Source organism: Streptomyces sp. NPDC001401 (assembly GCF_042895385.1).
Lineage (GTDB): Bacteria > Actinomycetota > Actinomycetes > Streptomycetales > Streptomycetaceae > Streptomyces.
On sequence record NZ_JBIAWI010000001.1, the window covers coordinates 267,028 to 323,979 of the forward strand.

A 56,952-nucleotide genomic window follows, 5' to 3' on the forward strand; every position below is an offset into this window, starting at 1 on the left:
GCCGGCTGACCGCGGTCGTGCATGCCGCGTTCTTCCTGCTGTTGTGCTCCTCCTTCGCGCGCTTCCTGTCCCGCGACCAGGGCGGGGCACGTACCGGATGGGTGTTGGCGCTGTTCGCGGCGTTCTTTCTGGTCTACGTCCTCGGCCACTTCCTGGCCCCACCCCCGCGCGCCGGGACCCCGCCCACCACCCGGCACCTGGTCTGGCTGGGGTCGGTCTCCGCGGTCTGGACCGCCCTGCTCGCCCTCGCGCCGAGCGCCACCTGGTGCGCGATGCCGCTGCTGTTCGCCGGGCTGTACGCCCTTCCACCACGCATCGCGGTGCCGCTGGCCGCCGTACTCACGGCGCTGGTCGTGGTGTCCGAAGTGCGGGTGGCGCAGGGCATGTTGAACCCGAACATGGTCGTGGCCCCGATCGCGGTGGCCGCGGTCGCCACGGCCGTCTTCGTCCATCTGCAACGCCAGGCGGCCCGGCAGCGCGTACTGATCGACGACCTGGTCCGCACCCGCCGCGACCTCGCGGCCACCGAACGCCGGGCGGGCGTCCTGGCGGAACGGCAACGCCTGTCCACCGAGATCCACGACACCCTCGCGCAGGGCCTGTCCAGCCAGCAGATGCTGCTGCAGGCCGCCGAGCGGGTATGGGCGACGGACCCGGAGGCGGCCCGAGCGCACCTCCACAAGGCAGCCGGCATCACCTCCCGCGGCCTCGCCGAGGCCCGCCGTTTCGTCCACGACCTGGCACCGGCCGATCTGGCGGAGCAGTCCCTGCCGGCGGCGCTGCGTCTGCTCGCCGAGCGGGAGAGCGGTCCAGGTCTGACGGTGGAGTTCCGGCTCGACGGCGACCCGGGCCGGCTCCCGGAGCGGGTAGAGGCTGCCCTCCTGCGCATCGCCCAGGGCGCCCTGGCCAACGTACGCGAACATGCCGCCGCGACCCGGGCCGCGCTGACCCTGACCTGCCTGGACGACCAGATCTCGCTGGATGTGGCGGACAACGGGCGGGGGTTCGATGCGACCGCGTCCCCCACGGCACCGGACCGGACCCGCGGCCACGGGCTGCCGGCGATGCGCATCCGGGCCCGGCAGTCGGGTGGCACCCTCACCGTGGAGTCGACGCCGGGGGAGGGCACGGTGGTGTCGGCGGCGATCCCGTCGGCGGTCAACACCCCGAAGGAGAAGGTCTCTTGAGCACGCACGGCAGTACGCCCGTCCGTCTCCTCCTCTGCGACGATCACGCGGTGGTACGGGCCGGCCTGCGCGCCCTGCTGTCGAGCGCCGACGGCATCGAGGTGGTCGGCGAGGCGGGCAGCGGCGAGGAGGCACTCGCCATGGCGGCACGCCTGCACCCCGACGTCGTACTGATGGACCTCCAGCTCGGCGAGGGCATGGACGGAGTGACGGCGACTCGTCATCTCACGGCGGTCGGTGAAGTGGCGCCCCGCGTCCTGGTGCTGACGATGTTCGACACGGACGCCGACATCACCCGCGCCATCGAGGCGGGCGCCACGGGGTATCTGCTGAAGGCGGAACGCCCCGACGAACTCTTCACGGCGATCCACAGCGCCGCATCCGGCCGTACGGCCCTGTCGGCGCCGGTGGCCGACCGCCTCCTGGCCCAGCTGCGCAGCCCGCGCCCGGCCCTCTCCGCACGCGAACACGAGATCCTCGGCCAGCTGGCCCGCGGCCTCGGCAACCGGGAGATCGCCCGGGCGCTGTTCATCAGCGAGGCGACGGTGAAGACCCATCTGGGGCGGATCTACGGCAAGTTGGGGGTGGAGACACGGGCGGGGGCGGTGGCGGCGGCGAAGGAGCGGCGGTTGCTGCAGTGACGCAGCCTCCTGGGGCCGGTTCGGTCAGCCGATCCGCTTGTGCCCACGCTCCTCACCCTCAGATTCGCCGAACAGTACTTGCGCGGCGACCTCCCACTCCTTGACCAGGTCGAATGTCTGCGGCGAGCGCAGCCACTGGATCTGCAGACCGTCCATCATCGCCACGATGTGCCGGGCCAGCGACTGCGGACGGTCGCTGAGATCCTCGGCCAGGGACGCGAAGGCAGCTATCGCCTGCTTTTGCCGCTTCACGAAATAGGTGTGTGCCGGATGGCTCGGCGCCAATGACTCGGCCTCGAGCACGGTGAAGAGCCGTACGATCTCCGGCTGCTCCGCATTGCGCCGCATTGTCGCCGAGCACAACTGCCGCAGGCCGACTCCCTCGGGGCCGCCGGCGGACCACTCGTCCGGGACCTCGTCCTCACCGACACCGAGTTGTGCGCGAAGCGACCGGGCATCCTCGACATCCCGGTGCTCCAGCACCGCGATGAGCAAACCGGTCTTGGAACCGACATGGCGCAGCACACCAGGAACGGTGAGCCCGCACCGATCGGCCACGTCCTGCATCGACAGCCCCCAGAAACCGCGATCTGCGATCAGTGCGGACGTTATGCCGATGATCTGGCGCCGTCGCTCGGCGGCCGGCATTCGTGGCCGGTCGCGCCGGTACGCGGGCACCCCTTCAGCCATGTTCGCCAGGACCTCTCCGCCAGAACCGTCCAGAACCGTCCAGTGGCTACCAGGGCGAATTAGTTAGTAGCTACTAGCCAGTGACTTATCCGGTACGGCACCCTAGCCCCGCTCGGACGCATCGGCAAGGGCCGTGTTTGACCGGTGAATTCATAGGGCCCCGAGGCGGACGCAAAGAGGCGCCGACCCGAAAGCGCAGGTCTGTTGACTTCAAAAGGTGAACGTACGCAGACCGCTTGACAGCCAATCAGCCTCGCTGGCTTCATGTGTCGCGGCGTGAGTGAGCTGGGCGAGCTCGCATGCCACGTACTGGTCCCGCCTCACAGGCGGCACTGTCAAGCCGTCTTGGCGCGATCCCCCGCATTTCCTTTCCGGAAGGTTCCGGTGTCGGCGCTCCGCATATGGGAGCGCTCCCATACCTCCGAGTCACCCCTACCGTCCGGGCCGCAGAAGCCGCCTGGCGATCGAAAGGATTCCCATGCCCAGACCGCGCAGGAAGCCGCGCCGTGAGGCTGCGGCGGTCGCAGCAGTCGTCACTGCCCTGTTCCTGGTCGCCCTCTCCCTGGCCGGCGCTTCGTCGGCGTCCGCGAACACGACCCTCTGCGGCAAGACCGACAGCATGAAGGTCTCGGGCGGCAAGTACGTCGTCCAGAACAACGAGTGGGGTGACTCGATCCCCCAGTGCATCGACGTGTCGGACGACGGCTTCAAGGTCACCACCGGCTGGCACGACGTGGGCACCAGCGGCGCACCGGCGGCATATCCGTCGATCTACGCCGGCTGCCACTACGGCAACTGCTCCAGCGGCAACGGCCTGCCGCTGCAGGTGTCGGCCTTCGGCAACCCGCAGTCCAGCGTCGACTTCTCCACCGCCGACGGCCAGTGGGACGCCGCGTACGACATCTGGTTCGACACCAGCCCCAACCCGTCGGGCCAGAACAACGGAGAGGAGATGATGATCTGGGCCAACCACTCCGGATCGCCCACACCCTTCGGCACCAAGGTCGGAACGGCGTGGATCGAAGGCGCCAACTGGGACGTCTGGTACGGCCGTCAGGGCAGCGGCGTCGCCTGGAACACCGTCTCCTACGTCCGCCAGCAGCCCACCAACTCGATCACGGTGAACATCAAGGACTTCACCAACGACTCGCTCAGCCGCGGCTATCTGTCGTCGGCGTGGTACATGACCAGCGTGCAGTTCGGCTTCGAGCCCTGGGTCGGCGGCCCCGGCCTGGCCGTGAACTCCTTCTCCTACGACTCCAACGGCTCCGGCGGTGGCGGTGGCGGTGGTGGTGGCGGTACGCCCGGCACGATCGCCGGTCAGCAGAGCGGCCGCTGCCTGGACCTGAAGGACTGGGGCACTGCCGATGGCACCCCCGTCCAGCTGTGGGACTGCGGAACCGGCTGGAACCAGAAGTGGACGCGGACCGGCGGCACCCTCGTCAACCCGCAGTCCGGCAAGTGCCTCGATGTGGCCGCCGGTTCCACGGCCAACGGCGCCAAGGTGCAGCTCTGGTCGTGCAACGGCACCGGCGCCCAGCAGTGGCAGTTCAACGCCAACGGCACCGTCACCAACCCCCGGTCCGGGAAGTGCCTGGACGCCGCCGGGTCCGGCAATGGCGGGCAGCTGCAGATATGGGACTGCTACGGCGGCGGTACACAGGCCAACCAGGTCTGGACGCAGAAGTAGCGCTGTCCCGGCACGGCCGGGCTCGGGTCCCCCTCCCGGTCGCACGGCTTCAGTGAGGCCGACGGCGCCGGTCGGCGCCCCGCAGCGGGAGCGAAGCTGCGGGGCGCCGACCCGGACAACACGTCAGCACTGCATCCGACTTCAGCACTGCATCCCGGCCCCTCCGCCCGCTACACGGCGTGGGGCAGCTCGGGCAGCCGTAGCCCCGTCCGCTCGCGATTGTGCTCCAACTCGTCCAGCAGTTCGGCGAGTTGCTCACGGTCTCGACGCGAGAGGCGTCCCGAGTCGTCGAGGTGCACGGCGCAGGCGGTGGTCGCGTCCACCAGCCGCTCCAGGGTGTCGACGACCTCGTCGGCACCCTCCGAGTGCCGGGCGAGCGCGGGGAGTTCGGCGGCGGCCAGCGCGATGGCGGTCCGGGCCTCGGCGAGCGTGCGGTAGGCCTCGCGGCGGAGGGTCCAGCGGGTGGCGCGGGAGTCGGGGGCGCTGATCGGGGTGCGGGACTCATGGAGGACGTGGGCGAGATAGGCGTGCGCGGCGCCGCCCGCGGCAGCGACCCGGGCCCGCACTCCCCCGCCCCGCTGCCCCGGCATCGGCAGATGCCCGACGATGAGCACGATCGCGCAGGCCAGCAGCGTCTCGCCGATCCGGCTGGCGGAGGCCTGAGGCTCCCCGCCGACCATCACCAGGGCAAGGACAAGCACGGTGACGACCGCGGTCTGGGCGGCGAAGTGCCGAGTGGCGACGGGGATGAGAGCACCGCTGACGGCCACGAGCGCGATCAGCCCTTCGGGCCGCGGCAGTACGGCGGCGAACCCGGCGAAGACGACAGCCCCCAGGACCGTGCCCGCCGCGCGGTTCAGCACCCTGGACGCGAGCGGCCCGAGGTCGGGCTTGACGAGGAAGACGGCGGTGGCGGGCAGCCAGTACCAGTGCTCGTGCTGGCCGTACCAGCGGGCGTGGTGCAGGGCCTGGGCCACGGCCGCGCTGGCCCCGAAGCACAGGGCGACGCGCAGGCCGTACTCACGTCCGCCGGCGCCGAAGGCGAGCCGGAACAGGTCCCGGGCCGACCGCCGGCGAGTGTGCAGGTCACCGCCGTCCCCCTGGTCGAAGGCGTCGGCAGCGTGCAGGAGGGCATCATCGAGGGCGCGCAGGGCGGGGGCAGAACGGTGCGGTGCGGGCAGCGGCCCGGTATGGATGTTCTCCCGTACGGCGGTGGCGAGCCGCCGGGGCCCTTCGGATGCCCGCCCGGTGACGGCCTCCCCGACCCAGGCGAGAGCGGTCGCGGCCTCTGCGAGAGGGAGGGCGGCGGCGTACTGCGCGTGCAGCCGCCGCTCGGCGGAGGAGGAGGCGTAACGCCGCAACCGGGGCCCGGCGAGGGCGTCCTGCGCATGGTCGAGCGCGGCGGTGAGCGCGACGCGACGAGCGGTAGCGCCGTCGGTCCCAACGGCATCGAGCAGATCGGCAACGGCCTCGTAAACGGCGGCTACGGCATCCCGCTCCCCGTCGAACCGAAAGTCACCGGCGATGGCACCGGGCGTGGGAAGGGCGAGGCGCAGCGCCAGCAGCCACCCGGCGCCCGCTAGGAAAGCAAGGGCCCTCAGCCATCCGGCCTCCGGAACCGGCATCCCGGCCCCGATCGCGGAGGCGACGAGCAACTGCGTACCGGCGCCGGAGGCGACAGGCCCGATGGCACTGATACCACCGGCGAAAAGCCCGATGCCGGTAAGGAGAAGGCTGAGCGAGACCGCTCCGACATGCTCGCCGGCATACGTCCCGACGAGCAGCCCGCCGGCTCCGGCGAGCGCGGGCACCCCGAGCCGTCTGACGGACGCCCGCCGACTGCCGGGCCGGTCATTGATCCCGGCGAGCATGGCGGCGATGGCGGCTACGACGCCGAGGGAGGTGCGCTCGAGAAGAACGGCGGCGACGAGAAGGGGCCCGGCGGCGAGAGCTCCTCGCACGACCGCGCTCCACGGAACCGGCCCACGCTGGGCACGGAGGGCGTGGGCGAGCCAGGGCGGTAGGACGGACGTTACGGCGGGGCGGGACACGGGGCTCCTGTCCGGACGAGGGCGGGGTGTGCCTTCGGGCGACGGTGGCCGGGCTGTGGGCTGGTGTGGTGTCCACGGTAGATCGCGTACTTGGAGGGATGGGAACGCTCGTATTTCTAGGATGTGACGATCGAAGGGAAAGGCGCGTTCTTTATGAACGCAATCCCGGTACGACGGCTGCGCGACCGCGGAAACGAAGGCGGACCCGGGGGCGTAGCCTGCCCCCGGGCCCTGTGATGCCGCCCATGTTCACACGCCGGCACGCTTGAGGGTCCAGGTCAGTCGTTATGTCGTCGCGTCCTGCCTTTGGACCACCGCACATCGAGCTGTGCGGACTGGACTTGAACCAGCATTTCGACGCCCTGGGGCCTGAACCCGGTCGATCCGGCGATCGACGGCGAATACTGAGTCTGGAGCGAGAGTCTGAGATTGATCGCGGTCTGCCTCTGCCAGTTGGGCTACCGCGGCAAGGGGATTGCTCTTGATGCCGCGAGGAGGACTCGAACCTCCACTGGAACCGCGCATTCACGACAAGCTTCAGCATCAGCTTGCGCTCTTCGCGCACCCCGGTCACAAGGGACCGGGGAGTCTTCGAGGCTACCCGAAGAGGTAGCCGAACACGGCGTCCCCGACCCTCTGATCGACGACGTCGACGCCGTTCGCCTCTTCCCTGGCGAACTTCACGGCCTGCTGCAACTTCTCGACGCGGTCGAGGAGTTCATTGACGCGACGGGCGGGAAGCGCACCGGAGAACTTCACGGTGGTCCAGTACCCGACGGGAATGTCCTCGTAGTAGACCTCGACCTGGGCCGGATGCTTCTCGGTCGCCTCGGCCTTCACATGATTCCGCGGCACCTTCTTCGTACGAAGCGTCCGTACGGGCTCGGTCTTCCAGGCATCGGTGGAGGGGTCCTGAACCCAGGACTCGGAAGCGTCGAGGACGGGCAGCTTCCGCACAAAGGTATTGAGGTCGACGAGCTGCTTCTCGAGGAAGAGCAGGTACGAGACGGGAACGTCGGCAACGAGCACCCGCCCGTCCACCTTCACATCGGCACGGGCAGCACAGTTGGCCCAGTCCTTGGTGGCGGTCACATCGAAAAGCCGGGTCAGAGTCGCCGCAGTCTCCCGCAACACGTCCTCAGCCTGCACCTGAACTCGTGTCGACTCGGGCGGCAGTTGCTCACCCTCCTCGTCCTTCGGCTGGTACGTACGCGAGATTCCGGCCAGCAATGCGGGCTTCTGCAGCCCGTGGTGAGCGGCCGTCAGGTCCTGGTGGGCCTTGGACTTGATGCCCTTCTCTACTGCGATGATCTGATTGAGTTTCGCCACGTCTGGGACGGTAGCAGCGGGAACTGGGGTTACTCGAATGATTATTAGCCGGGTTAGCCGGATTGTTCGCCCGTCTATGTGAAAGCGGACGCGAAGAGCGCCTCCGCGTCGGCTATGGCCCGATCCAACGCCTCGGGATCCGCGCTCAGTTGACCGAGCACCGCATCGATCCCCCGCAGCCCGGCTCGCTCCAGCAACCGCTTCTCGTTCGTCACCCACTCCCCCCGCGCCGCCAGCACGGCATGCCCGGTCTGCACCGCAGCAGTGGCGATGGCGCCCGAGACCTCCGTAAGGCGACCTGCTGGGGCGTGGTTGGCCTTCGCGTAGGCGAGGGTGACGTGGCCGGTACCGCGCCATCGTTTGGATGCGGAGGCGCGCAGTTTCTCCGGATATGACGCCGGCCGTGGCAGCTCGCCCCTGAGCACCCGGTTGATCGCCAACTCGGCGACGATCAAGTAAGTCGGAATCCCTGCGAGATGGAACAGCAACGGCTCCACCCGGAACCGCCCTTCCTCCGCCTCCGCCAACTCATGCTCCACGACGTCGAGATCGCGGTAGTGCACGTCGACGCGCCGCCCGTCGATCGTCAGCCAGGCGCCGCCATTGAACACGCCGCCGCCCCAGCCGCCGACTTCGGAGACCTCGCCCTCCCAGCCGAGGGCGCGCAGGTCGGCGGGGTCGAAGGGGCCGCGGTAGTAGACGGCCAGGTCCCAGTCGCTGTCGGGCCGGTGAGTGCCCTGAGCGCGGGAACCACCTAGGGCGACGGCCTGGACCGTGGGGAGGGCGGCGAGGCGGTCTGCGACAGTGTCGAGGAATCCCTGATCGTCTCTGTCCATCTCAGCCATGACGGCCAGCCTGCCCTCACGCGACTGTCAGTGCCACGCATTATCAACGAGGAGGAACGTCTTCAACTGGGCAGCATGGTCGGCCATCGCCACCTTCCAAGGCGCGGGATCCTCCGCGGCGATCTTCCGCCACAGCCGGGTCACGGCCGTAGCAAACGCTCCCAGCGCCTTCGGGTCAGACTCACGCCAGGACGGAATCCGCTGTACCCACGAGACCGCATCTGCGGCCGTCGAGCCGGCCTCCATGATCCGCAGCGCGAGCATGAACGGGTCGATCCACGCTGCACCCCGCGTCGGCCACGCCCAGTCGATCAGACGTGCCCTGCCGCTGTGGATGAGCACGTTGTCCGGCGCGAAGTCCGTATGCAACAGCGCGTCCCCGGCGAGCAGCTCCGCCTGTCCTTCTTCCGTGTACTTCCCCCACCGCTCCTCCGCTGTCTTCAGGTCGACATCGTCAGGCGCGGTGACCTCCTGCAGCTCGGCGAGCGCGGCCAGGACCAAGCTGAGGTCGTCGGTGTTGGTGTAGTCGGCGTGGCGTCCGTCAACCGCCTCGTAGCCAAGGAGCACCCAGCCGCCTGCCTCCACATGCCACAGCAGCCTCGGGCAGGCGGCAGGCAGGTAGGGGGTGATCGCGATCTCCCGCTTCTGGGAGACAACCTGCGGGTTGTCCGCGGGGATGCCCTTGACGAAGACGGGGCCGGTCTCGGTGTCGAGGAGGGCGGCGACGGCGCTGTTGATGCCGCCTCCGGCGGTGTGGGTCGCAGTGATCTGGCCGGTCTGGGTGGTGACCGCCTGGCGGGCGGCGGCGGGCAACTCGTCGAAGGCGACGCGAGGCATGGACACGGGGCGCAGTTCCTCAGGGCGTAGGCGGGCGAACAGGACGCTGCCCCGGCCAGCGTAGGCCGGGGCAGCGCTGGGCGGAGACCCGGTCTAGTACGGGTTGTCGTCACCGGCCGAGCAGTTGCATCCGGCGGCCTGGGCGACGTCGCCATCCACGTCGCCGATGATCCGGAACTCGCCCTTGCTGATGGCGGGACCCTGGACGGGCACGGGCAGGATGCTGCTCGCGGCGTCGGCCGGGCGGCGGCCGATGGTGACCAACACCGGTTCGGGCCGGGTCTGTGTCGCGGTGGGTGGAGTCATGATCCATAACCTCCGTGTTGGCAGTAGAGCGATCGGTTGTCCCCCGCCTCCTGGTAGAGCTTCGCCAGCGGCCGGCACGTCCTGCATGTGGCGGCCTGCGTGCAGCCGGAACATCCACCGGTGCGGAGCTGTAGGGACTCGGCGACGGCGCCGAGCCGGGAAAGACTTCCGAGACCTTCGGTCATGAGATTTACGCTCGGATCGCGGCCCACTTTGCAGATGGACGCGATGCCGTGCGGATTGACGTGGAAGAAGGTGTGGCCGGCGTTGCAGCCCTTGAAGATGCTGCGCGGCCGCAGATGATCAGCGGCCTGAGCAGTGAGCGGGTTGGCTTCGCCGTCGATCGTCGGCGACATGCTCGAGTACACCTGGTGCGGGAAGCCCCATCGGTCCTCGGCGAGCCGCACCATGGCGTCCGACTCGTGCTCGTTGGCGTCGGACACGATCACGTTGAGACGTACGGGCAGGCCCGCCTCGCGTGCCGCGTCGAGGCCGCGGGTGAACCGGGTCCACGCGCCGCGGTTGCGGGTCACGGCCTCGTACGTCTCCTCGGTCGCGCCGTACAGGCTGACCGTGAGCCGGTACGGACGGTAGCGGGAGAACAGGTCGCGGATGGCGGTCTTGTGAAGCTGGGATCCGTTCGTCGACACCTGCACCATCAGGCCCAGCTCGTGCGCGTACTCATACGCGGCAGCGAACTGCGGGTCGATCAGCGCCTCGCCGCCGGTGATCTGCAGCCACAGCACCCCGGCATCACGCAGCATCTCCAGCAGGCGCTGCTTGTCCTCCCATGACAGCCCGGCAAACCTCTTCTCGCCGAGGTAACAGAAGCCGCAGTCGTAGTCGCACCCGAGGTTGATCTCCCATGACGCCTTCACGAAGCCGTACGGCGACGGCTCGCGGACGAGCACCACGGCGTGCAGGCTGCCTTCCGGCAGGGGCACTCCCCACGCCTGGGATGCCGCGTCGTGTAACCAAGCCGGCGTCGGGTGGCCTTCGGCGGCGGCGGTACGAAGTTCCTCGTAGCTCGACTGGTGTATCTGGATACCTCGGGCATGGCCGGGCCGCAGGATGAGGTACTGCCCCAGGAACGGGCTGGCGAGCAGGCTGTGCATAGGGTTCCTTCACGGGTCGGGTGAGCGAGAGTCGGCGAGACGGCCCAGGTGCCCGCGGGCAGGAGGGGCTGACTGCCGGGACCTCCTGGGCGGACCAAGAGCGCCGCTGGTCTGTTGGGGCTCGGCGGCGCTAACCGCTCAGGGCAGGCGCGCTGACCTGCTGATGGCACAGCGCGGCCAGGGCCCGGCAGGTCAGGGCCAGGTCTTCCATGCGGACGGCGGCCGTGCGATGGTCCGGGCTTGGCCCGTCGTTGAGCGCCTTGCGGGTGCGGACGAGGAGCCAGCGGGCGGTCTCGCGGTCGCTGGTGTCCTTCTCCTGCCCTTCGATCACCGTTTCCAGCTCGGCGGCCAGCAGTTCCACGTGCCGGCGCAGATAGCCGGTCAATCTGTCCACCTCGTCCCAGTCTGGGACGGTTGCGGGCAACCCGTTGGTCAGCTCCAAGGCTTCCGTCCAGGTCTGACGGAACAGTTCCAAGTCGAGCGACCGGCTGTCAGCCACCATCGGTCTCCTTCATCGCGGCCAGGCGGAAACGACCCACGTTGACCATCTGCGCGACCGCGTCGGCCTGGCAGACGGCTTCAGAACGCTCCGGTGACACACACCAGAAGGAGCGGGCCAGGTACCGCCTTGAGTCGATGCTCGGGTGCGGGACGCCGAGGTAGCTGCCCGCGAGGAGGCAGGCCGTGTCCGGCACCCGCCAGGTGGTGGATGGGTCGGCCGGGACCAGGCAGTAGTACCAGCCTGATTGCCGGTCGACGAATACCGGGCCGCCATGCAGGGCGGCGGCAAGGTATTCGTCGACCCGGGCGCGGTCCGCGGCGGCGAACACGACATCGGCCGGAACGCGAATGGCAGAGAACTGAACGCCACAGCGCAGGAGGGCAACGTCCATGGTCTGCCACTCGGCGCGCGCCCGAGCCGGATCGTCGGCAGCCCGCAAGAGCCACTCGGTAACGTCCAGCTCGTGGTCGGCACGCGAGTGCACGAGCATCCCGGCCTCCACATCCAGCGTTGAGCGTCCGGCTTCTCTCATCACCACCCGGCCTCCGCGACCGGGCGAGGCCACCGCCTGAGATGACGCATTCGGGCTATGTGCACGAGCAACGGGGTCCATGAGCAACTGCCTCCCTACTAGGCTCGATCAGGGATGGCTACAACGGTAGAAATCCCGCGCCACAGCCTGAAGTGACTGTGAGTACAGGTGGTTTGCGCTCGAACCTCGGGAACGGACACCCCATGCGGCCAAACTCACGGCAAACCCTGACCGGCGGTACAGGAACGCCAACCCGACCCCGTTCAGGTCTCATCTCGGGGTACGTCCTGCGCGTCATCAGAGAGCACCAGGGCCACACGCAGGAGGAGCTCGCCGAACACCTGATGGTCTCCCCGGACACCATCGCCGGCTGGGAGACAGGTCGCCGCCCGCTGACCTCCGTCCCGGTCGGTCAGATGCTCTTGCAACGTCACCGACTCATGCAGATGGGCACCCCGTCCGCGCTCCTGCAAGCCCTTGAGCGCGCCCTGGAGGCGGACGTCCTCCTGGCGACCGTGCTCGACGAAGACGCCGCGGGCGAGGAAAGCCCGCTGGGCGCGATGGTGATGCAGCGCGAACTCGGCGAAGTCCTGGCTTGGCCACTCAACGGCGTACCGCCGCAACCCATCCGGGACTTGCCCCAGCCGCCGCGCCCCCGGCGCGGCCCAGCTCCGGCCGGCCCGAAGCTCAGCCAGCCGGAACGTGCGGTGTTCTTCTCCACCATGCGGCGCACCGCCGAACAGGCCCGCGGCGAAGGACAATTCTTATTGCGCCGCCAGGCCCTCTACCTCTCGGGCTACGACACCCAGACGGACGCGGCGGACTGGCTCGCTCACCAACAACGCACGGAACGGCCCAACGACTGGCTGACCTTGTGGCTCAACTCCCGCAGCGTCGCAGCCGTCGCCGCCAGGCAGGGCGACCGCGACCGCATGAGCCACTTCATCGACACCGCGCTCATGAACGACGACGCAGGCGAGGCCGCCAACCTGAACTACTGGGCGTACTGGGTCGGCGAAATGCAGCACACAGAGCTGTCGGACGACTTCATCGCCGACCGCACACCCCGGCCGTGGCCCGGCGACAAGCTCCTGTCACACCTCGTCCAGGGCCTGGCACCGCACCACGGCTTCGTCGACCTCAACATCCACACCCTGTGGTCACTGCTCCAGATCCGCCCCAACCTTCTCCGGTCGGGCGCGGCAGCCCGGGCCCTGCGCGACCGGCTCCCCGTGATGTTGGATAGCCGGGAGCTCTCGGCGTGCGGGCGACGGGAGTTGGAAAGCATCCGGTACGCGATCCGCCTCGCCGAGGCGTGAGAGGAGCCCCACGGTGTCCGAGGACCTGACCGCGGTTGCCCGTTTCCTGTACGAGGCGGGAACACTGAAGAACACCGCTCGCACCGGATGGTGGATGGCCGGCGTCCAGCACCCCGAGTCGGTCGCCGAGCACTCCTGGCGTACCGCCCTCATCGCAACGATCATCGCGAAACTGGAGGGCGCCGACCCGGCCCGGGCCGCATTCCTCGCCGTCTGGCACGATTCCCAGGAAACTCGCACAGGAGACGTCAACCACCTCGGCAAGAAGTACACCGGCGGAGAGGCCGACCCTCGCGACATCACCGCCGACCAAGTCGCCGGCATGCCCGAGCTCCTGGCCGAAGCCGTGCGTGACTTGGTCGCCGAGTACGAGGCCAAGGACTCCGCGGAAGCGATCTGCGCGCGCGACGCCGACAAGTTGGAGTGCATGATCCAGGGCATCGAGTACCGGGACCAGGGCTACGCCAATACTCAGCGGTGGATCGACAACAGCCGGGGTCGCCTCGTCACCAAGACAGGCCAGGCACTCGCTGACGCGGTGCTGGAGACGGGGTCGCTGGACTGGCTGCGGGCGGCGCTCGGCGAGCAGAAGAGCTGAAAGCTTAGGCGCTGCAGATCGGAAAGCGGACAGTTCCGTCTTGCAGACCACGCCCAACCTCCGCGCGTCACGTATCACCTGACCGAACCCTCCCCCGTCCCCTCCACGTGATCGACACGCTCACCTAGGATGGCGAACACCATCTCAGCGGCCCGACGGGCTTCCTGATCCGCCTGCACGGCGGGCATCGGAGGACATGCCCCCACCCGCACGAGTCTTCTTCGTGCTGCCTGGGGGCATTTTCTTGCTGTTCCGTGAGTCCGCGGCATCCGTTGCCGCCCGCCTCCTCGAAGGGTCGCTGGCGCTGCATCTGACCGAGAACTTCCGTCACCAGCACGGCCGGAGCCCCGCGCAGGCGGAGATCCGGTCCTGGGAACGCAGCCTCCCCGCCCTCGTCAACGGGCTCATCGAGGCCGGGCTCGACGACGTGGAAGTCCTCGTCGAGTACAGTCTGCCCCTCACCAGCAAGCGCGCGGACGCCCTGCTCGCCGGGGTGCACCCGACAACCGGCCAGCCGTCGTACGTCGTTGTCGAACTCAAGCAGTGGAGCGCGGCCTACCCGGAGGAGGACGAGCCGCTGCTGTGTCGCATCGACGCATACCCGCAGCCCGTGCTCAACCCGATCGAGCAGGTGCGGGCCTACTGCGAGTATTTGCTTTCCTTCAACGGGGCGTTGGAACGGATGCCCAACTCGCTGGCCGGCGTGGCATTCCTGCACAACGCGACCGAGTTCCAGATCGCGGGGCTCAGGGGCGTCGAGGAGAACCAGTACGGTCGGATGTACACCGGGGAACAGCGCGGTGCCTTCCTGGATTTCCTGCGCTCGCGGCTCGCCGCGAAGCCCGGCGCGCAGATGGCCGACGTACTGCTCGACGCCAAGGTACGGCCGTCCAAGCAGCTGATGTCCGTCGCGGCAGCCGAGATCCGCGACCGCGAGCAGTTCGTGCTCATCGCCGAGCAGCGGGTCGCGTACGAGAAGGTGATGTCCGCCGTCCGCAAGGCCAAGCGCGGCAACCACAAGCAGGTGGTCGTGGTGACCGGCGGTCCTGGATCCGGCAAGAGCGTAATCGCGCTGTCGGTCCTGGGCGAGCTGTACCGTCGCGGAGTAACCGCGCTGCACGCGACCGGGTCGCAGTCGTTCACCAAGACGATGCGCAGGGTCGCGGGGCACAAGAAGCGTGAAGTGCAGCAGCTGTTCAAGTACTTCAACAGCTTCATGGACGCCGAGCCCAACGACCTCGACGTGCTGATTTGCGACGAGGCCCACCGACTGCGGAAGACCTCCGCCAACCGCTACACCAAGGCAGCACTGCGTACCGGACGGCCCCAGGTGGCGGAACTCATCGACGCGGCCCGGGTCCCCGTGTTCCTGCTCGACCAGCATCAGGTGGTCCGGCCCGGCGAGATGGGGACCAGGCAGGAGATCGAATGGGCCGCCGCTGCGCAGGGCCTCGACTGCACGGTGGTGGAACTGGACGGTCAGTTCCGGTGCGGCGGCAGCGACGCGTACGAGAAGTGGGTCATCGACTTGCTCGGCCTGGACGGCGGCACGCCCAGCCAGTGGGAGCCCGACGGCAAGCTGCAGCTACTGACCGCCGAGACCCCGCAGGAGCTGGAGGACTTCCTCGTCGCGCGCCGGGAGGAGGGCTACGGCGCCCGCTTGTCGGCCGGCTACTGCTGGAAATGGACCACGAAGGTCACCTCCGGCATGACGGCACTCCCCGCAGACGTCGTGATCGGCCAATGGTCCCGCCCATGGAACGTCTACGGCGACCGATCCGTGCTCGGCGCACCGCCCGCACCCCTCTGGGCCACCGACCCGGCCGGCTTCGGCCAGGTCGGGTGCGTCTACACCGCGCAGGGCTTCGAGTACGACTGGTCGGGCGTGATCATCGGCCCCGACCTGGTCTGGCGAACGGACCGCTGGGTCGTCGACCGCTCGGCTTCGAAGGACCCGTCTTTCACCAAGGCCACGCCGGACGACGACGTCGACCGTCTCATCCGCAACACGTACAAGGTGCTGCTGACGCGGGGAATGGTTGGGACGATCCTCTACTCGACGGACGCGGAGACCCGCGAGAAGCTGCGGTCGCTGGTTCATCCGGCATCTCGGGCCGAGCTGCCGACGCTCGTGTAGTTCCGCGTGTGCGAAAGGTTTGTCATCCGGTGTCACCGGGCGGTGCGATGCCGGAGCTGCGTGCAGCTCGCCGCCCGTGACATCGTCCGGTGTCAATGCCGCCCCCATGAGAGCGGTGCACTTCCGGACGACGCAGCCCTACGCCCCGAACGCGGATGGGCCCCTCAGCTCCCCCCTGGTTCAGCGGGCACCCGGCAACACACCTGCTTCCCAATCGCCGACCTCCGCACGTGCCATCCCGGCGCCAACAGGTCAACCAGGCCCAGCCCGCGCCCGGCTTCCGCCTCCGCACTGTCAAGCGGTGTAGCCCGGCGCCTCGGTAGCGCCTCTGGGTCCGGGTCGTGGACATTCACGGCGACGCCGTACGCCGTCACGTACACCTCCACCACGAGCGGTACGTACTCGCCGTAGGCGCGCACCGAGTTGCCGACAAGTTCTGAGAGGACGAGCTGTGCGGAGTCGACGGCATCGTCCTCGATGCCCTGAGCCAGTAGTTCGGCGCGGGCCAACTGCCGTACGGCGCACAAGTTCTGAGGAGAGGCGCAAACGTGAGCGGCGAAGCCGTGGGGGCGAGGGCGGAGGTAGAAACCGGGGGTGGTAGGCGTGAGGGGCGATGCGGGTGCGTTGGTGCTGAGGAGCGCTGGGTGAGGGATGAGGGGCGGAGTGGGGTGCATGTCGCTTGGCCTCCTGATCGGTTGGCGAAACTGCCCCCAGCTTCAACCACACTCGCAACTTTCTCCCTGAGGTAGAAAACTTCCAACCCAAAGGAGTGAAGTTCTCGCTACGGTGTGCGATCCACACGGAACCGTTGCCAGACTCCGCACATGCCCAACTCACCACTCGTACCGACCGTTCGACGCCGCCGACTGGGCGCGAGCCTGCGCCGCCTTCGCAGTGACGCCGGGATGACGCTCGATGCCGCTGCCGGAGCCATGGGCTGGAGGGCACCGAAGCTCTCGAAGATCGAGGGCGCCACCCAGTCGATCAGACCCGCAGACGTGGGGTCCCTGCTGACCGTCTACGGGGTGGAAGACACCCAGGTAAAGGATGCTCTGAGCGCCCTCGCTCGGGACGCCGGCAAGAAGGGCTGGTGGCAGACGTACAGCGCGATTGTCTCGCCCACCTACGCCGACTACATCTCGCTCGAATCGGACGCCGAGACGATCTACGCGTGGTCCCCGCTGGTCGTACCCGGCCTGTTGCAGACAGCCGCCTACGCCCGCGAGACGATCGCCGGCGTGACGACGTCACGCACACCGGAAGAGGTGGCCGCCCTGACGGAGGTACGGATGGCCCGGCAGTCCGTACTCTCCCGCCCGGGTACGGCTCCGGAGCTCTGGGCCATCGTCCACGAAGCAGCCCTGCACCAGCGCTTCGCCGTACGCCCCGCGATCATGCGTGAGCAGCTCCGGCGGCTGCTCGACGTCTCGGAGATGCCGAACGTCACCGTCCAGTTGATGCCGCTGGACTCCACCTCGCACCCCGGCGTGGTCGGCGGTTTCACCCTGACCGGCTTTCCCCAACCGATGCCCTCCGTAGTGCTCTTGGAAAACCTCAGCAGCGCGACATACGTTGAGGGCGACGACGCGACGCCCTTCGCCAAGGCCTTCGAACGCATCCGTGCGACGGCGCTTCCCGTGGAGGACTCGCTCACGAGAATCGCCGAGCTGGAAGAGGGCCACCGGAAGTGAACGACCTCAAGGCTGAGCTGTACGCGTACGACCTCACCGAGGCGATATGGCGGAAGGCATCCGCCAGCGGCGCGGAACACGACTGCGTCGAGGTCGCAGAACTCCCCGACGGCGCAAAAGCAATCCGTGACTCCAAGAACCCCGGACGCGAACCCCTCCGCTTCACCACCTCGGGATGGGCTGCCTTCCGGAAGGGCGTCATCGCCGGAGAACTCTGACCAACGCCGGGCCGGACTTCATCCTGCCGAGTCGGGCTATGCACCCGGGCCTTAGTACCGCCCGGCAACGCTGTTGCACGCGCCGCAGACGGCTCGCAGCCCTGAGTTGCGCCTATTGTTCGTGTGCCTCAGCCTGTAGGCCGAGCTGGCCAAGGCCCTCCTCGACGACCAGGTCAATCACATGCGGGGGTATCGGCTTCGAGGATCGAACAGAAACCTCTAGTCCTACGCGTACCTCGGCGCCCTGCGCGGCGAAGGGCAGCACTGCCACTTTTACGACATCGCGCACTTTGTCGGCCGGGACATCTGCGATACGCAGCCGCAGGCTGGTGGGCCCTGCTGCGGGTGCCCTTGGCGCTGGTTCCTCCGAGGCCGCCGGCTCTCTAGTCTCGGGGTGGACCGACACCCCTGTACGCGCGCTGCTGGTGGCAGGAGGGTGCGCGGGAGGTGACTCAGGGCCGCGCAGGGCCTGCGCGCGGGCTGCACGCACCAGCCAGGTGCCCGGCTGGAAGTCGATCTCATTCGGCGAGATCTCCTCTCCGATACGAACCACTGCGTCGGCCGCCTGCCAGGTGGCGCCTGAAATCAGGCCGAACACCCCACGCCTTACCCCCTCTGTAAGACAGTCGCGTAGCACCTCGGCCGAGGCGAGTTTCGGAAGTCTTGGGAAGCGACGGAATGCCCTGAGCAGGTCTTCTATCTCGACAGCTTCTACATCCGCCGGAAGCAAATCGAAGCGGTCTGACAACAGCGCGGCTGGAGCGAGCCTGTCCAGCAGTCCGTCACTCGACCGCAGCCGTTCCGTGACCCGGGACGTGACGGTCTCGCTTGCACGGGCGGCACCGAGGTCGAGGTGCGAGGTGGTGGGTGGGGAGCCACCCGTGCCGTTAGCCAGCAAGTACACATGGCGGTAAGCCATGGTGAGGAGCGCGGGGAGGCGTTCTTCGGCGCGCTGGACCCGCTCCCGCAGGTCAGCCTGCTGTTCCTGGTTGAACCGCTTCAGTCGGTGTACGTCGTCTCGCAGTTCGCGCATCGCTGCCAGGGTCCGTGCCAGCGCGCGGGCCCGGCCGAGGGCTCCTGTGTCGGGAGCTACCACGACCAGTGCGTTCTTGTTGGTGCGGCCGGACTGGTCGTATTCGCTCAAGATCCGGTGGGCCACGTCCCCGACTGTGCCTGGGTCGGAAGGCTCGACCCGGTGCTCGGGATCGAGCAGAGCGAGTGTAAGACGAGGTTCGTCACGGACGTCCGCGGAACTCAGGACGCCAGTCTGGGTCCGCCAGGGGGACTTGGCCGGAGCCACACTCTTGGTGGCCTCTTCCAACAGCTGGGCAATCGTGTCCTCCGGGACAGCGCTCTCGCGCTCCACGATGACCTTGTTGAGGTTAGGTTCGGTGGTGAAACGGTAGCGGCCGCCCTCGTAGCGCATGTACCAGGCGACGTTCTTAACAGTGTCCCGGACATCCTCGAGGGCACCACGGGACAGCCCGGGTCGCCCCACACCGACTGTCATCTGAGCGTCGGATGCGCCCAGGACCCTGTCGGAACCGAAGGAGTTGACGAAGGCCGTCGTGGCAAGTTTGGTCGCGAGCCGCAACTTCTCGATCTCGCCGCCACGGCGCTGGTCCTCGATGCGCGCTCGGGAGTCCTCGCGAATGATGTCGGCGTTAAGAGCCGACAGGTAGGAACCACCAGTGATCTTCAATACCTCGGCCCGCACCCCAGGATCATGCAGCGGGATATCGCCCGGGTGTATGAGCGGGGAGACACGCCCCTCAGCGTGGAGAGCCTTGATGCTGTGCGCCAAGGTGCGCAGTGCACCGCGTGTGCGCTGGAAGCCAGAAAGTGAGCCCCAGCGATGGGTGAGCAGGTCGATCAGCTCGGGGTGGAAGGGGTAAGCGGCCTCGATGCGGTCGCGGTAGACGGGATCACGGTATACAGCCGGGAGAGCATCACCGAACTGCTCGGCGTAGTAGTCGCCGTAAGCGTCCGCGACCGTGCGGCGCTGGGCGGGTGTCCCTGTGCTCTGGAACAGCCGAGTATGCAGGACAGGAAAGATGTCATCGCCCTCGACTGGCGTGATGACATTCTCCGTCCGGCCGAAAATCTTCGCCAAGCGCTCCAGCAGATCCTCGTGGTTGATACCTGTGAAGTCTTCGAGGTGGGAAGCCGTGAGAGTCGCGACCAGACAGGCGCCGGGAGTATTAGCGACTGCAGTGGTCAACTCCTTAATGAAAACGAGCGTGTTGGTGGTCAGAGCGCCTTGATCGCCATCGGCAGTGATGGTCTTCGCCAGGTATTCGAGAGTCTCGTCCATGAGGATGAGGCAGGGCGTGTAGCGCTTGAGCAGGGCCACGAGATGAGCGGTGGAGGTCGCTTGGCGGGCCTCGTCCTCGGCCCGAACTCCCTCGTACGCCTCGTCCCCGCCAAGCTGAAAGGCGAGATGGCCGAGCAGGGTTCGGCCCGGAGAGCGATTCTCCTTGGCACGATCCGGGCTCAGACCGGATCCGTCGAGGACTACGACGGTTGCCTGCGGAAGGCGGCCATCCGTGAGGGAGGCGGCGAGCTGGCGGGCCAGCCGGGTACTGGACAGAGCACGAGCGTTGCCAAAGAGATGGTAGGCGGACAGCAGGGTGTGGGTCTTTCCACCACCGAATTCCGTCTGCATCCTATGCACTGCCTTGGCGGCGGGGTCGCCGGCCAGTCGACTCCCGATCTCGACAAGAGCAGTGCGCAGGTTGTCCGTCAGATACGTCTTCTGCACAAAAAGTTGTGCGTCACGGTAATCCTGTGGTCCCTCCCCCTTGCTGACCAGGCCAAGATCTGCAGCGAACAGCGCCTCGTCGAAGGAACCGTTAACAATGTCCTGGTGCGGAGGGGCTATCTCGTTCCAACTCTTGAGGCCGGCCACGGGATGGGTTTTCCTTTCGCTGCGTGGGTGGTGGGGCGGCATCAGGGCTGCGTGCCAAACAGAGTAAGTTCCTCGAAGTCCGGGGAATACTTGGCAGCCCTTTCTGCCAGGTCGTCGCGGTTGCCGCCAAGGCCGAGCAAGAGAGTGCGCTCCCGAGAGCCCTCTGGCAGGAGCTGGGTAACGGCGGTGACCAGAGCCCAGAAGGCGGGCTCAGTGCCCGCACCGCTGGCGCCAAGCAGCGCGTCAAGTTCCTGGCGGCGGCCTTCGTCGTAGAGCAGACAGGCGGAGTGCATCACATCCACCCAAGAGGGACGCTGGCCGAGCGTGAAGCCACGGCGCTCGTGAGGTCCAAGCAGTTTGTAGTCGGAGCCGGCCTTGCGTATCAGCCCTCCCCGTACGGTGAGGGCGTCCAGGTGGAGATCGAAGGCGCGGCACAGCATGTATGCCTCGTCCGCGGGAATGGCAAGGCCGTCGTATGCCCAACGCCAAGTGAGGTAGAAGAGCGCACGGCTGTCCAGGCGCTCCAAAGACTCGCCTCCGGTGAGCGACCGGGTGGCGTGCCGGGCCACGGCTTGACGTGCCAGCACCATCAGCTCGTCGACATCCACCTCGTCTCCGGACAGGCGCAGAACGCGGGAGTAGCGGGCGAAGACTTCGAAGGCAGGACCGATGGCCGAGACGAAGTAGTCGGCACCGGACAGTTTCATGTCATCGAAGACAGCCAGGCGTTCGGCGATCCGAGCATCCAGGTCGCGTACCACGTCGTCGTAGAAGCCATCAGTGGCGTCGCCCACCTTGCGGCAAACCAACACCACCGAGGATGCCAGCACCGAGCCGACGTTGTCGGTGGTGCGTCCAGCCCGTTCGGACTGCATCGGCCATGAGGTTGTCACCTTCAGGCCAGCCTGACGCAAGGCGCGCAGCAGATGTTCCCAGGCGGCATTGTCAGTGTGGGCAAAGACCAGCGAAACAATCCCGTCATCCGCAACCACCCGGGCAACCTCGTCCAGAGCCCGCTGGAGGCGGGCCTCGAATTCGTCACGGGATATGTACTCGGCGGAGTCGCGCTGGGCCCGATTCTGGATCACCTCGGCACGCTTGGGGGTCAGTGCGGTGGCGAAGAGTTCGGGGTAGAGGTGTCCGATGGACCTCTTGAGCCAGACGTAGAAGAAGTCGGAGAGGTCGCCGTACTGAAAGGCGTCGTAGTAGGGCGGGTCGATGATGACGGCATCGAACTCGCCGTCAGTAAAGGGGAGATGCTGAGCGTTGGCGCGCTGGACTCGGGAGGGATTTCCTTCGGTGGCGGCCGCACAGTGGCGCAGGGACTGAGTGATCCAGCCGAGGGCGCTTGACCAACCGCTCGGACCATCACCGAACGGATCGATCTCGGTGAAATCCCAGGCCATACGGATGGCCTGCTGGGGGAAGGTGCTTCGTGGCGCTTCGACGGTGGGCCGCCAGGTGACGAAGGACGAGTTGTAGTCGACCACCCTGTCGACCGCGAGTCCCAGATAGGTCGCCAGAGCCTGGGCCCGTTCCGGCTCGGTGCCACTGTCCAGCATCGCCGCGTGGGCGGACCGTACAGTCTGGGCGAGGATGCCGAGGACCAGGCGCTGGCGGGGAGTGAACATGCCCGCCCAGGTATCGATGCCATATGTCAGGTTCGGGTAGCGCCGGTACTGGGAGCGGGTCACCAACTCGTCTGGGATGGCGGTGGTCCCATCCGAGTAGTCTTCCAGACTCTGCGTCAAAGCTTCGGCCCGCTGAACCGCGGCATGGTCGGCAGCCGTGGGCTCACGGTAAGTACGTATCCCGCCAGGACCAATGTCGAGGACCGCGTACAGGTAGTGGCCGAAGCCGTGCTCGCGCGCGTAGCCACGCAGTTCCTGGTCCGGGCGAGCAGTACCACACACCGGACAGGTGACAGTCACCTGGGAGCCGCGACTCGTCTTGGTGCCGAGTTTCCAGTCGCTGCCGTCGACAGGCGGCCCTTCTGCGAGGCGCAGCTCGATCCGATCCTTTTGTACGTCGTAGTCGAGACGAATCCGGTGTCGAGTGGAGTCTGCGAGTTTACGCGAGGAGATCAGTGGCACCGTCCGGCCGCAGTGTCGGTCTGCGCACGGCACAGTACGGGCCCAGAAGTACACAGCGGGCCGTGTTCCATCGCTACCGCGCGGCAAGACCTCCGCCAGCCGGGAGTCCGCTGCCTCGCCTACCCACTGAGCCCAGCGGGTCAGCTCGTCGACAAACGGCCGCCCGCCGTCCTCATCCACACCTCCGAAGCGGGCGGGGTACTCCAGAACGCAACGCTGAATGAGATGGGCGACAGGATTGATGTCGACGGCGGTGGTGTCGCACCCGAAGCGTGCGGCTTCCAACGGAATCGCGCCGCCTCCTGCGAAGCAGTCGAGGACCTTGGGGGGACGCTCGGGCCAGGCGGTGGCGAGGGCAGTGCGCAGCGGGGCCAAATACGCAGGCCGGGAAGAAGCTTCGAAAGGAGCGGCCTGGCTGAGGTCGGTGAGCAACCTCTCCCGGGCATGCGGGTTGTCTGGTCCAGGGTCGGGGAGCAGGCTGGCAAGCACTACGGTCCTGGCCATGGCAAGGGGTCTACGAGCCCACCACAAGTGCATGGTGGAGATGTGGCCGTGCCGCAGGTGCTTTTCCCTGCCGGAGGCCGCATTGACGGGTGCGAGCGGAAGCTTCTCCTCGATAAGTGCGCTGCTCATGGTGTGTCTCCTCCCGCGGCTTGAGCTGCGTCGATGACGGGTCCAGGGGCGATGCTGTAACGCACCTCATGCGTGGGCCGGAAGCTCCCAGCCAGGGCAACGGCCGGATCCTGGATGCGATAGAGCCGGGGATGATCGGTGGCACAGTCGAGTACCACATAAAGCCAGTAGGCAGGGCCGAACTTGCCGGCGGCGATGTACTCGGACCAGGTGAGTTCGACGGACCCCACGCCGGCGCGTCCCTTCACCTCGATATAACGGGTGGCTTCGGCTCGCTGGGAGACAAGGTCGAAGCCCAGGTGATCAGCTTCGACGGACCTGAGGTCTTCGGAACCATGTGCATACTCGTAGTCCATGCTGACTTGCACGGCTATCCGTTCGATCTCCGGATCGCTGAGTCCGCGCCCATTCCCCGTTTGCTCAGCCCAGGCATCGACGGGGCTGGATGAAGCGGGCGGAGGCAAGAGCAGCGCCTGGGCCAGGACGGTGACAGGCCCTCGGTCAACTTGCCGCGTTCGAGCCGTGTCCGCGATCCTCCTGTCACGGCGTTCGAGCACGGTGCGCCGAATTAGTTCAGTCCTGCGATGACGGCCCTCGGCGCCAGCTCTTCCTGCCTCCAACTCCTCGTCAAGGTCGAGCAGTTCAGCGTCATAGCGAGCCAGCAAGGTACGGAACGAGGCGGTCAGGAACTCCTCTTGAATGTCGGCTGTGCGTGCTCGGCGCTCTCGCACTTCGCGCAGTCGCGCCTCGTAGACATTGCCTCGCGCCCACGCGATGAGCTGGGATTCCGGACGGGCAGGCGCTAGCCCTTCTCCAGTCGGCTCCGCAGGTCGGCTAGGCAGCAGGTCGTACAGTGCGCCGCTCGTGGGGAGGAACTCGCCGGCGGACTCGATGACGGAAGCCATGCTGCGGTGGACTGTCGTGCGATGGCCGTCGGTGACTTCGCCTTCCAAGATGTGCAGCAGTGCGGGAGCACTGAGCCCGGGATCATGGAAGACGGCGCCACGCTGCAGAGCGCTGGCAGTCTGCTCGATGACCAGGTCCAAGATCGCCTCGAACAAAGGGTGTCCGGGGCCGCAGAGTTCCGCCCGGGGCGCTCCGGACTCCGCGTCCTGAGCCAGCCGCTGCACGGCGACACTCTTGTCGAAGGTGACTCGCTCGTAGGTGGGCTGCAATTGACGTAGCGTGCCGAGATCACGGTCGCGAGCGATCAGGATGTCGGGGGTGCGGGAAACCCTGATGCTGGCATGGTCCAGCCGTTCGCGCGCCTGGCCGTCCAGATGGTCGACGGCGTCTAGAAAGAAGCGCTTGAGATGTTCGGGAGGCAGACGCCGCTCCTCCGCCCGGGCCGTCTCCTTGCGCTGTATCCGCCAGTCGATATGCCCCGTCACCAGGGCCTTCTCCGAGAGTGCACGCATGCGCGCGATGAGCTGCTCGTCGAACTCTCCGTCTTCGGCACCGAATTGGGCTGCCGCGTCCTCGGATGTCTTCTCGCCGGACACAACGGCCTCGAGCAACTCGGGGAGCCGGTAGCCAGAGAGGATCTCGCCTATAACGTCGAAGACCTGGTCTCCCAGGGCTTCGTTCTGACGCATGGTCTCGATCTTTCCGAGCACCGTGGCCAGTACGTGCCCCTCTTTGGTATTGGCCGCGACAAGATTGAAGATGTGAACGTTCTCGGTCTGGCCGATTCGGTGCACTCGTCCCATGCGCTGTTCAAGGCGGTTGGGGTTCCACGGGATGTCGTAGTTGACCATGAGATGGCAGAACTGGAGGTTGATACCTTCACCTGCCGCTTCGGTGGCAACCATGATCTGCGCATGTTCCCGGAAGTCACGCTCAGCCTGTACCCGTTCCGCAGGGCGCAGGCCACCGTGGATGACAGCCACATCGAAGTGCGGAGACAGCTCATGGACCAGAAAGTCCAGGGTGTCCTTGTGCTCGGTGAAGACCAGGAGTTTCTTCGAGGCGTCGTCGCCGACTCCGTACTGATCCAGGATCTTCCATAACTCCTGGAGCTTGATCTCCCCGCCCAGAAGCGCTGTCTCTTCAGCTTGCGCGAGCAGTGGGCGAAGGAGGCCGAGTTCAGCCTCGATCTCCTCCGGGTCTCTGAAGAGGGAGAGCTGATCGAGAGCCTGCTCTTCGAGCGCCCAACGCTCATCCTCGGGACGGTCACCGTTGGCGTTCTTGTCCGGCAGCGTCCAGGCGATGTCGGCAGCTGGGGCTGTCGGCCGTTCCAGTTCCCGCTCCAGGCGCTCCACTCTGCGCTGCAGAGTCCGGCAGATGGCCCGTACAGAGGACGCCAGCCGCCGTTGCATGGTGGTCAGGGCGAAGCCGGACACGGACGCGCGACCGCCGTCAGTGCGCTCGCTACGGATCTCAGTGAGACCCAGGGTGATGAAATGTGACACTCGGTTGTACAGGTCCAGCTCGGCGCCATCGAGGGCATAAGCAACCGTGTGCGCGAAGCGTGGCCGGAAGAGGGGGTGACCGCGCAGGTCCACCATCTGTTCTTTGGTGGTCCTGGAGTAGTGGTGCGGCATGATCTCTACGCGTTCAGGACACCGATCGCCGTATGCGTCGCGATCCAACAGCCGCATCAGACCCCACAGGGACTCTTCGCGGCCCGAGTGCGGAGTTGCCGTGAGAAGCAGCAATCGTTCAGTTTGACGCGCCACGCGCTCGGCAGCCTTGTACCGGCCTGTGCGGTTGTCGATCGCCCCACGCTTGTTGATCTTCAGGGTATAGCCGTGAGCCTCGTCGAGGACCGCCAAGTCCCAAGGGCGCTGTGCGGCAGCGAAAGAGCCAAGGACGGCCTCCGTCTTCAGCAGATCGCGGGAGATGATGAAGACGCCATCCGACTCCCAGGGGTTGGCCATGGGATCCGCATCCAACGTGTCCCTGGTTATTCGGCGGGCCGCGATCCGGAAGCGCTCGTCGAGCTCGCGCTGCCACTGGAAGCCAAGGTTGGCGGGGGCCACGATCAGCACTCGGTCAGCTGCACCGCGGAGTTGGAGCTCCTTGATGTAAAGACCGGTCATGATGGTCTTGCCGGCCCCAGGGTCATCAGCGAGCAGGAAACGTAGCCGCGGCTCCTCGAGAAACCTGCCGTACACCGCCTCAAGTTGATGCGGGAGCGGCTCGATACTCGAGACGGAAAGAGCTCCCATATCGTTCTGGAAGCGCGTACGGATCCTGCGGGCTTCCACGCCAAGCCTGAAGACTCGCGCGTCAGCGTCGTACGGACGCTCTCCGCCAGCGTCGACTACCTCGATGCCCGGGAGCTCGTCCTCAGGCAGACTGACGCTCCGGAAGTCCCCGGCTTCGCCTTTGACGAGGAACTCCCAGTAGGTACCCGGCTGAACTTGGACCACGGTGACGGGCTCCGTGTGTCCCGGCAGCCGTAACCGCGCGCCCGCGATCAGCTTCTGTGGGTCAAATAACGACACCTACGTCCCTCCACCGACGGGCCGATGCGCCTCCGTCGCGCCTCGACGACTCGTAGATCCGGAGAGCGTACACACCTACGACAGAGAGTCACCCTTCAGGGTGCCCTCCAACGGCTCGCATGGATAAGGTGGTTGGGGACCGTGGGCAACGTTCCGGCGTAACCTGCGCGGGTGACGGTGAGGATTCCTAGACTTGCTCAGTTGCTCGGCACGGACTTCGAGGGCTTGGATCGAAGCCATCTCATCGAGCTTTGCGACCTGCGTGCAGCCGAGGACGTGGACCTGGACTTCAAACAGGACAACGCGTACATCAAGGACGCCGATGGACTGGATGAGTTCGCCAAAGACGTGACCGCCATGGCCAACGCGCGAGGCGGCCTGATCGTTGTGGGGGTCACGGAGAACGACCAGGGCAACGCGGAGCAGTTGAACCCCATTGCGATCAGCGACAAAATGCACAACCAGCTCGTTCAGGGCCTACGCAGTCGCGTCTTCCCCTTCCTGCCGCCCGACTTCCGCATACGTCTGATCGCAGACAGCCCCTCGACTCCAGAGTGTGGCTACATCCTGATCGGGATTCCACGTAGTCCAGTTGCCCCGCACGCTGTCCGCCCCACTGGCGGCAAGGGCCAGCAGCGGTACGGGTACGCGCGTCGCCTGGGCCGGACCACCGCCTGGTTGGACGAATCAGAGATCGCGGCTCTGTATCGCGACCGCTTCAAGCTGGCAGAGGACCATTCGCATCGGGTGGTCGCACAGTTTGAAGACGACTGCGAGTGGTTAGCGGCGCCCGCTGGCGACGGCATCAGACTGGACATCTCCCTGGTTCCTACGGGGCGAGCCGAACGCCGCATAGACCGCACTTTCCTCCAGGAGGTGCGGGAGTTCCTCGGCGCACTGGCACGACCCGGGGTTGCCCCGTCTGCCACTCTGTCCCGCGTCCTACTGGGCCACGCACCGGAGATCCGTCGGGGCCGCATGCGGATCTCCGGACCTGGGGTCCATGCCATCTGGCACTCCGACGGCAGCGCTCACCTTCGGGTCGATCTCACTTCGGATCCTGCGCTGGCGGCGCAAGATGCCACCACCACCGTGCTGAACCTCACCCTCCTGGAATCGCGAGTGCTCTACGGGCTTCATCTTGCTTGCGCTTACGCAGAGTGGGCCGGCGCGTATGGAGATGCCGATGTACTGGCTAGTACCTCCTCCCCTACGCAGGTGCTCTTGGACCGCACACCGCTCAATGGAACCGCGCGCTTTGTCCCGGGAGTACCAGTTTCGAGCGATTCGGGAAGTCCCTGCCACCGCATTGGGTATCTGGAAGCCCTGTGCAACGGAAGCATGCAGGTGCGTTCGATGGCACATGACATCGGCACAGATTTGCTTGCCGATTACGGGGTGTACGAGCCAACTCTGCTGAGGCCAGACGCGACCGTGCGGTCGGAACGCCTTGCCCAGCGCGAGCGGGCCGAGATGGCGGCATGGCTCGCATCCGCCTCAGGCTCGAACGAGCCTGACGGCCTATGACAGTCTCCCCAATCCGAGAGCTCAAGACCCAGCAGCCACAGCGCCGGCATGGTGCCGTCACTGCGGCGGGCCATGGGCAGACGAAGCCCTGGCTGCGGGCGATCGCGCCGTGCCTGACGGGGTTCGACGCAGAAACAGCGTTGTGGGGCAATCCGTGCCTGCTCACTGGCGCGTCCTCGGTAACCGAACCATGTCGACCGCCAACAGCAGTGCCAGCGACTTCGTGACGTCCATGTGCGCCCCGCACGACCCTGCCGGCACTGAGTCGGCATGCACTTCGCGTGCAAAATCGCACAGGAACTCCTGGGAAACGGGGAGACAGGTTCGGGAACTCCTGCAGAACGCAACGCGGCCTAGCTCAGGAAGTTCCCCTGGTCAGGCCCACGATGGCAGACGAGTCGGGCTATAGGCCGGGGAACGTCCCCCTGGTCGGCGCCTAGCCAGGCTGCAACGGAGCCGCGGCCCGGACGGCGCGGCTTCGGTGCCAGTCGCAGGCTAAGGTCTCCCCTTGGTTCTCGGGCCTGCGGGCCCTTACCCAAGTCGGCTACGACGAGTCTGCGTTCTGTAGCGAATACCCGACCGTCGCCTTCCCTCTGACGTCAACAGCGGCACCAGCAGCCCGGACGGCAAGCCCGACCTGCACGCCAATGACGCCTCGGGGCAGCTCAGCGAGTACCTGGTGGCGCCCCATTCGAGCCAACGCCGCCTTCGCCGACCCGATGTCGTTGGGCACCGTCACCGACACCGCCGCCCATCGCTGAACCCTGACGAGGGCACCGACATCACCACGGGCGACCTACCGGCAACGCCCCGGCCACCCTGAATAGCGGGAACGCCTGAGCCACCGACACCGACCGCAGCACGGTCCTGAGTCTGAACGGCAGCACCGCCTACGCAGCAACCGTGGGCCCGGCGTGGACACCGGTGGCAGCTCCACGATCTCGCGCTGGGTCAAGCTCAACTTCCTCTCCGGCGCCAACTCGACTACTCCAGGGCGCCTACGGCGAAAACACGAGCGGCCGCCTCAGCAACGTGCGCCTCTACCCGACGGCCCTTCCCCCGGCCGGCACGACGGCGTCCGGCAACGGCGCGCCCCTCACCCAGCGGGGCTGAGGCCGAGTGAAAAATCGGATGCGCTCCCAGCGGGCGGACCGGACTATCGACGAGCCCGTCCCGTGTCCACTCAAGGAGCCACCTTCGTGATCCGGCGCGTCACCGTCTCCTCCCTCTTCCCACCGCCCCTCTACTCCCACGCCTCCATCGTCGAGGCCGGCACCAAGCTCGCCTTCCTCGCCGGGTCCGTCCCCCTCGACGCGACCGGGAAGCTGGTCGGCGAGGGAGACCCCGTGCGGCAAACCGAGCAGGTGCTGGCGAATCTCGAGGAACAACTACGCGCGGTCGGCAGCGACTTGGCGCACGTCCTGGCGACCGACGTGTACGTGGTGAGCAGTGACACCGCAGTGCTGTCCGCCGTCTGGGACGTCGTCGAGGCGTCCGGGCTCAGCGTCGGACCGCACTCCTCGACGCTGATCGGCGTGGCGTGTCTCGGGTACACGGGGCAGCTGGTGGAGATTACGGCGACAGCCGTTGTTCCCGAGGTCCCATAGGGACCAGACAGCTCCGATACCCCCGACAGACCCGCCAGGTCCAGGAGGGGAGCCCATGTTGATCGAGCACCGCGGGCAGCGCCCCGCAGTCCCCGACTCCGCGTACGTCGCCCCCACGGCCGTCCTGTGTGGTGCCGTGACCATCGGGGAGCGTGCTCGGGTGCTGCACGGTGCCGTGCTCACCGCCGAGGACGGGGAGATCCGCGTCGGCTCGGACGTCGTCGTCATGGAGAACGCGCTGGTGCGTGGGCGGGCCGGGCACCCCGCCTTCATCGGCGACGCCGTGCTCGTCGGATCGCACGCCCACGTCAACGGAGCGACGATCGAGGACAAGGTCTTCGTCGCCACCGGGGCCTCCGCCTTCCCGGGAGCCGTCGCGGGCGCCGGCTCCGAGTTGCGGATCAACAGCGTGCTGCACGTCAACTCCGTGCTGCCGCCCGGCACCGTCGTACCCATCGGCTGGATCGCAGCCGGGGCGCCCACGGCTCGGCTCTTCGCGCCCGAGGAGCACGACGAACTATGGGCCGTGCAGAAGGAGTTGGACTTCCCCGGTACGGTCTACGGCGTCCCGCGCGGCACCTCCACGCGGGACATCATGGCGCGCCAAGTCGACTTCTACGGTGCCCATCACCACGACCACAGCATCGACGACTAAACGACGACCAAAACGACGACTGACGGGACCGCCCTTGCCTTCCGAATCATCCGAACCATCCGCCGTGGACCTCCGCCGGGCTGCCGCCTCCGACGCCTCCGCCGCAGCCGACGTCTGGCTGACGTCCTTCGCCACCGCCCTGCCCACAGTCGTCAGCCCCCGTTCCGCCGCCGACGTGCGCGACTACTTCCGGGAAGTGGTGGTACCGCTGCGCGAAACCTGGGTCGCAGACGCCGGAGCCGAAGGCGGCATCGTCGGCGTAATGGTGCTCAACGACGACGAACTCTCCCAGCTCTACCTCCACCCGGACTAGCGAGGGCGCGGCATAGGTGACCGTTTCGTCGCGCTCGCCAAGGAGCGGAGTCCCGGTGGGCTCGGCCTCTGGACCTTCCAGGTCAACAGGCCGGCCCACCGGTTCTACGAGCGGCACGGCTTCGTCGCAGTCGAGTACACGGACGGCAGTGGGAACGAGGAGCGGGAGCCGGACGTGCGGTACGTATGGCGCCCCTGAACTGCCGCTTCACACAAGCCATATCGACAGCGATGGTCTAGGGCCGCCCGGGTCCGTAATCCCGGTACGCCCAGTCCGCCGCCTGCGCGGCGAGCCCGACGACGTCCACTTCTCCGGTGTCGCCGTCGAGGTGCCGGTATTCGACCGCCGTGAGGATCACGATCCGTTCCCGCAGGCCCAAGTGGTCGTGGAAACCGGAGGCGAGGATGTCGGCGGCGGCCTCGGCCGCGGGGACGCCGGCCGCGTGCCGGGCGTGGGCGAGGGCTTCCAGCTCCCGCAGGTAGGTGATGTAGTCGCGGACGTCGTCGACGCTCATCAGCGGGCCGTGGCCGGGGACGACGACCTCGGGGTCCAGGGCCAGGATCGTCTCGCAGGCCGCGGCGACCCGGGCGAGCGGGCCGTCCCAGTGGACGGGGTGGTCGTCGGCGAACAGGACGTCGCCGGCGCAGACGACCCGCTGTGCGGGCAGATGGACGATGAGGTCGCCCGCCGAGTGCGCGGGGCCCACCTCGATCAGTTCGGCCTCGATGTCGCCCACCGTCAGGGCATACCGGCCCGAGAAGGTGGTGGTGGGCGGGACGGCCTCCACACCCTCGTAGGTGTAACGGCCGAAGTGCTCGCGCGCGTACCAGCCGAGGGGCTGGTCGGCCGGTGTCTGGTGCGTGAGGAAGTGCATCTGCTGCGGGGAGGGTTCGCGGCAGAGGTGCTCGGCGCTGGCCTTCGTGGCGATGATCTCGGCGCCGGGGAAGCAGCCGTTGCCGAAGGTGTGGTCGCCGTTGACGTGGGTGTTGATGATGGTTCGTACGGCGGCCGCGCCCCCGGGCAGGACCGGGCGGGCCGCGGCGATCAGGGCCTCGGTCATCGGCTGGTCGTAGGGGGTGTCGACCAGGGCCGCCTGCTCGCCGGAGGTGATGAGCAGGCAGTTCGCGAAGCCCCAGGTGCCCGCGTGGCCCGGGGACCACAGGTGGAGTCCGTCGGCGACCAGGGGGAGTCCGTCAGGAAGGTTCATGCCGCTCATTGTGGGTGACCCTGAACACGAGTTGCGTGGGCGGGTGCACCCCACACCCTCCGCTTGGGCACCGGCTTCGCATAACTCCCCGCCCGGCTGGTCGTCAGCCCCATCGCCACCAGCGACTCCGCCAGCTTCACGGCCGCCGCGACCCCGTCGACCACCGGCAGCCCGAGCTTCTCCCCCACCGCCCGCTGCAGTCCCGTCATCCCGGCGCACCCGAGCACCAGGACCTCGGCCCCGGCCTCTCGCGCCCGTTCGGCAGCCGTCAGAAAGGCCGCCTCCGTACGGTCCGCGTCACCCAGATCAAGGACCCCCAGCCCCGTCCCGACGACGGCGGCGCAGTTCCGCCCCACCCCCGCCAGTTCCAGGCTGTCCTCGATCTGGCCGCACGACCGCTCCAGCGTCGTGACGACCCCGTACCTCCGCCCCAACAAGCACGCCAGATGCGCCGCGGCCTCCGTGATGTCGACCACCGGCACATCGGCCAACTCCCGTACGCCTTCCCGCCCGTGCTCCCCGAAGCCGGCCATGACGACGGCGTCGTACGACGGGCCATCGTAGGTCCGCAGCAGGTCGATGACGGCCGCGGCCGACAGATAGCTGTCGAGCCATCCCTCCGCCGACTCGGGGCCCCACTCGGGGGTCAGCCCGAGCACGGTGGTGCCCGGGCCTGCGGCGGCCCGGGCACCTCGTACGATCTCCTCGGTCATCTCCTGCGTGGTGTTGCAGTTGGTGACGACGATCCGCACTCCGCTCAGCCCTCCACAGCAGCCGGTTCGGGGGTGACAGGGGCGCGTTCGGACCGGCAGATCACCAGATACAGCCCGGCCGCCAGCGCGGTGCCGATGAACCACGAGTACGGGGCCACGTCGCTGAAGGTCTTCACCAGCGCGAGCACCGCCGCGACCCCGGCAGAGGGCAGGAACGCCGCCAGGGCCTTGGGGTTGACGCCCTTGCGGTAGTAGTAGCGGGAGCCGGGCCGGGCGTCGAACAGCTCGTCCACGTCGACGCGGCCGCGCTTGACGAGGTAGTAGTCGACCATGATCACGCCGAACAGCGGGCCGAGGAAGGCACCGAGGCCGCCGAGGAAGTAGTTGACGACCGTGGGGTTGGAGAACAGGTTCCACGGGGTCACAACCAGGGCCGCCACCGTGCTGATCATGCCGCCGACCTTGAAGGTGATCTTCTGCGGCCAGACGTTGGCCAGGTCGTACGCCGGTGAGACGAAGTTGGCGACGATGTTGACGCCCATGGTGGCGACGGCGAAGGTGAAGGCCGCGACGACCAGGACCCAGGTGTTGCCGATCTTCGCGACCAGTTCCGCCGGGTCGGTGATCGCCGTGCCGAACACCTTCAGCGAGCCGGCCGTGACGATCACCGAGACGACCACGAAGGCCGTCGAGTTGATGGGCAGGCCCCAGAAGTTGCCGCGGCGGACGGTGCGGTAGTCCGGTGCGAAGCGGGAGAAGTCGCAGAAGTTGAGCATCAGCGTGCCGTAGGTGGCGAGGATCAGTCCGATCGCGCCGAACCACTGCCGCCACTGCTCGCCGGCCGAGACCGGGTGCGGGGTGGAGGTGAGCGAGATGCTCCAGTCGGCCTTCCACAGCACCCACACCGCCAGCGCGATCATCACCAGCCAGATCGCCGGGCCGCAGAAGTCCTGGAACTTCCGCACCGACTCCATGCCCTGGCTGATGATCAGCGCCTGGATCAGCCACAGCGAGACGAACGACACCCAGCCGAGCGCGTCGAGCCCCAGGAAGGAGTGGGTGGTCCAGGACTTCAGGCCCGGCCAGGCGGCCAGCAGCATCACGTTGACGGCGACCGAGGCCAGGTAGGTCTGGATGCCGTACCACATGATGGCGATCACGGCCCGGATGAGGGCTGGGATGTTGGCGCCCCAGACGCCGAAGCTGATGCGGCTGACGACCGGGAAGGGCACGCCGTGACGCTGGCCGATCCTCCCCATCCAGTTCATGCCGATGTAGATGATCACGAAGCCGACGAGCAGGGAGGTGAAGACCTGCCACACGTTCATGCCGAGGACCAGCAGGCCGGCGGCGAACGTGTAGTTGCCGAGGTTGTGGACGTCGGACATCCACATGGCGAAGAGGTCGAAGACCTTCCAGTTGCGCTTCTCGGCGGGCGCGAGGTCTTCGTTGGTGAGCCGGGGATCGGGGACGAATGCTGGGGCGCCGGTGGCTTCGGCGCGGTCGGCGAGGGACACGGGGCCTCCATGGGACGGGGACGGAGGGTGGAGGACGGCTGCCGTTTGGTATACCAAACTGCCGACATGGTCCCGCCGTCAAGCATTCCGACCGATGTCGCCATTGTTAACGCTCGGTAAAACACCCCCGGAGTCGGAGAAGATGGCTCCATGAGCTCCACGACGACGAAGATCGAACCCCTGGGCGCGGTCCGCGAGCGGGTCCTGGCGAGCCTGCGGCAGGAGATCATCTCGGGCAGCCTGCGCCCCGGCGACCGGCTGGTCGAGCGGGAGCTCGCCGAGCGCTTCGGGGTCTCCCGGGTGCCGGTGCGCGAGGCGATCCGCGCGCTGGTCGCCGAAGGGTTCGTCCACTTCGAGACGCCGCGCCGCACGGTCGTACGCCGTCTCACCCCGCACGACGTCCAGGAGCTCTTCGAACTGCGCGAGGCCCTGGAGGTCTACGCCGCCGGGCTCGCCGCAGCACGCGCGACACCGGAGGATCTGGCCCAGGTCCAGGAACTGCTCGACCTCGCGGCCGCCGCGACCGAGGCGGGGGACGCGGAAGTGATCACGGACGTCAACAGCCGCCTGCACGACCGCATCGTGGCGATGGCGCGCAACAGTCTGCTGACCGAGGCCCTGGAGCCGGTCGCCGGCCGACTGCGGTGGATGACCCGGCGGAACGAGGAGTGGCCTCAACTCCTCGTGGAACACCGCGAGTTGTACGAGGCGATCGCCTCCGGCGACCCGGACCGCGCCCGCGCGCACGCCCTCGCCCATGTGCGGACCAACTACCGGTCGACGGTGCGGCACCTGTTCGGCGAGGCCGAACTTCCCTGACGCCTGCCGAACCCGGCTACCGCTTGGCGTACTTGTCCGTCGCCGCCACCAGCGCCTCGGTCATGTCCGGTGCCCCGGCGTCGTGACCCACATCGTCCACGACCACCAACTCGCTGCCCTGCCAGGCGTGATGAAGGCGCCAGACGATGCCGAGGAGGTTGCCGAAGTCGAGGCTGCCCTGGACGAGGGTGCCCGGGATGTCCTTCAGCAGGGGCGCGTCGCGCAGGACGACGCCTTCGCCGTTGCCCTCGCCCAGGAAGTGGTCGTTGCCGAAGTAGTGGGTGACGGTGCGGGCGAAGCCCATGCGGAACGCCGGGGCCTCGAACCGCGCGACCGACCTCGGCGGCGCAGGAATCGTCGCGGTCTCCCAGTCGGTCCAGGCGCGCGCCGCCCGTGCCCGCACCTCGGGGTCGGGCGACTCGATCAGCCGGTTGTAGGCAAGGGCGAGGTTGCCGTCGCGCTCACCGGCGGGCAGTTCGCCGAGGAACCGCTCGAAGGCCTCCGGGAAGAACTGCCCAAGTCCCCTGGTCAGCAAGGCCACTTCGGGGTTGGAGCCGGTCGCGACGCCGGTCAGCACCAACTCGCTCACGACGCCCGGATGCGTCTGCGCGTACCGCAGCCCCAGCACCGACCCCCACGACACGCCCCACACCAGCCAGCGCTCGACGCCCAGATGCCGGCGCAGCAGCTCCAGGTCGGCGAGGACGTGAGCCGTCGTGTTCACGCTCATGTCCGTCTCGTGCGCGCTCGCGTGCGGTGTGGAACGCCCGCAGCCTCGCTGGTCGAGCAGCACGATCCGGTAGGCAGCGGGGTCGAAGAGGCGCCGGAAGTACGGGGTGCAGCCGGAGCCCGGTCCGCCGTGCAGCACGAGCGCGGGCTTGCCGTGCGGGTTTCCGCAGGTCTCCCAGTACACGCGGTTGCCGTCACCGACGTCGAGGATGCCGTGGTCGTACGGTTCGATCTCCGGGTATCGGCCCATCCGGGCACCGTAACCCCCGTAGAGCCGCCCGTCGCCTCATTTCCCGGCGGCCCGGACAGGCAGCCCCGCCGCCTCCCCCGCCGTACGCAGCACGTCCCGCAGCATCTCGGGGGTGAGCTTGCCGGTGAAGGTGTTGCGCTGGCTGACGTGGAAGCAGCCGAAGAGGTCGAGGCCGTCGAGTGCCACGCGTGCGCCGTGCGCGAAGACGGGCCGTGGCCGGGGCACCGTCCAGCCCGCCTCGGCGAACGCGGGCAGCGCGGCCTGCCAGCCGAACGCGCCGAGCACGACGACCGCGCGCAGGGTCGGCCGCAGCAGGGTGAGCTCCTGGACCAGCCAGGAGCGGCAGGTGTCCCGCTCCCCGGGGGTGGGCTTGTTCTCCGGCGGGGCGCAGTGCACGGGCGCGGTGACGCGGACGCCGTGGAGCTCCAGGCCGTCGTCGGCGGCCACCGACGTGGGCTGCGAGGCGAGGCCGACGTCGTACATCGCCCGGTACAGCACGTCCCCGGAGCGGTCGCCGGTGAACATGCGGCCGGTGCGGTTGCCGCCGTGGGCCGCGGGCGCGAGCCCGATGACCAGCAGCGATGCGTCGGCGGGACCGAAGCCGGGTACGGGTCGCGCCCAGTACGTCCAGTCCTGGAAGGCAGCCCGCTTCGTCCGCCCGACCTCCTCCCGCCACTCCACGAGCCGAGGGCAGGCGGAGCAGCCCGCGATACGGGTGTCGAGCTCGGCCAGGCTGTCCATGCCCCAACGGTATGACCACCGGATGGGCGGCCGCCGAGCGGCTGGTCCGGCCATCCCGGCCCATGCTGGAGTCATGGACGTGCAACCCCCTGTCGTCGTGCTTCCGCCGCAGTCGGACGGTGGACGGCGCGTGACGATCCGCGGCGAAGGCGTCGGTACGGCGTACACCCTCTTCGACGTGCTGGACTTCGTGCACAGTGCGGGCCTGCCCGCCGAGGAGGACCGGGCCGTCGACGACCCCGAGCTGATCGAATGGCGTGGCGGCGGGCCGTACGTGTGGAACGGCACGACGTAGCCGCCGACCGGCCCCGCCGGCAGGCTCCCGGGGCGCCTGTCGGAGGCGGCGGGCGCACACTGGGGACAACGGGCCATGCGCCATGAGCCGAACCTGGAGGTGGGCCATGAGCACCCTCGAAGAACACGTCGATGTCGGAGTCTCGATCGACCAGGCCTGGGACAGCCTGCACCGGGTGGAGAACTACTCACGCTTCGTGGACGGAGTGCGCGGCGCCCGTACGGAGGCGGAAGGGCGGGCGCATCTGGACGTCGAGGCCGGCGGCCGGGCCCGGGAATTCGAGGCCGAGCTCTCCGACCGCCGCGAGGAACGCGTGATGGAGTGGCACACCATGGGTACCCCCGAGCTGACGGGCTCCTTCTCCCTGCAGCCGATCGACCGGAACCACACCCGGGTCCAGGCACGCCTCGAGTACGACCCCGACACCCTCAGGGCGGAATTCGGCGGCCCGAGGGGATTCGCCCAGGCGAGCACGATCGAACGGCTCGTCCGCACCGATCTGCAGCACTTCAAGAAGTACGTGGAACGCGGGCGGTGACACCCGGATCCCCTGCCCGTCGCCCCGACGCGTACGACGGCCGGTGTGCCGCCGCCGGGGCGGTGACGCCGCTCAACAGGCGCAGTGCCGCCTCGCAGGGGGAGCCGGGTTCGGCGGTGTAGGCGATCAGCCGTTGTCCGGAGCCGCCGGGGATGAGCAGGTTCTCGAAGCTGAGGTCCATCGGGCCGACCAGCGGGTGGTGCAGTCGTTTGACGCCCGAGGTGCAGGTGCGTACCGGATGGCGGGCCCACAGAGCGGTGAACTCACCCGACTTCATGGAGAGTTCGCCGATCAGCTGCGCCAGCCTGCGGTCGTCGGGATGGCGGCCGGCCACCAGTCGCAGGGAGGCGACGGCGAGCCGGGCCTCCTCGGCGCGGTCCGGGTACAGCTCCCGGTAGCGCTCGTCGAGGAAGAGCATCCGGATCACGTTCGGCCGGGTGGCGGGCGCGGCGGGGCTGTCGGGCGCCAGGTGCCCGGCGAGCAGGGCGTGCCCCAGCGGGTTCCAGGCGAGGACGTCGCCGCGCCTGTCCAGGACGAGCGCCGGTACCTCGGTCATGGCCGCGAGCAGCTGCCGTGCCGACGCGCCGGCCTGCTCGGCCCGCGCCGGAGCGGGCCGGGACCCGGACACGGGGCGGGCAAGGCTCTTGAGGTGCGCCGTCTCGTCCTCGCTCAGCCGGAGCGTGCGCGCGATCGCTTCGAGTACGGCGTCCGAGGCGCCGTTTCCGCGGCCCTGTTCCAGGCGGGTGTAGTGCGTGATGCTGACGCCCGCGAGCATGGCCAGCTCCTCGCGGCGCAGCCCGGCGACACGGCGGCGGGTGGGGTGCGGGGTGAGCCCGACGTCCTCGGGGCGCAGCGCGGCACGGCGGGACTTGAGGAAGTCCCCCAGCTCTGACAGTGCCTCCATGACCGCCTCCTCGATCTCCGGACCCATGATGCCCGCCGGTCCGCGCGAACGGGACCGGTGAGGGTGGTCACGTCATGACCACCCAAGAGAGGGTTCTGGCTGGATCACGTGAGGCGAGTGAGCCTTCCTGCACGACCGAGCAGGAAGGAACGACGTCATGACCGTCACCGATACGAGGGCGGCCGGCACCGCCGCGGCCGTCCTCACCCCCCGCCTGCGGCTGGTGCTGGTGCTGCTGCTGGCGGCCCAGTTCATGCTGGCCGTGGACTTCTCCATCCTGAACGTGGCCCTGCCGGTGATCGGTGAGGGCCTCGGCTTCTCGCTGGCGCATCTGCAGTGGATCGGCACCGCGTTCGCCCTGTGCGCGGCGGGCTTCACCCTGCTGTTCGGGCGGATCGCGGACCTGTTCGGCCGCCGTCGGCTGTTCCTCGGCGGTCTGGTGGTCCTCGGCGCGGCCTCGCTGGCGGGCGGTCTGGCGCAGAGCCCGGAGGTGCTGATCACGGCAAGGGTCTGCCAGGGCCTGGCGACCGCCGCGGTGACCCCGGCCGGCCTGTCGCTGCTGACGACCTCGTTCCCCGAGGGCCCGCTGCGGGAGAAGGCGCTGGGCCTCAACGGGGCACTGATGTCCGCCGGTTTCACCACCGGGGCGATCCTCGGCGGACTGCTGACGGACATGCTGTCGTGGCGGTGGTCGTTCTTCATCAACGTCCCCGTCGCCCTCGCCGTTCTGCTCGTCGCCCCGGCGGTCATCAAGGAGTCCCGGCCGCAGGAGCGCCCGAAGCTGGACCTGCCCGGCGCCGTCAGCGTCACGCTCGGCCTGCTGGCCGTCGTCCTCGGCCTCACCCGGGCCGGCGAGCACGGCTGGGGCTCGCCGGCCGCCCTGCTCCCGCTGGCGGCCGGAGTCGTACTGCTGCTCGTCTTCTACGCCGTCGAGCGCAGGGTGTCCGCTCCGCTGGTGCCGCTGAGCGTGCTTGGCAAGCGGTCCGTGGCCTGGGGCAACATCGCCGGTCTGATCGCGTTCCTGACCGAGACCTCGCTCGTCTTCCTGCTGACCCTCTACCTCCAGAAGGTGCTCGGCTTCTCCCCGCTGGCCGCCGGCCTGAGCTTCGGGGTGCTCGGTCTCGGTACGGTCGTCGGCGGCTCGGTCGCCCCGAAGGTCATCGGGCGCATCGGCAGCAGGCCGACACTGATCGCCGGGGGAATCCTGCAGGCCGTCGCCACGGCCGCGCTGCTGGGACTGGGCGCGGACCGGTCGTGGCTGTGGCTGCTGCTGGCCGGCACCTTCCTCGGCGGGGTCGGCAACATGCTGGTCATCGTCGGTTTCATGGTCACGGCCACCTCGGGTCTGGCCGACCACGAACAGGGCCTGGCCACCGGGCTCGCCACGATGACCCAGCAGATCGGCATCACCATGGGTACGCCGATCATGAGCGCCGTCGCCACCGCGGCGATGACCGGATCAGGCGCCGCGGCCGTCCTCGGCGGCCTGCGGGCGGCGATCGCGGTGAACGCGGCCGTCGTGCTGCTCGGCGTCCTGACCAGCGCACTGTTCCTGCGCGGCGCTGATCGGTCCAGCTAGGTGGACACAGAAATCCGTCCGGTTCACCCGCTTCGGGGGACTAAGGTCGGGAGTATGGCTTCCGAAGCTGACGAGGAGAAGGGCGGGCCGGGCTCCGCCGAGCAGGCGGCACCCGAGGCCGTCGATCCCCAGGCGGTCGACCCCAAGGCCGTCGACCCCGAGGCGGTCGACCCCAAGATCGCCGCCGCCATCGCCGCCGCAGAGGCCGCGGGCCCGGCGGACGGCGAGAGCGTGCGGATCGACAGCTGGATCTGGGCCGTACGGCTGGCCAAGACCCGCTCGCTCGGCGCGGCCGCCTGCAAGGGCGGGCATGTGCAGGTGAACGGTGTGCGGGTGAAGCCCGCGCACACCGTGCGGATCGGCGACGAGGTGCGCGTGCGGCAGGAAGGCTGGGAACGGATCGTCATCGTCAGACGACTGATCCGCAAACGGGTCGGCGCCCCGGTCGCCGCCCAGTGCTACGTCGACAATTCCCCACCCCCGCCGCCCCGCCAGCCCTTCGCCCCGGCGGGCATCCGCGACCGCGGAGCGGGCCGCCCGACCAAGCGGGACCGCCGCGACATGGAACGCCTGCGGGGCCTGATGGGCGGCGGCACGGGACATCCGGGCGGGCACTGACCCGGGCACACGGAGGTGGCGTCCGGCTCGGACCGGACGCCACCTTCGTCGTCGGGGCTCACACCCGTCGTCGTACCAGCTTCAGCAGTTCCCCGGTGGAACCCCGCCGGGCCCAGGCGATGAGGGCCAGCGGCACGATCAGGATCAGCGGGGTCGCGGCGTTCTCACCGCCGAACACGACGAGCTGGACGAAGAACGCTCCGACCATCAGGGCGCTCAGCGCGATCGCGGCCACCGACTGCAGCACCGGGATCAACAGGGCCACCGCACCGGCCAGTTCGAGGGCGCCGATGGTGTACATGCCCACGCTGCCCCAGCCGATCTTGTCGAAGGCGTCGACGGCGTAGGAGTTCCCGACCAGCTTGGGCAGGGCGCTCGCGATGCCGTAGAAGAGGGCGAGCAGCACCTGCACGGTGCGCAGGGCGATCCGGGCGCGGCGGCCGCGGGCGGTCGCGGACTCGGCGACGACGGGGGCGGAAGCGACGCGGGCGGTGGTCTCGGACATGGGGTTCTCCTGTGGTGAGCGGTTCGTCGTGCTGTCACAGGGGTAGACCGGCCGTCGCTGCGGAACTCATCGCCGCCGAGCGGAATTTCACAGCCGCAGTACGGCCGTGGAACCGTACAGGGCTAGAGCGGGAACCACCCGTGCCCGATGTACCAGTGCCGGCCCGCCCTCAGGTGGTCGCCGACCGCCCGCTCCACCGCCGTACGCCGGGGCAGGCTCTCGACCGGCAACTCCGGGTCGCCGAACACGAATTGGACGGGTTCTTGATCGGCAGGCTCCCGGTCCTCGCGGGCGACCCGGAAGCGGTCCTGGAACCGCACGATGTTGGAGTCCGCCGGCAGGTACTCCTTCAACTGCGGGTCCAGCAGCCAGGAGTGGCACAGCGCTGCCCGGTACTTCTCCTCGGGGTAGTGCCGCGCGAAGAACTCCGTCGCCAGCGCCAGCGAGCGCTCGCAGGCCGCCGGTGACAGCGGGCCGAGGTAGTCGGGGATGTGGACGTTCAGACAGGGCGTGCCGGGCGCCACGTCCAGGCCGGCGGCCGCGAGCACCCGCGATGTGCGCTGCCCCTGCCGTGCCCGCTCGAACTGCAGCCGCCCCAGCTGGTACAGCTCGCCCCGGAAGTGGTGGGTGAGCCACCACGGTGCCTGTACGCCGGCCCGGCGGTGCCGTCTGCGGTGCACGGCCATGTTCCGTCCGAGGTCGGCGAGGGTGCGCCGGGAGACGTCGTCCGGGACGCCGCGCGCCCGGTGGTACGCGCGCGTGTACGGCAGCGCGGCCACGAACACGTACACGGGGAAGCAGCGCTGCAGCGGCCCGGACGCCCAGTCGAGCTGGGGCAGGTCGACGGCGGTGCCGATCTCCCCCATGCCGCGGACGAGTTCCTCCACCGACGCCTCGAGGACGCGCAGCAGCTCCGGGTCGTCGGTCACCCGTCGGCCCATCCGTACGAGTTGGTTGATGTCCTCGTGCGGTACGGCGAGGTCCAGCAGCACCTCGGCCAGCTCATCGGCATGCGGCAGCACGCGGCGACCCCCTAGTCCCGTTCCCCTTGGTGAACGTCCGTCCCGAAGAGTACGTTGCAAACAGGAGAAATGATCGCGATGCGTACGGGCAGTGAGCCGACGACAGCACGCAGTGCACTGCGGGCGCGGTTCTGGCTGAGCGTGTGGGGGCTGGTCTGGGCGATCTTCGGCACGGCAGCTTTCGCTCTCGCGGGGCGCCCCGGGTGGGCGGCAGCCTGCGGTGTGCTGTGGCTGGTGATCACGGTCGACATGACTGTCATCCTCAAGCACATCCGCGAGGGCCCGCACTTCCAGCCGGGCCGGGACGTCCCCCCATACCGGCCGCCGGAAGGCCGGCCCCGGCCCCGCTAACCGGTGCTCACCCGTCGAACCGTGCCGCCCTCAGATACTGCGGGTTGGGGTCCAGCGCCGCCGCCAGTCTGAAATGGCGCTTGGCCTGCTCGGCCTCCCCGCGGCGCTCGTAGGTGCGGGCGAGCGCGAAGTGTGCGAACGCGTTGTCCGGCTCGCGCTCCAGGACGATCGTGAACTCCAGCTCGGCGGGCCGCAGTTGCGCGGCGGCGAAGAAGGCACGCGCGCGCAGCAGCCGGGCGGCGGTGTTCTCCGGGTGCGCGGCGATGACCGAGTCGAGCAGCTTCACCGCGCCCCGCGGGTCCCGTGCGTTGAGCAGCTGCTCGGCTGCACGGAAGTCGATGACATGCGTCTCCGGAGTACGTCCGGTCGAACCGCTGGTCTCGGGCACGGCAAAGTCCTTCCCTTACTCGAAGGGTTCAACGCCCCGCACAGGAACCGTTATTCCTGGGCCGATTGATGCGCACCGGACGATTCGGACGCCGCCTGCGCCCTGCGGACGAGGTCCGCCCAGACGTCCTTCACGCGGCGCTCCAGTTCTTCCAGTGGTACGTCGTTGTCGATCACGACGTCCGCGATCTCCCGGCGCTTCTCGCGGGTCGCCTGGGCGGCCATGCGCGCGCGTGCGTCCTCCTCCGTCATGCCGCGCAGCCGTACGAGCCGGTCGAGCTGGGTCTCGGGGCTCGCGTCGACGACGATCACGACGTCGTACAGCGGGGCGAGGCTGTTCTCCGCCAGGAGCGGCACGTCGTGCACGACGACCGCGTCCCCGGCGGCCGCCGCCTCGAGCTCGCGGGAGCGCGCGCCCACCAGGGGATGCACGATCGAGTTCAGGACGGCCAGCTTCTCCGGGTCGGCGAAGACGATCGAGCCCAGCCCGGGCCGGTCGAGGCTGCCGTCCGGGGCGAGCACGCCCTCCCCGAAGGCCTCGACGACCGCCGCCAGCCCGGGCGTCCCCGGCGCGACGACCTCGCGCGCGATCCGGTCGGCGTCGATCAGCACGGCCCCGCACTCGACGAGCAGCCGCGACACCTCGCTCTTGCCGGCACCGATCCCGCCGGTCAGCCCCACAGTCAGCATGAGCGGAAGCTTAGGGCCTGCCACTGACAGCGGGACCGCCCGAGGTCAGTTGTCGCCCTCTCGTTCCGCCAGGAAGCGCTCGAACTCGAGGCCGATCTCGTCCGCCGACGGGATGTCGACGGGCTCGGCCAGCATGTTGCCGCGGCTCTCGGCGCCCGCGACCGCGTCGTACTGGTTCTCCAGTCCCGAGACGAGGCTGGTGAGCTCCTCGTCGCCCTCCTGGATCTGCCGGTCGATCTCGGTCTGCGTGCGGTGCGCGTCCGTGCGCAGGGAGTGCGCGATGCTGGGCAGCACCAGGCCGGTGGCCGCCGTGATGGCCTCCAGGACGGTCAGGGCAGCGTCCGGATACGGAGACCGGGCGATGTAGTGCGGCACGTGCGCGGCGACACCGAGGACGTCGAACCCGGCCTCCATGAGGCGGTACTCGACCAGGGACTCGGCGCTGCCGGGGACCTGCGCCTCGTCGAAGGGGCTGCGGTGGCCCGGCACCAGGTCGTTGCGGTTGCCGTGCGGGGTCAGGCCCACGGGGCGGGTGTGCGGGACGCCCATCGGGATGCCGTGGAAGTTCACGGACAGACGCACACCCAGCCGCTCCACGATCTGCTGGACGGCCGCGGCGAAGCGCTCCCACTCCACGTCCGGCTCGGGGCCGGACAGCAGCAGGAACGGCGCTCCGGTGGCGTCCTGGACGAGCCGCACGTCGATCGTGGGCTCCTCGTACTCGGTCCACCGGTCGCGCTTGAAGGTCAGCAGCGGGCGGCGGGCGCGGTAGTCCACGAGCCGGTCGTGGTCGAAGCGCGCGACGACCTGGTGGGGTTGCGAGTCGAGGATCCGGTCGACGATCTGGTCGCCGGTCTCGCCCGCGTCGATGTATCCGTCGAAGTGGTAGAGCATGACAAGGCCGGCCGACTCCTGGGCAAGCGCCATGTCGACGACAGCCAGGCCCTTCGGCTCCCATGCGTACAAACCCTGCGGATCAAGCACAGTGACCGCTCCTCCTCGTGTTCGTACGTTCCAACGCCCCCTGGACCAGGGGCATTCCCACCCGAGCCCCTGATCAGCCATCTCTTACGGCCTTCTCATGACCAAGGGGACGGGCAACCGCCCCTTGAAGGGGCGCGGGGAACTGCGCGACAAGCCCCCACAGACCCGCAGCCGAAAGACAACCCAGGGCAGCACTGAGGGGCCGCACCTCGAAAGGTACGGCCCCTCAGTCAGGAGCTACTGCTCAGAACTGCTCAGTGAGCGTTCAGCTCTGGCCACCCGCGAGCTTCTCCCGCAGAGCGGCAAGCGCCTCGTCGGACGCCAGCGCACCGGAGGTGTCCGCACCCTCGGAGGAGTACGAACCGCCACCGGACGCGGCCGGAGCCGCACCCGCAGCGTCCCCGCCCTCGGCGGCAGCGGCAGCGTCGGCCTCGCGGCTCTTGATGACCTGCTGCTGGTGCTGCTCGAAGCGCTGCTGCGCCTCGGCGTACTGGTGCTCCCACGCCTCGCGCTGGGTCTCGTAGCCCTCGAGCCAGTCGTTGGTCTCGGGGTCGAAGCCCTCGGGGTAGATGTAGTTGCCCTGGTCGTCGTACGACGCGGCCATGCCGTACAGGGTCGGGTCGAACTCGACCGTCGCCGGGTCGGCGCCGAAGGCCTCGTTGGCCTGCTTCAGCGAGAGGCTGATGCGGCGGCGCTCGAGGTCGATGTCGATGACCTTGACGAAGATCTCGTCGTTGACCTGGACGACCTGCTCCGGGATCTCCACGTGGCGCTCGGCCAGCTCGGAGATGTGGACCAGACCCTCGATGCCCTCGTCCACGCGGACGAACGCACCGAACGGAACCAGCTTCGTGACCTTGCCGGGCACGACCTGACCGATCTGGTGCGTGCGGGCGAACTGCTGCCACGGGTCTTCCTGGGTCGCCTTCAGCGACAGGGAGACGCGCTCGCGGTCCATGTCGACGTCGAGGACCTCGACCGTGACCTCCTGGCCGACCTCGACGACCTCGGAGGGGTGGTCGATGTGCTTCCAGGACAGCTCGGAGACGTGGACCAGACCGTCGACGCCACCCAGGTCCACGAAGGCACCGAAGTTGACGATCGAGGAGACCACACCGGAGCGGACCTGACCCTTCTGCAGGGTCGTGAGGAACGTCTGGCGGACCTCGGACTGGGTCTGCTCCAGCCAGGCACGGCGGGACAGGACCACGTTGTTGCGGTTCTTGTCCAGCTCGATGATCTTGGCCTCGAGCTCCTTGCCCACGTAGGGCTGGAGGTCGCGAACGCGGCGCATCTCGACCAGGGAGGCCGGGAGGAAGCCACGGAGGCCGATGTCGAGGATGAGACCACCCTTGACGACCTCGATGACGGTACCGGTGACGATGCCGTCCTCTTCCTTGATCTTCTCGATGGTGCCCCAGGCACGCTCGTACTGGGCGCGCTTCTTCGAGAGGATCAGGCGGCCTTCCTTGTCCTCCTTCTGGAGAACAAGGGCCTCGATCTCGTCACCGACGGCGACGACCTCGTTCGGGTCGACGTCGTGCTTGATCGAGAGCTCGCGGCTCGGGATGACACCTTCGGTCTTGTAACCGATGTCGAGCAGGACCTCGTCCCGGTCGACCTTCACGATGACGCCGTCGACGATGTCGCCGTCGTTGAAGTACTTGATCGTCTCGTCGATCGCGGCGAGGAAGGCTTCCTCGTTACCGATGTCGTTGACCGCAACCTGCGGGGTGGTGGCGGTGGTCTCGGTGCTGCTCGTCATGTGGGAAAGGGCTCCGGTACGGACATTGAGTCGTAGGTACTGCTACGCCGGGAGCCCGTATCGCTCTGAAGAAGCCGGACAGCCAAGGAAGCGCCCCAACAGATAACTGGAAAACCAGATACTGGAGATGGCGCCTCGACAACCGAGGGGACATACAACAGATGCGAGCGCAGCCTGCTACGTCTGAGGTGCGCAGGCCCGCAGCGCAACTTGTAGCATACGGGGGCAGCCGGACAGGGTCAATGCGCGAACGCGCACACCCGGGGCGGAACGCCGCATACCCGGCACAAGAACTGTCTCTGGAGGCCACGCAGGCCTGAGAGACCTCTTCCGTGACACCGCCGAGGGACCGACTGCGTCATAAGGGTGACGGAAGAGTACGACGAGGGAGCCGATCATCCAAGAGCCCGCATCTTCCGATTCCGCGTTCGAGCCGGAAGCCACCCGGCGCGCGTCCGACGTCACGGAGAGCGCCCGGGCCAACCGGGGCTGGTGGGACCGGAACGCCGACGAGTACCAGGTCGAGCACGGCACGTTCCTCGGCGACGACCGTTTCGTGTGGGGTCCCGAGGGCCTCGACGAGGTGGAGGCCGAGTTGCTCGGTCCGCCGGAGGACCTCAAGGGCAAGGACGTCCTCGAGATCGGCGCCGGTGCGGCCCAGTGCGCGCGCTGGCTGGCCGCCCAGGGCGCCCGCCCGGTCGCCCTGGACATCTCGCACCGCCAGCTGCAGCACGCGCTGCGCATCGGCGGAACGTTCCCTCTGGTGTGCGCCGACGCGGGCGCGCTGCCCTTCGCGGACGGTTCCTTCGACCTGGCGTGCTCGGCGTACGGGGCGCTGCCGTTCGTGGCCGACCCGGTGCGGGTCCTCACGGAGGTGCGGCGGGTGCTGCGCCCGGGCGGGCGTTTCGTCTTCTCGGTCACGCACCCCATCCGCTGGGCGTTCCCGGACGAGCCTGGCCCCGAGGGCCTGAGCGTCTCGGCGTCGTACTTCGACCGCACGCCCTACGTCGAGCAGGACGAGGAAGGCCGCGCGGTCTACGTCGAGCACCACAGGACGCTCGGCGACCGGGTCCGGGACATCGTCGCATCGGGTTTCCGGCTGGTGGACCTGGTCGAGCCGGAGTGGCCGGCCTGGAACACGTCCGAGTGGGGCGGCTGGTCGCCGTTGCGCGGGAACCTGATCCCGGGGACCGCGGTCTTCGTGTGCGTACGAGACTGAGTGCGTGATCCGTTACGACGCCCTGGACGCGCTGCCGGTACGCGGTGCGCTGCCCGCTCTGGACGACGCGCTGGAGGGGCACGGCACCGCTGTTCTGGTGGCGCCGCCCGGTACCGGCAAGACGACGCTGGTGCCGTTGGCGCTGGCGGGGCTGCTGGGCGGCGGGCCTGTGCGCCAGGTGGTCGTGGCCGAACCGCGGCGGATCGCCGCCCGCGCCGCTGCCCGGCGCATGGCGTGGCTGCTGGGCGAGAAGGTCGGCGAGAGCGTCGGCTACACCGTGCGCGGCGAGCGGGTCGTGGGGCCACGCGCGCGCGTGGAGGTCGTGACGACCGGTGTGCTGCTGCAGCGGCTGCAGCGCGACCAGGAGCTGGCCGGTGTGGACGTGGTGGTGCTCGACGAGTGCCATGAGCGGCATCTGGACGCGGACACCGCGGCGGCCTTCCTGTGGGACGTGCGGGAGACGCTGCGGCCGGAGCTGCGGCTGGTGGCCGCGTCGGCGACGACCGACGCGCAGGGGTGGGCGCGGCTGCTGGGCGGGGCGCCGGTGGTCGAGGCGGACGGCGTCTCGTATCCGGTGGAGGTGGTGTGGGCGCCGCCGGTGCGGGTCGTGCGGCCGCCGCACGGCATGCGGGTCGATCCGGCGCTGCTGACGCATGTGGCGTCGGTGGTGCGGCGGGCGCTGGCCGAGCGGGACGGGGACGTGCTGTGCTTCCTGCCGGGCGTGGGCGAGATCGCGCGCGTGGCGGGGCAGCTGGGGGACCTGGGTGATGTCGAGGTGCTCCAGGTGCATGGGCGCGCACCGGCCGCCGTACAGGACGCGGTGTTGTCCCCCGGCACCCGGCGCCGGGTGGTGCTGGCGACCTCGGTGGCCGAGTCGTCGCTGACGGTTCCGGGGGTGCGGGTGGTCGTCGACTCGGGGCTGGCACGGGAGCCGCGGGTCGATCACGCGCGCGGGCTGAGTGCGCTGACGACGGTACGGGCCTCGCAGGCGGCCGGGCGGCAGCGGGCGGGGCGGGCCGGGCGTGAGGCGCCGGGGGCGGTGTACCGGTGCTGGACGGAGGCCGAGGACGCCCGTCTGCCGCGTTTCCCGTCGCCGGAGATCAAGCTGGCCGACCTGACGGCGTTCGCGCTGCAGACGGCGTGCTGGGGCGATCCGGACGCGTCCGGGCTGGCGCTGCTGGATCCGCCGCCGGGCGGGGCGATGGCGGCGGCAAGGGCGGTACTGACGGCCATTGGGGCGGTGGACTCCGGCGGCAGGGCCACGGAGAGGGGCGTTCGGCTGGCGCGGCTGGGGTTGCATCCGCGGCTGGGGCGGGCCCTGCTGGACACCTCCGGCAGGGGTGCCGAGGTGGTGGCGCTGCTGTCCGAGGAGGCGCCCAGGGAGTACGGGGACGACCTGACGGCCGCTTTGCGGGCTGCCCGGCGTGGCGGTGACGCCTATGCGGGCCGGTGGCGGGCGGAGGTACGGAGGCTGCGGGCGAACGTCGAGCGCACGTCGGCGCACAGTGCGGACGACCGCACGGTCGGGCTCGTCGCCGCCCTCGCCTTCCCCGAGCGTGTCGCCAAGGCCGACGGCGGTTCCTATCTCATGGCCTCCGGCACGCGCGCCGAACTGGGTGATGCCAGTCCTCTGCGTGGTGCCCCGTGGATCGCCATGGCCGTCACGGACCGCCCCGTCGGCAAGGGGCACGCGCGCGTGCGGCTCGCCGCCGTGGTGGACGAGGACATGGCCCGGTCGGCGGCGGCCTCGCTGTACTCCGAGAGCCAGGAGGTCCACTGGGCCGACGGGGATGTCGTGGCACGGCGGGTGGAGCGGCTGGGGGCGATCGAGCTGGCGGCGCGGCCCCTGGCCGACGCCGACCCCGTACTCGTACGCGCCGCGCTCCTCGAAGGGCTGCGGCAGGAAGGGTTCGGGCTGCTGCGGTGGTCGCCCGACGCGCTCGTGCTGCGGCAGCGGCTCGCCTTCCTGCGTCTGCACCTCGGGGAGCCCTGGCCCGACGTGTCCGACGATGCGCTGCACGCGCGCGTGGACGAGTGGCTGGAGCCCGAGCTGGGCCGGGCCCGACGGCGCGCGGACCTTGCGCGGATCGATGCCGGACAGGCGCTCGGACGGTTGCTGCCCTGGGCCTCCGGAGAGGCTGCGCGGCTCGACGAGTTGGCGCCCGAGCGCATCACCGTGCCCAGTGGGTCCAGGATCCGGATCGACTACGGCAATGCCGAACAGCCGGTTCTCGCCGTGAAGTTGCAGGAGATGTTCGGGCTGCACGAGTCGCCCGCCGTCGCGGGGGTGCCGTTGCTCGTGCATCTGCTCTCCCCTGCCGGCCGCCCGGCCGCCGTCACGGCCGATCTCGCCTCCTTCTGGAGGGACGGCTACAAGGGCGTACGGGCGGAGCTGCGCGGCCGGTATCCGAAGCATCCGTGGCCGGAGGATCCCGCCACCGCGGAGCCGACGCGGCACACCAACGCGCGGCTCAGGCGCTGACCGGCTCAGGCGTGGCGGACTCGGCCGGTTCCGGGTCGCCGGGGCGGCGGCTGCGGGCCTCCAGCCACAGCGACAGGGCGAGCAGCAGGACGCCGAGGGTCAGGAAGCCCCAGGGCAGATAGGACGTCAGCAGCAGGACCAGGGTGCGGTTGGACTTGACCAGGGCGACCGTGTGCTTGATGTAGTCCTCGCGCATCTTCACGTCGCCGGCGAACGCGGTCACCTTGTCGCGGTCGCCGAGCAGGGTGCCGCCGCGCAGCTCCTCCTTGTGGAGCTCTTCGCCGTAGACGGGCGCGCCGGTGACGGGTTCGACCCAGAACCTGCGGACCGTGGTGTACCAGATGCTCGTTCCGGTCTTGGCGAGCGACGCCTGGGTGATGCCCTTGACGGGCATCGCCTTGGGGAAGTGGACCTTGGTCCAGGGGATGGTCTGCTCGAAGTAGTAGACCTTCAGGCCGCGGAAGTCCTGGGTGCCCTTGTAGTGGATGGGGTTGGTGGTGCGGGTCTGGGCGTCGAAGTACTCGTAGTCCCGTTTCTGGGTCAGGAAGGGCCACTTGAACTCGATGCCGGTCCGCCTGACCGGGTCGCCGTCGACCATCTCGCCGGTGGCGTGGACCGGGGCCTGGCTGTGGGCGTCGAAGATGTAGCGCTCGGGGATCTGGGAGACCATCTTGCCGTCGGGGCCCTGGACGTAGGAGAGGCCGTCCCAGACGACGACGTCCCGGCCGGCCGTCTTCTCGATCTGCTTGGCGGCCTCCACGTTGCCCTTGAGGGTCTGCACGATGGTGACCTCGGGGACCGTGCGGGCCTTCATCGTGCCGTAGTCGAGGAGGGTCGCGTTCTTCGCCTCGAGGACCATGTCCTGGTACTGGTTGGCCGGGATCTTGGCCAGGCGCGGGAAGGCGTACCAGCGCAGCAGCGGGGACAGCGCCGCGAAGAACACGGCGAAGGCGAGCAGGACCAGACTGGCCTTGCGGCGCATCTCGGCCTCCCTCCCGGGCGGTTACGGGTGTGCGGGCACCGTTGTCAGCAGTGGTTTCGGGGACGTCCCGCCCGTGGGACTGCCCATGGCCGTGATCGTGAAGACCAGCGCGAGCGCGAGGGCGAGACCGGTCGCGGCGGCGATCAGGGCGCGCATGCCTGCCTCCCGACGGACGTGGAACTGACTGGAGCCGACTGGAACTGATACATCGTCAGGTCCGGCACCGTAGCAACGGGTGGGCGAGATGAGAACACGTTGCACACACAACGACGGCGGCGGCGCCCCTCTGCCTGAGGGGCGCCGCCGCCGTCGTACGGAGAATACGGAGAACTACGCGGAGGGGCTGGGCGACGGGCTGGGGCTCGCCGAGGAGTCGGCCGCCGCCACGGTCAGCTGGATGTTCAGGCTCGCGCCGCCCGCGGTGGTGATGCGGAGCATGAAGGTGCCGGTGTTGTCGTCGGCGTACAGCTTCGGCAGCGTCAGCAGGCCCTTGGCGTCCGTCTTCAGGCCGGTCAGAGTGCGGACGGTCTTGCCGTCGGCGTCCTTGAAGTAGGGGCCCTTGTCGTTCTCGGTCGGGTCCAGCACCGACTTGATCAGGGTGGCGGTGACGGCGACCTTGTCGGCGACGGCGCCCTTGTAGGTGGCCTTCACCTCGGCCTGGTCGGCGAACTCGCCGCCGGGGGTGCAGGTCAGCTCGGTGTCGCTGGTGCGGACGACGCTGTCGGCGACGCGCTCGGTGACGGTGGCCGGGTAGTCGAGGCCGGTGACCGCGCGGCCCACGACGGTGGCGCGGACCGTGAAGTTGCCGGTCTTCTCACCCGCCTGCAGGGTGGGGGCGACGGCCACGCCGGAGCTGTTGGTGACGACCGAGGCGACGGACTCGCCGCCGGTGAAGGTGGTGTCGGTGTCGGTGTCGCCGACGATGGTGAAGCGGACCCTGACCTTGCCGACCGCCTTGCCGGACTTGGTCACGGCCTTTGTGCTGATCTTCTTGGCGAACGCGTCGCCGGCCATCGCGGTGAGCTTCGCGGTGCCCGCGTCCGCCAGGTGGTCCACCGTGTCGGTGGGGGTGGGCGACGGGCTGCTCGGCGTCGACGGGGTGCTGGGCGTGCTTGACGGCGGCGAGGTGGGGCTCGGCGAGCCCGGAGTCGTCGGCGTCTTCGAGGGCGGCGTGGGCGACGGCTTGGGGTTGGCCTTCTGGTGGTCGTCGCTGCGGCCCGAGGGGACGGTGCCGGTGCCGTTCGGGATCTCGTGGGTGCCCTTGCGGTAGTACTGCAGCCACGACAGGACGGTGTTCAGGTAGTCCTGCGAGTTGTTGTAGCTGAGGATCGCGTGGTTGAGGTCGGCCGGGACGGACAGGTCCCAGTCGTTGCGGCACAGGTAGTGGCCGGCGGCCAGGGCGGCGTCGTAGACGTTGTTGGGGTCCTTGGCCCCGTCGCCGTTGCCGTCGCGGCCCGCCCACGCCCAGGTGGACGGGATGAACTGCATGGGCCCGACGGCCTGGTCGTAGGAGCTGTTGCCGTCGTACTTGCCGCCGTCGGTGTCCTTGATCAGCGCGAAGCCGTTGCCGTCGAGCTGCGGGCCGAGGATCGGGGAGATCGTGGTGCCGTCCGCGTTGACGCGGCCGCCGCGGGCCTGGCCCGACTCCACCTTGCCGATCGCGGCGAGCAGCTGCCAGGGCAGGTTGCAGCCGGGCTTGGACTCGCGCAGCTCGGCCTCGGCCTTCTTGTAGGCGTCGAGGACGGTCGCGGGTATGCCCGCCTCCGCCTCGCCCTGTGCCACGGGGGTGCCTGTGGCACCTGGGGTCGGAGAGGGATTCGGGCTGTTGAGCGGCGGAAGATCGGTGTAGTACGGCGAGTTGCCGGTCGCGGCGCCGTCGCCGGCGGTCGCATCGGGTGAGGGCTGGGCCTCCGAGGCGGTCTGTCTGCCGTGGTCGTCGGCTGTGACCCCCGGAGCCTGGGACGCGGACAGGGCAGCGACCGCGGCCGCTGCCACGGCTGTGGTTGCCGCTCCTTTGCGCAGCCTCATGCCGAATTGCGCCGCCATAGAGTGAACCCCTCCCGTGGACGCACCAACGTCCGTCTTCGTCTGCCGGGCGCGTGCTGCGCCCGCCCTGTTGTGACGATCGACCCGGCCTGCGGGTTGCCCTCGTATCGCTCTCTTGTCCCTGCCGAGTTGCTCTGTTCATCTGTTCGACAGTGCTGCCCGGCGCGGTGACCCAGGCGACCCTACGACAACTTCCTTTGCACGGGGACCCGTTCGTGCCCGATATTCACCAGTTGGCCATGTCCGGCCGGGGCGGAATCGCGGCACGCATACTGGACCGGAGCGATCACCCGGGCCGCCCGCTCGGGCAATGTCCGGCGTGAGGAGCCCAGTTGCCGTTCACCCTGAGCCATGCGGCCGCCGTACTGCCTGCCGTCCGAGGCGACGGGACCGGCCGAGGTCGGCTGATTCCGGCCGTACTCGTGGCCGGTTCCTTTGCGCCCGACATGACCTATTACGCGGCAAGTGCGGCGCCCGGGGCGATGGAGTTCGGAGAGGTCACGCACTCCTTTCCCGGCGTCTTCACGGTCGACGTGCTGGTGGCCTGGGCGCTGGTCGGGCTGTGGCTGCTGGTGCGCGAGCCGCTGGTGGCACTGCTACCGCGTGCCTGGCAGTCGCGTCCGGCCGCCCTGCTGCGGTGCGGGGCGCCACGCGCGCGCGTACGCCCGTCCCTGGCCGCGTGGTGGTACGTGTCGGCGGCGCTCGGCGCCCTGACCCACGTGGTGTGGGACGCCTTCACGCATCACGACCGGTGGGGCGTGCGGCTCTTTCCCGTGCTGGGACGGGAGCTGCGGGGGTCTCCCCTGTACTCGTTGCTGCAGTACGGCAGTTCGGTGGTGGGCGCGCTGGTGATCGCGGTGTGGGTGACGCGGGCGCTGCGGCGGGCGTCGGCGGACCCGGTTTCGGGTGCGGTCCCCGTGTTGTCGCTGCGGGACCGGTGGTGGGCCTGCGTGGTGATCTGCGGGTGTGCGGGGCTCTGGGCCGTGGAGCGGGCGGCCCGGTGGTGGGAGTACTGGGGCGCGACGGCCAAACCCTGGGAGCTGATTCCGGCGGCGTGTTTCGGCGCGGGCGCGGGGCTGGCTCTCGGGCTGCTGCTGTACGTGGTCGGGGTACGGATGTGGCGGCCGGTGCCGTCTGCCGAGGAGCCGGAGCGGGTCAGCGTGGAGCCGGGCCGTCCGGTCGGTCGGTGAGGGTGCCGGCGGTCACGATGAACACGGTGACGGTGCGGGCGTGGCGGCTGCGGCGGAGGTGGCCGAGGAGCCCGGTGACGTAACTGCGGCCCAGGCCGGCCCACAGCCGCCAGGCGGGCGGCTCTTCGGGGCCCCTCCCGGGCCGGGGCAGCCGGCGCCGGAGGTCGGCGGCCGTGCGGCGCAGGACGGCGGCGAGGTCGGTGGGGATGCGGGCGGTGCTTGCGCGAGCGGCGAAGGCCGGCACCGGTGCGGGTGGCACGGCGGGCGCCGTCTCGGCACTCGCCTGCGCTCTCGCCGGTCGGCGGTTGAGCATGCGTATACCCATGCCCGCATCCTTACGGGACCCAGGCGGTGGGGGCCTTTCCGCGGGGGCCACCTGAGTGACGGGGCCTGCGGGGACCGGACGAGTTCGGCGGGGCTCCCCCCTGCGCGGAGGGTTCGGCCGCGCCCCAAAGGGGCGCGGGGCTGTGTCGATGTGCGGCTTCGCCGCGTGGGCGCGACCAGCCGCAACGCGCTCGCAGACGCCCGACAGCCCACTGCGCGGTGGGCTCACCCCTGGCCGGGGGGCTCGCGCGCCGCACAGCCAGGCAGGACCAAACCCGCGCCCCACCGCCGGAGGCTAGTGCGCCGCCGACTCCCAGTCCGCGCCCACGCCCACCGAGACGCCGAGCGGGACCCTCAGGTGCACGGCTTCGGCCATTTCACGGCGGACGATCTCCTCCGCCGCTCCGCGCTCGCCGGGGGCGATCTCCAGGACGATTTCGTCGTGGACCTGCAGGAGCATGCGGGATGTGAGGCCCGCCGCCCGCAGCGCGTCGTCCACCTTGAGCATGGCGATCTTGACGATGTCCGCCGCGGTGCCCTGGATGGGCGCGTTCAGAGCCATGCGCTCGGCGGCCTCGCGGCGCTGGCGGTTGTCGCTGTTGAGGTCGGGGAGGTAGCGGCGGCGGCCGAAGAGGGTCGCCGTGTAGCCCGTGGCCCGCGCCTCGTCGACAGCCCGGCGCAGATAGTCGCGGACGCCGCCGAACCGCTCGAAGTAGGTGTCCATGAGGACTCGGGCCTCGGCCGGGTCGATGTTCAGCTGCCCGGACAGGCCGAAGGCCGACAGGCCGTAGGCCAGGCCGTACGACATGGCCTTGATCTTGCGCCGCATCTCCGCGTCGACGTGCTCGCGGTCGACGGAGAAGACCTGTGCCGCGACCGTGTTGTGCAGGTCCTCTCCGGAGGTGAACGCCTCGATCAGGCCCTCGTCCTCGGAGAGGTGGGCCATCACGCGCAGTTCGATCTGGCTGTAGTCGGCGGTCATCAGGGACTCGAAGCCCTCGCCGACGACGAAGCCGCGGCGGATGGCCCGGCCCTCGTCGGTGCGGACCGGGATGTTCTGCAGGTTCGGGTCGGTGGAGGAGAGCCGGCCGGTCGCGGCGACCGTCTGGTTGAAGGTGGTGTGGATGCGGCCGTCGGCGGCGATGGTCTTGATCAGGCCCTCGACGGTGACCCGCAGCTTCGCCTGCTCGCGGTGGCGGAGCATGACGACCGGCAGTTCGTTGTCCGTCTGGGTGGCGAGCCAGGCCAGGGCGTCGGCGTCCGTGGTGTAGCCGGTCTTGGTCTTCTTCGTCTTGGGCAGGCCCAGCTCGCCGAAGAGGACCTCCTGGAGCTGCTTGGGCGAGCCGAGGTTGAACTCGTGGCCCGCCGCCGCGTGCGCCTCCTTCACCGCCTGCTGCACGGCGCCCGCGAACATCTGCTCCATGGCCTCCAGGTGGGCCCGGTCGGCCGCGATGCCGTGCCGCTCCATGCGGGCGAGCAGGACGGAGGTGGGCAGCTCCATGTCGCGCAGCAGGTCCGCGGCGCCGACCTCCTCGAGGCGGCCCCGGAACGCCTCGCCGAGGTCGAGGATGGCGCGGGCCTGCACCATGAGGGCCTCGGCCTCGGCGCCGTCGTCGGCGCCGAAGGCGAGCTGGCCGTCGGCCGCGGCGGCGGGGGCCAGCTCACGGCCCAGGTACTCCAGGGACAGCGCGTCCAGGTCGAAGGAGCGGCGGCCCGGCTTGACCAGGTAGGCGGCCAGCGCGGTGTCCATGGCGACACCGGTGACGGACCAGCTGTGCTCGGCGAAGACGCGCATGGCGCCCTTGGCGTTGTGCAGGACCTTGGGGCGGTCGGGGGCGGCCAGCCAGGCCGCCCACGCCGTCTCGTCGGACTCGTCCAGCTGGGACGGGTCGAACCAGGCGGCCGGTCCTTCGGCGGTGGCGAGCGCGACCTCGGCGACCGAGCCGGTGCCCAGCGCCCAGGTGTCGACCGTCGCGATGCCGAGCGTCTCGCCGCCGTGCTCGGTGAGCCAGCCGGCCAGCTCGCCCGTGCCCAGCACCGTCCCGTCCAGCTCCACGCCGGGGGCCGCCGGCGTCGCGTCGGCCTCCTCGCCGCCCGGGTCCACGGCGAGCAGCCGCTCGCGCAGCGAGGGGTTCCTGATCTCCAGGGTGTCCAGGACCATCGCGAGGGCGGTGCGGTCGTACGGAGCGCGCTCCAGGTCGGCGACCGCCTTGGGCAGCTCG

General features: G+C 69.0%; 50 protein-coding genes and 1 pseudogene (2 of these 51 cut by a window edge). 21 read left to right on the top strand and 30 right to left on the bottom strand.

Features of this window, described 5'->3' with window-relative positions; genetic code table 11:
* A protein-coding gene (locus ACFY10_RS01270; RefSeq protein ID WP_390662928.1) for a sensor histidine kinase crosses the window boundary here: on the top strand, positions 1 to 1,187 show its 3' portion. 28 nt of this gene lie to the left of the window's left edge; 1,187 of the gene's 1,215 nt are visible here — the last part of the coding sequence; its start codon lies off the left edge, out of view; it ends in the stop codon at positions 1,185 to 1,187.
* Positions 1,184 to 1,828: a response regulator gene (locus ACFY10_RS01275; protein ID WP_390662930.1), complete on the top strand. Its 645-nt coding sequence runs from the start codon at positions 1,184 to 1,186 to the stop codon at positions 1,826 to 1,828. Before ACFY10_RS01270 ends, ACFY10_RS01275 begins: the two co-directional genes overlap by 4 nt.
* Positions 1,829 to 1,852: 24 nt before the next feature.
* Here ACFY10_RS01275 and ACFY10_RS01280 read toward each other — a convergent pair whose 3' ends face one another.
* Positions 1,853 to 2,518, bottom strand: coding sequence for a TetR/AcrR family transcriptional regulator (locus ACFY10_RS01280; protein ID WP_390662931.1), 666 nt, complete (start codon positions 2,516 to 2,518; stop codon positions 1,853 to 1,855).
* A gap of 478 nt (positions 2,519 to 2,996) precedes the next feature.
* Between ACFY10_RS01280 and ACFY10_RS01285 the strand changes: the two genes are divergently transcribed.
* Positions 2,997 to 4,208, top strand: a complete 1,212-nt coding sequence (locus ACFY10_RS01285) for an RICIN domain-containing protein (protein ID WP_390662932.1) — start codon at positions 2,997 to 2,999, stop codon at positions 4,206 to 4,208.
* 170 nt (positions 4,209 to 4,378) lie between these two features.
* On the opposite strand, the gene ACFY10_RS01290 is transcribed toward ACFY10_RS01285, so the two are convergent.
* The 8 genes from ACFY10_RS01290 to ACFY10_RS01325 all read right to left on the bottom strand — a co-directional run bounded on the left by ACFY10_RS01290 (position 4,379) and on the right by ACFY10_RS01325 (position 11,731).
* A complete protein-coding gene (locus ACFY10_RS01290) occupies positions 4,379 to 6,259 on the bottom strand; it encodes an FUSC family protein (RefSeq protein WP_390662933.1) in 1,881 nt (626 codons plus the stop codon).
* Positions 6,260 to 6,856: 597 nt separating this feature from the next.
* Positions 6,857 to 7,588: a hypothetical protein gene (locus ACFY10_RS01295; RefSeq protein WP_390662934.1), complete on the bottom strand. Its 732-nt coding sequence runs from the start codon at positions 7,586 to 7,588 to the stop codon at positions 6,857 to 6,859.
* A gap of 74 nt (positions 7,589 to 7,662) precedes the next feature.
* Entirely contained in the window at positions 7,663 to 8,433 is a 771-nt protein-coding gene (locus ACFY10_RS01300; RefSeq protein WP_390662935.1) for a nucleotidyltransferase domain-containing protein, read from the bottom strand.
* Positions 8,434 to 8,460: 27 nt separating this feature from the next.
* Positions 8,461 to 9,270 carry an aminoglycoside phosphotransferase gene (locus tag ACFY10_RS01305; protein WP_390664110.1) on the bottom strand — a complete coding sequence of 270 codons (810 nt, stop codon included), beginning with the start codon at positions 9,268 to 9,270 and terminating at the stop codon, positions 8,461 to 8,463.
* Positions 9,271 to 9,363: 93 nt separating this feature from the next.
* Entirely contained in the window at positions 9,364 to 9,576 is a 213-nt protein-coding gene (locus tag ACFY10_RS01310) for a hypothetical protein (protein ID WP_390662936.1), read from the bottom strand.
* Positions 9,573 to 10,691 (bottom strand): radical SAM protein, encoded by a 1,119-nt coding sequence (locus ACFY10_RS01315; RefSeq protein WP_390662937.1) that lies wholly within the window; start codon positions 10,689 to 10,691, stop codon positions 9,573 to 9,575. The genes ACFY10_RS01310 and ACFY10_RS01315 overlap by 4 nt, the downstream gene beginning before the upstream one ends.
* 130 nt (positions 10,692 to 10,821) lie before the next feature.
* Positions 10,822 to 11,193 (bottom strand): DUF6415 family natural product biosynthesis protein, encoded by a 372-nt coding sequence (locus ACFY10_RS01320; RefSeq protein WP_390662938.1) that lies wholly within the window; start codon positions 11,191 to 11,193, stop codon positions 10,822 to 10,824.
* Complete coding sequence (locus ACFY10_RS01325) at positions 11,183 to 11,731, bottom strand: hypothetical protein (protein ID WP_390662940.1); 549 nt, start codon at positions 11,729 to 11,731, stop codon at positions 11,183 to 11,185. The genes ACFY10_RS01320 and ACFY10_RS01325 overlap by 11 nt, the downstream gene beginning before the upstream one ends.
* 197 nt (positions 11,732 to 11,928) lie before the next feature.
* Here ACFY10_RS01325 and ACFY10_RS01330 point away from each other — a divergent pair, with 197 nt between their 5' ends.
* The 3 genes from ACFY10_RS01330 (at position 11,929) to ACFY10_RS01340 (ending at position 15,779) form a co-directional block, all read left to right on the top strand.
* Positions 11,929 to 13,044 (top strand): helix-turn-helix domain-containing protein, encoded by a 1,116-nt coding sequence (locus ACFY10_RS01330; protein ID WP_390662941.1) that lies wholly within the window; start codon positions 11,929 to 11,931, stop codon positions 13,042 to 13,044.
* 13 nt (positions 13,045 to 13,057) lie between these two features.
* On the top strand, positions 13,058 to 13,642 hold the full coding sequence (locus tag ACFY10_RS01335; RefSeq protein ID WP_390662942.1) for an HD family hydrolase: 585 nt from the start codon (positions 13,058 to 13,060) through the stop codon (positions 13,640 to 13,642).
* Between the two features lie 244 nt (positions 13,643 to 13,886).
* Entirely contained in the window at positions 13,887 to 15,779 is a 1,893-nt protein-coding gene (locus ACFY10_RS01340; RefSeq protein ID WP_390662943.1) for a DNA/RNA helicase domain-containing protein, read from the top strand.
* Positions 15,780 to 15,943: 164 nt separating this feature from the next.
* Here ACFY10_RS01340 and ACFY10_RS01345 read toward each other — a convergent pair whose 3' ends face one another.
* The gene (locus ACFY10_RS01345) at positions 15,944 to 16,453 is read right to left on the bottom strand and encodes an ATP-binding protein (RefSeq protein WP_390662944.1); all 510 of its coding nucleotides are present in this window, start codon (positions 16,451 to 16,453) and stop codon (positions 15,944 to 15,946) included.
* Between the two features lie 150 nt (positions 16,454 to 16,603).
* On the opposite strand from ACFY10_RS01345, the gene ACFY10_RS01350 reads away from it, so the two are divergent.
* Positions 16,604 to 17,470, top strand: coding sequence for a helix-turn-helix domain-containing protein (locus tag ACFY10_RS01350; RefSeq protein WP_390662945.1), 867 nt, complete (start codon positions 16,604 to 16,606; stop codon positions 17,468 to 17,470).
* Complete coding sequence (locus ACFY10_RS01355; RefSeq protein ID WP_390662946.1) at positions 17,467 to 17,688, top strand: DUF397 domain-containing protein; 222 nt, start codon at positions 17,467 to 17,469, stop codon at positions 17,686 to 17,688. Before ACFY10_RS01350 ends, ACFY10_RS01355 begins: the two co-directional genes overlap by 4 nt.
* 112 nt (positions 17,689 to 17,800) lie before the next feature.
* Here ACFY10_RS01355 and ACFY10_RS01360 read toward each other — a convergent pair whose 3' ends face one another.
* Genes ACFY10_RS01360 through ACFY10_RS01370 form a run of 3 tightly spaced genes read right to left on the bottom strand, consistent with a single transcriptional unit; the run spans position 17,801 to position 26,771 of the window.
* Positions 17,801 to 20,596, bottom strand: a complete 2,796-nt coding sequence (locus ACFY10_RS01360; RefSeq protein WP_390662947.1) for an ATP-binding protein — start codon at positions 20,594 to 20,596, stop codon at positions 17,801 to 17,803.
* 41 nt (positions 20,597 to 20,637) lie between these two features.
* A complete protein-coding gene (locus ACFY10_RS01365) occupies positions 20,638 to 23,322 on the bottom strand; it encodes a DUF1156 domain-containing protein (protein WP_390662949.1) in 2,685 nt (894 codons plus the stop codon).
* Positions 23,319 to 26,771 (bottom strand): helicase-related protein, encoded by a 3,453-nt coding sequence (locus ACFY10_RS01370; protein WP_390662950.1) that lies wholly within the window; start codon positions 26,769 to 26,771, stop codon positions 23,319 to 23,321. The genes ACFY10_RS01365 and ACFY10_RS01370 overlap by 4 nt, the downstream gene beginning before the upstream one ends.
* Positions 26,772 to 26,972: 201 nt before the next feature.
* Between ACFY10_RS01370 and ACFY10_RS01375 the strand changes: the two genes are divergently transcribed.
* The 4 genes and pseudogenes from ACFY10_RS01375 to ACFY10_RS01390 all read left to right on the top strand — a co-directional run bounded on the left by ACFY10_RS01375 (position 26,973) and on the right by ACFY10_RS01390 (position 31,071).
* Positions 26,973 to 28,298, top strand: a complete 1,326-nt coding sequence (locus tag ACFY10_RS01375; protein WP_390662951.1) for a helix-turn-helix domain-containing protein — start codon at positions 26,973 to 26,975, stop codon at positions 28,296 to 28,298.
* A 1,199-nt stretch (positions 28,299 to 29,497) separates the two neighbouring features.
* Positions 29,498 to 29,905, top strand: coding sequence for a RidA family protein (locus tag ACFY10_RS01380; protein ID WP_390662952.1), 408 nt, complete (start codon positions 29,498 to 29,500; stop codon positions 29,903 to 29,905).
* A 55-nt stretch (positions 29,906 to 29,960) separates the two neighbouring features.
* Positions 29,961 to 30,560, top strand: coding sequence for a gamma carbonic anhydrase family protein (locus tag ACFY10_RS01385; RefSeq protein WP_390662953.1), 600 nt, complete (start codon positions 29,961 to 29,963; stop codon positions 30,558 to 30,560).
* A 34-nt stretch (positions 30,561 to 30,594) separates the two neighbouring features.
* Positions 30,595 to 31,071 (top strand): annotated as a pseudogene (locus ACFY10_RS01390) (GNAT family N-acetyltransferase).
* 37 nt (positions 31,072 to 31,108) lie between these two features.
* On the opposite strand, the gene ACFY10_RS01395 reads toward ACFY10_RS01390, so the two are convergent.
* Genes ACFY10_RS01395 through ACFY10_RS01405 form a run of 3 tightly spaced genes read right to left on the bottom strand, consistent with a single transcriptional unit; the run spans position 31,109 to position 34,310 of the window.
* Positions 31,109 to 32,080, bottom strand: coding sequence for an MBL fold metallo-hydrolase (locus ACFY10_RS01395; RefSeq protein WP_390662954.1), 972 nt, complete (start codon positions 32,078 to 32,080; stop codon positions 31,109 to 31,111).
* Positions 32,081 to 32,085: 5 nt separating this feature from the next.
* Positions 32,086 to 32,832, bottom strand: coding sequence for an aspartate/glutamate racemase family protein (locus ACFY10_RS01400; protein ID WP_390662955.1), 747 nt, complete (start codon positions 32,830 to 32,832; stop codon positions 32,086 to 32,088).
* A 5-nt stretch (positions 32,833 to 32,837) separates the two neighbouring features.
* A complete protein-coding gene (locus ACFY10_RS01405) occupies positions 32,838 to 34,310 on the bottom strand; it encodes an NCS1 family nucleobase:cation symporter-1 (RefSeq protein WP_390662956.1) in 1,473 nt (490 codons plus the stop codon).
* 150 nt (positions 34,311 to 34,460) lie between these two features.
* Here ACFY10_RS01405 and ACFY10_RS01410 point away from each other — a divergent pair, with 150 nt between their 5' ends.
* A complete protein-coding gene (locus ACFY10_RS01410; protein WP_390662957.1) occupies positions 34,461 to 35,129 on the top strand; it encodes a GntR family transcriptional regulator in 669 nt (222 codons plus the stop codon).
* A 16-nt stretch (positions 35,130 to 35,145) separates the two neighbouring features.
* On the opposite strand, the gene pip is transcribed toward ACFY10_RS01410, so the two are convergent.
* Entirely contained in the window at positions 35,146 to 36,108 is a 963-nt protein-coding gene (pip, locus tag ACFY10_RS01415; RefSeq protein WP_390662958.1) for a prolyl aminopeptidase, read from the bottom strand.
* A 36-nt stretch (positions 36,109 to 36,144) separates the two neighbouring features.
* The gene (locus ACFY10_RS01420; protein ID WP_390662959.1) at positions 36,145 to 36,849 is read right to left on the bottom strand and encodes a uracil-DNA glycosylase; all 705 of its coding nucleotides are present in this window, start codon (positions 36,847 to 36,849) and stop codon (positions 36,145 to 36,147) included.
* Between the two features lie 73 nt (positions 36,850 to 36,922).
* Here ACFY10_RS01420 and ACFY10_RS01425 point away from each other — a divergent pair, with 73 nt between their 5' ends.
* Both ACFY10_RS01425 and ACFY10_RS01430 read left to right on the top strand, forming a co-directional pair.
* Positions 36,923 to 37,144 carry a hypothetical protein gene (locus tag ACFY10_RS01425; protein ID WP_390662960.1) on the top strand — a complete coding sequence of 74 codons (222 nt, stop codon included), beginning with the start codon at positions 36,923 to 36,925 and terminating at the stop codon, positions 37,142 to 37,144.
* 106 nt (positions 37,145 to 37,250) lie between these two features.
* Complete coding sequence (locus tag ACFY10_RS01430; protein WP_390662961.1) at positions 37,251 to 37,682, top strand: SRPBCC family protein; 432 nt, start codon at positions 37,251 to 37,253, stop codon at positions 37,680 to 37,682.
* Here the strand turns inward: ACFY10_RS01430 and ACFY10_RS01435 are convergent.
* The gene (locus ACFY10_RS01435; protein ID WP_390662962.1) at positions 37,654 to 38,586 is read right to left on the bottom strand and encodes a helix-turn-helix transcriptional regulator; all 933 of its coding nucleotides are present in this window, start codon (positions 38,584 to 38,586) and stop codon (positions 37,654 to 37,656) included. The genes ACFY10_RS01430 and ACFY10_RS01435 overlap by 29 nt on opposite strands.
* A gap of 157 nt (positions 38,587 to 38,743) precedes the next feature.
* Here ACFY10_RS01435 and ACFY10_RS01440 point away from each other — a divergent pair, with 157 nt between their 5' ends.
* A complete protein-coding gene (locus tag ACFY10_RS01440) occupies positions 38,744 to 40,165 on the top strand; it encodes an MFS transporter (protein ID WP_390662963.1) in 1,422 nt (473 codons plus the stop codon).
* Positions 40,166 to 40,219: 54 nt separating this feature from the next.
* A complete protein-coding gene (locus ACFY10_RS01445; RefSeq protein ID WP_390662964.1) occupies positions 40,220 to 40,783 on the top strand; it encodes an RNA-binding S4 domain-containing protein in 564 nt (187 codons plus the stop codon).
* Between the two features lie 58 nt (positions 40,784 to 40,841).
* Here ACFY10_RS01445 and ACFY10_RS01450 read toward each other — a convergent pair whose 3' ends face one another.
* Together ACFY10_RS01450 and ACFY10_RS01455 are read right to left on the bottom strand one after the other, a co-directional pair.
* Complete coding sequence (locus ACFY10_RS01450) at positions 40,842 to 41,288, bottom strand: DoxX family protein (protein ID WP_390662965.1); 447 nt, start codon at positions 41,286 to 41,288, stop codon at positions 40,842 to 40,844.
* Between the two features lie 122 nt (positions 41,289 to 41,410).
* Positions 41,411 to 42,310 (bottom strand): acyltransferase domain-containing protein, encoded by a 900-nt coding sequence (locus ACFY10_RS01455; RefSeq protein WP_390662966.1) that lies wholly within the window; start codon positions 42,308 to 42,310, stop codon positions 41,411 to 41,413.
* A gap of 69 nt (positions 42,311 to 42,379) precedes the next feature.
* Here ACFY10_RS01455 and ACFY10_RS01460 point away from each other — a divergent pair, with 69 nt between their 5' ends.
* On the top strand, positions 42,380 to 42,661 hold the full coding sequence (locus tag ACFY10_RS01460; protein WP_390662967.1) for a DUF6343 family protein: 282 nt from the start codon (positions 42,380 to 42,382) through the stop codon (positions 42,659 to 42,661).
* A gap of 7 nt (positions 42,662 to 42,668) precedes the next feature.
* On the opposite strand, the gene ACFY10_RS01465 is transcribed toward ACFY10_RS01460, so the two are convergent.
* The 4 genes from ACFY10_RS01465 to rpsA form a co-directional block, all read right to left on the bottom strand.
* Complete coding sequence (locus ACFY10_RS01465) at positions 42,669 to 43,049, bottom strand: tetratricopeptide repeat protein (protein WP_390662968.1); 381 nt, start codon at positions 43,047 to 43,049, stop codon at positions 42,669 to 42,671.
* 50 nt (positions 43,050 to 43,099) lie between these two features.
* Positions 43,100 to 43,738: a dephospho-CoA kinase gene (gene coaE, locus ACFY10_RS01470; protein ID WP_390662969.1), complete on the bottom strand. Its 639-nt coding sequence runs from the start codon at positions 43,736 to 43,738 to the stop codon at positions 43,100 to 43,102.
* Between the two features lie 45 nt (positions 43,739 to 43,783).
* Positions 43,784 to 44,722, bottom strand: a complete 939-nt coding sequence (locus tag ACFY10_RS01475) for a PAC2 family protein (protein ID WP_390662970.1) — start codon at positions 44,720 to 44,722, stop codon at positions 43,784 to 43,786.
* Between the two features lie 265 nt (positions 44,723 to 44,987).
* Positions 44,988 to 46,487 carry a 30S ribosomal protein S1 gene (gene rpsA / locus ACFY10_RS01480; RefSeq protein WP_390662971.1) on the bottom strand — a complete coding sequence of 500 codons (1,500 nt, stop codon included), beginning with the start codon at positions 46,485 to 46,487 and terminating at the stop codon, positions 44,988 to 44,990.
* Positions 46,488 to 46,884: 397 nt separating this feature from the next.
* Here rpsA and ACFY10_RS01485 point away from each other — a divergent pair, with 397 nt between their 5' ends.
* Together ACFY10_RS01485 and hrpB are read left to right on the top strand one after the other, a co-directional pair.
* On the top strand, positions 46,885 to 47,706 hold the full coding sequence (locus tag ACFY10_RS01485) for a class I SAM-dependent methyltransferase (RefSeq protein WP_390664111.1): 822 nt from the start codon (positions 46,885 to 46,887) through the stop codon (positions 47,704 to 47,706).
* A 4-nt stretch (positions 47,707 to 47,710) separates the two neighbouring features.
* Complete coding sequence (gene hrpB / locus ACFY10_RS01490; RefSeq protein WP_390662972.1) at positions 47,711 to 50,188, top strand: ATP-dependent helicase HrpB; 2,478 nt, start codon at positions 47,711 to 47,713, stop codon at positions 50,186 to 50,188.
* Here hrpB and ACFY10_RS01495 read toward each other — a convergent pair.
* The 3 genes from ACFY10_RS01495 to ACFY10_RS01505 all read right to left on the bottom strand — a co-directional run bounded on the left by ACFY10_RS01495 (position 50,178) and on the right by ACFY10_RS01505 (position 53,216).
* Positions 50,178 to 51,170: a DUF3068 domain-containing protein gene (locus ACFY10_RS01495; protein ID WP_390662973.1), complete on the bottom strand. Its 993-nt coding sequence runs from the start codon at positions 51,168 to 51,170 to the stop codon at positions 50,178 to 50,180. The genes hrpB and ACFY10_RS01495 overlap by 11 nt on opposite strands.
* Positions 51,171 to 51,191: 21 nt before the next feature.
* The gene (locus ACFY10_RS01500) at positions 51,192 to 51,326 is read right to left on the bottom strand and encodes an SPW_0924 family protein (RefSeq protein ID WP_390662974.1); all 135 of its coding nucleotides are present in this window, start codon (positions 51,324 to 51,326) and stop codon (positions 51,192 to 51,194) included.
* A gap of 174 nt (positions 51,327 to 51,500) precedes the next feature.
* On the bottom strand, positions 51,501 to 53,216 hold the full coding sequence (locus tag ACFY10_RS01505) for a lytic transglycosylase domain-containing protein (protein WP_390662975.1): 1,716 nt from the start codon (positions 53,214 to 53,216) through the stop codon (positions 51,501 to 51,503).
* Positions 53,217 to 53,548: 332 nt separating this feature from the next.
* Here ACFY10_RS01505 and ACFY10_RS01510 point away from each other — a divergent pair, with 332 nt between their 5' ends.
* Positions 53,549 to 54,406 carry a DUF4184 family protein gene (locus tag ACFY10_RS01510; RefSeq protein WP_390662976.1) on the top strand — a complete coding sequence of 286 codons (858 nt, stop codon included), beginning with the start codon at positions 53,549 to 53,551 and terminating at the stop codon, positions 54,404 to 54,406.
* On the opposite strand, the gene ACFY10_RS01515 is transcribed toward ACFY10_RS01510, so the two are convergent.
* Both ACFY10_RS01515 and polA read right to left on the bottom strand, forming a co-directional pair.
* Positions 54,372 to 54,731, bottom strand: a complete 360-nt coding sequence (locus ACFY10_RS01515) for a hypothetical protein (RefSeq protein WP_390662977.1) — start codon at positions 54,729 to 54,731, stop codon at positions 54,372 to 54,374. The genes ACFY10_RS01510 and ACFY10_RS01515 overlap by 35 nt on opposite strands.
* Positions 54,732 to 55,025: 294 nt before the next feature.
* Positions 55,026 to 56,952 carry the 3' portion of a DNA polymerase I gene (gene polA, locus ACFY10_RS01520; protein WP_390662978.1) on the bottom strand. The gene runs 797 nt beyond the window's last position, so 1,927 of the gene's 2,724 nt are visible here — the last part of the coding sequence; the start codon falls outside the window, past its right edge; it ends in the stop codon at positions 55,026 to 55,028.

Excerpts from the sequence above, each read along its gene's own strand:
- ACFY10_RS01280 (WP_390662931.1), bottom strand. The coding sequence starts at position 2,518 with ATGGCTGAAGGGGTGCCCGCGTACCGGCGCGACCGGCCACGAATGCCG.
- ACFY10_RS01285 (WP_390662932.1), top strand. The coding sequence starts at position 2,997 with ATGCCCAGACCGCGCAGGAAGCCGCGCCGTGAGGCTGCGGCGGTCGCA.
- ACFY10_RS01300 (WP_390662935.1), bottom strand. The coding sequence starts at position 8,433 with ATGGCTGAGATGGACAGAGACGATCAGGGATTCCTCGACACTGTCGCA.
- ACFY10_RS01305 (WP_390664110.1), bottom strand. The coding sequence starts at position 9,270 with ATGCCTCGCGTCGCCTTCGACGAGTTGCCCGCCGCCGCCCGCCAGGCG.
- ACFY10_RS01310 (WP_390662936.1), bottom strand. The coding sequence starts at position 9,576 with ATGACTCCACCCACCGCGACACAGACCCGGCCCGAACCGGTGTTGGTC.
- ACFY10_RS01315 (WP_390662937.1), bottom strand. The coding sequence starts at position 10,691 with ATGCACAGCCTGCTCGCCAGCCCGTTCCTGGGGCAGTACCTCATCCTG.
- ACFY10_RS01320 (WP_390662938.1), bottom strand. The coding sequence starts at position 11,193 with ATGGTGGCTGACAGCCGGTCGCTCGACTTGGAACTGTTCCGTCAGACC.
- ACFY10_RS01330 (WP_390662941.1), top strand. The coding sequence starts at position 11,929 with ATGCGGCCAAACTCACGGCAAACCCTGACCGGCGGTACAGGAACGCCA.
- ACFY10_RS01345 (WP_390662944.1), bottom strand. The coding sequence starts at position 16,453 with ATGCACCCCACTCCGCCCCTCATCCCTCACCCAGCGCTCCTCAGCACC.
- ACFY10_RS01350 (WP_390662945.1), top strand. The coding sequence starts at position 16,604 with ATGCCCAACTCACCACTCGTACCGACCGTTCGACGCCGCCGACTGGGC.
- ACFY10_RS01365 (WP_390662949.1), bottom strand. The coding sequence starts at position 23,322 with ATGAGCAGCGCACTTATCGAGGAGAAGCTTCCGCTCGCACCCGTCAAT.
- ACFY10_RS01385 (WP_390662953.1), top strand. The coding sequence starts at position 29,961 with ATGTTGATCGAGCACCGCGGGCAGCGCCCCGCAGTCCCCGACTCCGCG.
- ACFY10_RS01395 (WP_390662954.1), bottom strand. The coding sequence starts at position 32,080 with ATGAACCTTCCTGACGGACTCCCCCTGGTCGCCGACGGACTCCACCTG.
- ACFY10_RS01410 (WP_390662957.1), top strand. The coding sequence starts at position 34,461 with ATGAGCTCCACGACGACGAAGATCGAACCCCTGGGCGCGGTCCGCGAG.
- pip (WP_390662958.1), bottom strand. The coding sequence starts at position 36,108 with ATGGGCCGATACCCGGAGATCGAACCGTACGACCACGGCATCCTCGAC.
- ACFY10_RS01420 (WP_390662959.1), bottom strand. The coding sequence starts at position 36,849 with ATGGACAGCCTGGCCGAGCTCGACACCCGTATCGCGGGCTGCTCCGCC.
- ACFY10_RS01425 (WP_390662960.1), top strand. The coding sequence starts at position 36,923 with ATGGACGTGCAACCCCCTGTCGTCGTGCTTCCGCCGCAGTCGGACGGT.
- ACFY10_RS01430 (WP_390662961.1), top strand. The coding sequence starts at position 37,251 with ATGAGCACCCTCGAAGAACACGTCGATGTCGGAGTCTCGATCGACCAG.
- ACFY10_RS01435 (WP_390662962.1), bottom strand. The coding sequence starts at position 38,586 with ATGGAGGCACTGTCAGAGCTGGGGGACTTCCTCAAGTCCCGCCGTGCC.
- ACFY10_RS01440 (WP_390662963.1), top strand. The coding sequence starts at position 38,744 with ATGACCGTCACCGATACGAGGGCGGCCGGCACCGCCGCGGCCGTCCTC.
- ACFY10_RS01445 (WP_390662964.1), top strand. The coding sequence starts at position 40,220 with ATGGCTTCCGAAGCTGACGAGGAGAAGGGCGGGCCGGGCTCCGCCGAG.
- ACFY10_RS01450 (WP_390662965.1), bottom strand. The coding sequence starts at position 41,288 with ATGTCCGAGACCACCGCCCGCGTCGCTTCCGCCCCCGTCGTCGCCGAG.
- ACFY10_RS01460 (WP_390662967.1), top strand. The coding sequence starts at position 42,380 with ATGATCGCGATGCGTACGGGCAGTGAGCCGACGACAGCACGCAGTGCA.
- coaE (WP_390662969.1), bottom strand. The coding sequence starts at position 43,738 with ATGCTGACTGTGGGGCTGACCGGCGGGATCGGTGCCGGCAAGAGCGAG.
- rpsA (WP_390662971.1), bottom strand. The coding sequence starts at position 46,487 with ATGACGAGCAGCACCGAGACCACCGCCACCACCCCGCAGGTTGCGGTC.
- ACFY10_RS01495 (WP_390662973.1), bottom strand. The coding sequence starts at position 51,170 with ATGCGCCGCAAGGCCAGTCTGGTCCTGCTCGCCTTCGCCGTGTTCTTC.
- ACFY10_RS01500 (WP_390662974.1), bottom strand. The coding sequence starts at position 51,326 with ATGCGCGCCCTGATCGCCGCCGCGACCGGTCTCGCCCTCGCGCTCGCG.
- ACFY10_RS01505 (WP_390662975.1), bottom strand. The coding sequence starts at position 53,216 with ATGGCGGCGCAATTCGGCATGAGGCTGCGCAAAGGAGCGGCAACCACA.
- ACFY10_RS01515 (WP_390662977.1), bottom strand. The coding sequence starts at position 54,731 with ATGGGTATACGCATGCTCAACCGCCGACCGGCGAGAGCGCAGGCGAGT.